This is a genomic window from Aeromonas sp. Prich7-2, assembly GCF_017939255.1.
Taxonomy (GTDB): Bacteria; Pseudomonadota; Gammaproteobacteria; order Enterobacterales; family Aeromonadaceae; genus Aeromonas; species Aeromonas caviae.
This window is the reverse complement of sequence record NZ_JAGKRI010000175.1, coordinates 1-44,957: the sequence shown is the minus strand read 5'-3', so window position 1 is coordinate 44,957 and position 44,957 is coordinate 1. Positions and strand designations below refer to the sequence as shown.

Here is a 44,957-nt window from a genome sequence, read left to right as displayed (position 1 = left end):
ACCAGTCAGCCGGGGCGCAACGTCCGGGCAAAATCAGGGCTGAATCGTTCGATATTAGATCAGGGCTGGTTTGAGCTGCGCCGCCAGCTCGAATACAAGCAGGCATGGCGAGGTGGTCAGGTGTTGGCGATAAACCCGGCCTACACGAGCCAGCAGTGCGCCTGTTGTGGGCATACTGCGAAGGATAACCGCCAGACGCAAAGCCAGTTTAAATGCGCTGCGTGTGGTTATGAGGCGAACGCCGATGTGAACGGCGCTCGCAATATTTTAGCGGCGGGACACGCCGTTTTAGCCTGTGGAGGCGCGGTGCAATCAGGCCGCCCGATGAAGCAGGAACCCGGTACTGCGCGAGCAGCTATCACCCAGTAATGGGAATCCCCCTCCTGTGACGCGAAGCGCTAAGGTGGGGGAGGATGTCAACACCAGCTTGTAGGCGATGTAGTACTTGTAGATGTTGCCCACATAGGTGACCGTCTCGGGGCCGATTTTCTCTGCCGCCACGTACTCGACATTGTGGAACCAGACGTTGGGATCCAGCCCCCGTTTCCTGGCCTCGGCACGGAGCCTGGCTACCCGGGCGGGGCCGGCATTGTAGGAGGCGAACGAGAAGAGGGCCTTGTCGAGGGCGGTCATGGGCTCGTCCGCATAGTAGTGATCGATCATCCAGCGCATGTATTTGACGCCCCTGTGAATATTGGGCTCGAGCTGGCGGATGTCGCCGACCTTCAGCCCCTTGCCGGTGGCGGGCATGATCTGCATGATGCCGATGGCGCCCACATGGCTACGGGCATGATGGTTGAGGGCGGACTCCTGGTAGCCCTGGGCCGCCATCAGCAGCCAGTCCATGTCATAGCGTTCGCCATATTCACGGAACAGCTCGACCACCTGCAGGAATTTCTTGCGCTCCGCCTCGGCGGCGGCGCTTTTGACGAACTTGTTCTGCTTGAGATAACGGGCCAGGATCTCATCCCCCGTCGCCTTGCCGCGCAGCGCCTTGATCTGCTCGTTGAGCATGGCGAGCAACTGGGGGCTCTCCTTGCGCACCGCCCAGGCGATGACGCCCCCTTCCCGGAACACGGGGGCGTCGTGAATGGTGATTCCGGGGAAAATCTTTTGCCAGAAGCGGGCCTTGTGCTCGTCCATGACGATGAAGGGGAGCAGGCCTGCGTTCACCATCTCCACCAGATCTTCATCTTCGAGTACCTCCGAGGCGGGTTGGAGGTCGATGAGGGGCTCTCCCGCCGACTTGCGGGCCTGGTTGTAGGCCATGAGGCTACTCGTAGTAGCTGGAGGAGGGGCGCACGAAGACGCGCTGGCCCCCGAGATCGGCGGCGCTTTCCACCTTGGGGGAGAGGGGGCCGGAGACGAGCAGCTCCCGCACGTTTTCAAGCAGGGGATCGGTGAAGGCGATACCCTGCTTCTTGCGCTTGTCCGTGATGGTGAGATTGGCGGCGGCGATGTCGCCTTTGCCCTCGATGAGGGAGCTCAGCAGCGCTTCCCGGGCCACGGGAATGAAGACGAAGTGCACCTTGAGGTGGCGCTTGATCGCCTTTTGCTTGCGCAACTGTTCGTTGAGACGCTTTTCCACCTACATGAAGGCATCGTAGGTGACGCCCCGCTGCACGCCCTTGGTGATGAAGAACCCCGTCTTGTTGTAGGTGGTGAGCACTCGGATGGTGCGCTGCTCCAGCATGACGTCGAGATCTCCCAGCCTGGGTCTGGCAAGCTCGTCCCCCTCAAAGCTCAGGGCGCTTTTCTCCGTCTCTGCCTCGGGGGCCACCTGCTTGCCGGATTCGGCCCCCCAGGCTGGCGTCAGGGAGCAGAACCACCAGATCACGACCATCCATGCGCGTTTCATCACTTACACCTCGCTCGTTTTATTGAGTGTAAGTGGCGCCTTGTGGGTGATTTAGCTTATTGGGTTTGATAGAGATGGCCCCATAGCACGATTTCCACTATTCCATCCAGGAGTGCCCGCCCATGAAAAAAGGAGCCCCGAGGCTCCTCTTTTTCTGCGTGTTGCGGGCCCGTTTGGCTAGAACCAGAAGCCGATGATGAAGGAGCCCGCCAGGGTCAGCATGACGTTGGCCACCGCATAGGTGCCGGCATAGCCGAGCGCCGGGATGGAGCTGTTGGCCGCTTCGTTCACCACGTCCATGGCCGGGGCGCAGGTACGTGCGCCCGTGATGGCGCCGAGCAGCAGGGCTGGGTTCATTTTGAGCACCCAGACACCGAACAGGTAGCCTACCAGCACCGGCAAGGTGGTCACCAGCATGCCGGAGAAGAGCACCACCATCCCCACTTCGCTCAGGTGATCAAGGATGCCGCCCCCCGCCTTGAGGCCGGTACTCACCATGAAGACAGCGAGCCCGAGATCCTTGGCAAGGCGCAGGGCCCCCGGCGGCACATAGCCCACCGTGGGGTGGTTGGCCCGCAGGTAGCCCATCAGGATCCCCGCCAGCAGCAGGCCGACGGCATTGCCGAGGCCGAACTCTATCTGGCCGAACACCAGGGAGACGGAGCCGATGAGCAGCCCCAGCACGAAGAAGGTGGCAAAGGCCACCAGATCCGTGGTCTGGCTGTGGATGCTGATGAAGCCGATCTTGTTGGCCAGCAGCTTGACCCGCTGCTTCTCGCCGCTGATCTGCAGCACGTCACCCTTTTGCAGCATGATATTGCGATCGAACGGCATCTCGATCTGGGAGCGCACCACCCGGTTCAGGAAGCACCCCTTCTCGGTGAGGTTGAGCTCCACCAGGTGGCGACCCACCACGGCATCGTTCTTCACCACGATCTCTTCGGTGACGATCTGGAGGTCAAGCAGGTTGCGATCGAACACCTCTTTGCCGTTGCGGTAGTTGACGTCGAGCTTCTCGTGGCTCTCGGGGTAGCCCACCAGAGCTATCTCGTCCCCTTCCTGAATGACGGCATCACCGTCGGGGCTCGCCAGGATGCCGTTGCGGCGAATGCGCTCCACATAGCAGCCGGTGTGGGGATAGATGCCGGTCTCCCGCAGGGTACGCCCCCCGATCCAGGCGGCGAGCTCTGGGCCGACCCGATAGGCGCGGATGATGGGCAGATAGGTCTTGCGGCTCTCGCTGTCGGACAGCCCCCGCTCGCGCGCAATCTTCTGCGCTTCGGTATTGAGATCCAGCCTGGCCAGGGAGGGGAGGTAGCGCACCACCAGCATCAGCCCCACCAGCCCCACCAGGTAGGTCAGGGCGTAGCCGATGCCCATGTTGTCCAGCACCGACTGCATGTCGGTCTGGTGGGGCAGGTTGAGCAATCCGCTTCGCAGGGCGTCCTGCGCCCCCACCAGGGCCGGCGTGGAGGTGAGGGAACCTGCCAGAATGCCGGCGGCCATGCCGGGCCCCAGATTAAAGAACTTGGCGAGCCCCACGGTCAGCAGCAGGGCCGACAGCAGGATCACCAGGGTCAGGGTGATGTAGTGGATGCCGTCGCGAAGGAAGACGCTGAAAAAGTGCGGCCCCGCTTCAATTCCCACACAGAAGATGAACAGCATGAAGCCGACGTTTTCAGTGGAGGTGGAAAACTGGAATCCCATCTGGCCAAACAGCAGGGCGGTGAAGAGCACGCCTATGGTGTTGCCTATCTGGAAGTTGCCGATGCGTACCTTGCCCAGCAGCAGCCCGAAGGCTAGTACCACGAACAGCAGCAGGGAGTCGCTTTGATGTAGCAGTGTCACGAAATCTATGGTCATGCCCGGAAAAACCGAGGATAAAAGTGAGGCCGATATTGTGCCGGATCCTGTATCAAGAAAGAAGCGCCAAAGCGGATTAACAGCCAGTTAAGTGCTGGTCTCTTCGATGAAGATAGGGATGCGAGGGGGGGGCTGGGGAAAACACCTCTATTTTACGCTGCAAGGCCCGCTGTCAATGAGTGAAATATGCTGTTGAGCAGAGAGGGGATGACGCTCCTGTGGACAATTTATTACCTGCTGCATGGGGAGCAAACGGGCATGTTTTTCAGCATTTTCCACTGAGGAAATTGAAGGGTAACAAAAGAGACTCATGACTCATCCGGCGAGGGCTGACCCGCAGGACGCGGCATAGCGAAAAAAAATCCCCCACAGGCAGCACCGCGAGTCGATTCATCCCATTTAGGGGGGAAGGGAAAAACAGCAGAAAATGGGGAAGAGCGGGGGCAGCCATCGCAAACCGGGGACAATGGCTGCCAGCCCAGATGAACCGTGGCTTTGGTCAAGTTACCCACAGAAACTGTGGATAACCCTGTTTATGAAACTTGGCGATCAGGCTGAAAGCCGCGCCAATACTGGGCTGCAAGGACTGTTCAAAAAATACCTGCAATAAATTGTTTCTATAAAAATCAAATAGTTATACGCAGCAGAACAAAACGCTGCTGGTCAGTAACGGGAGATCAAAAGGGAGTCAGGCCGCAGGGGAGGGCTTGTGCATTAAAATTGGAAGAGGAAAGCACTAAAGTGGATAACTTGCACCGAGATGGTGAGGAATTGGCTCCCCCGACTGGACTTGAACCAGTGACATACGGATTAACAGTCCGCCGTTCTACCGACTGAACTACGGGGGAACATCAGGCAAGGAGGTGCATCATACAGAGGTCGTATTTCAGGGTCAATAGCCATCAGGGAGGGTGAGCGGATACCCAGCTCCTTCAACTCGGGGTACACTGCTCCCTTGCCGTTTTTTGCCGGGAGTCGTCATGAGCAAGTTATTCCAGTTGGCCAGCCAGTTTCAACCCGCCGGGGATCAGCCGAGGGCCATCGCCCAGCTGCTCGATGGCATCGAGTCGGGACTGGCCCACCAGACCCTGCTCGGGGTGACCGGTTCGGGCAAGACCTTTACCATGGCCAACGTCATCGCGACTCTTAATCGTCCCACCATGATCCTGGCCCCCAACAAGACCCTGGCGGCCCAGCTCTATGGGGAGATGAAGGAGTTCTTCCCCGACAACGCGGTGGAGTATTTCGTCTCTTATTACGATTACTACCAGCCCGAAGCCTATGTGCCGACCACGGACACCTTCATCGAGAAGGATGCCTCCATCAACGATCACATCGAGCAGATGCGGCTGTCAGCCACCAAGGCGCTGCTGGAGCGGCGCGACGTGGTGATCGTCGCCTCGGTATCGGCCATCTATGGTCTGGGGGATCCCCAGGCCTACCTCAGCATGATGCTGCACCTCAAAGTGGGGGACGTGATCAATCAGCGGGATATCCTGCGCCGCCTCGCCGAACTGCAGTACACCCGCAACGACATGGCCTTCCAGCGCGGCACCTTCCGGGTGCGGGGGGAGGTGATCGACATCTACCCCGCCGAATCGGACAAGCTGGCCCTGCGGGTGGAGCTGTTTGATGAAGAGGTAGAACGCCTCTCCCTGTTCGATCCCTTGACCGGCGCCATCGAGCAGACGGTGGTGCGTTACACCATCTACCCCAAGACCCACTACGCCACCCCGCGGGAGACCATTCTGGGTGCCATCGAGCACATCAAGGAGGAGCTCAAGGGGCGGCGCGAGCAGCTGATGAACCTCAACAAGCTGGTGGAGGAGCAGCGCATCAGCCAACGCACCCAGTTCGACATGGAGATGATGCAGGAGCTGGGTTACTGCTCCGGTATAGAGAACTACAGCCGCTACCTCTCCGGCCGCGCACCGGGTGAGCCGCCGCCCACCCTGTTTGACTACCTGCCGGGGGACGGCCTGCTCATCATCGACGAATCCCACGTCACGGTGCCGCAGATCGGCGCCATGTTCAAAGGGGACAGATCCCGCAAGGAGACCCTGGTGGAGTACGGCTTCCGGCTTCCCTCGGCGCTGGACAACCGGCCCCTCAAGTTCGACGAGTTCGAGGCGCTGATGCCCCAGACGGTGTTCGTCTCGGCGACCCCGGGTCCCTACGAGCTGGAGAAGTCCGGCGGTGACGTGGTGCAACAGGTGGTGCGTCCCACCGGCCTGCTGGACCCCGAGATCGAGGTGCGTCCGGTCACCACCCAGGTGGACGACCTGCTCTCCGAGATCCGCAAGCGGGTCGCCGTGGAGGAGCGGGTGCTGGTCACGACACTGACCAAGCGGATGGCGGAGGACTTGACCGAATACCTGGCAGATCACGAGGTACGGGTGCGCTATCTGCACTCGGACATTGATACCGTGGAGCGGGTGGAAATCATCCGCGACCTGCGCCTTGGCAAGTTCGATGTCCTGGTGGGCATCAACCTGCTGCGCGAAGGCCTCGACATGCCGGAAGTCTCCCTGGTGGCCATTCTGGATGCGGATAAAGAGGGCTTCCTGCGCTCCACCCGCTCCCTCATTCAGACCATCGGCCGGGCGGCACGTAACCTCAACGGCAAGGTGATCCTTTACGGCGATACCATCACCAACTCCATGAAGGTGGCGATCGAAGAGACCGAGCGGCGCCGCGCCCTGCAACACGCCCACAACCTGGAACACGGCATCGTGCCGAAGGGGCTCAACAAGGCCATCGGCGATGTGATGGACATGGGGGGCAGCCGCACGGCGGGCAAGGCGGGCAAGGGGAGTCGCAAGGCTGCCGAACCGCAAGGGGAGTACCATGCCCGCTCTGCCAGCGAGATCAGCAAGGAGATCAAGCGGATGGAAGAGCAGATGTTCCAGCATGCGCGGGATCTGGAGTTCGAACAGGCGGCGGCGCTGCGGGATCAGATCCAGCGGCTGCGCGGCGAGCTGATCGAGTCATGAGCACCAGACGCTGGCTCATCTGGCGGCGTTTGCGCCGCCTCTATCAAGGCTTTCGCCACCCAGGCACGCCCTGGTGGGCGAAGGGGCTGGTGATCCTTATTCTGCTCTATGGCATCAGCCCGGTGGACGTTGTCCCCGATGTGGTGCCTCTCCTTGGCTGGCTCGACGACGCTACCTTGTTGCTGCTCCTCTTGTGGGGCTGGGAGAAATGCTTGCCCGGCGAGGTGCTGGCCGCTCTGGACAAGGCCGAGTGAGCAGAAGCCTACGTTCAGGGAGAGGGGAAAAGAAGGGGGGACTGAATGACTCCCTTCATGGGATTCGAAAAAGGGGACCATGGGGAGATTGTGAGCCAGGTCTCATTGGCGTAGACTCCACGCCGTTCACTTCATGGGTACCAAAAAATGGATCTGATCCTCTTTGCCATCGACTTTATTCTGCACGTTGACGTGCATCTGAAAGAGCTGTTCGAGAACTATGGCGTCTGGGTATACGCCATCCTGTTTCTCATCATCTTCTGTGAAACCGGGCTGGTGGTGACTCCCTTCCTGCCGGGGGACTCCCTGTTGTTTGCTGCAGGTGCCCTCACCGTGGGCAGCGTGTTGGACGTGCACACCCTAGCCGCCGTGCTGATCATCGCCGCGGTGCTCGGCAACGTGGTGAACTACACCATAGGCCACTTCTTCGGTGAGCAGCTGTTTCGCAACCCCGATTCCAAAATCTTTCGCCGGGACTATCTGGTCAAGACCCATGCCTTCTATGCCAAGCATGGCGGCAAGACCATCATCATCACCCGCTTCCTGCCCATAGTGCGCACCTTCGCCCCCTTCGTGGCGGGCATGGGGGCCATGACCTATCCCCGCTTCCTGGCGTTCAACCTGGTGGGGGGGCTCTTGTGGGTGCTCTCCTTCGTCTATGCCGGCCACTTCTTTGGCAATCTGCCGGTAGTGCGCCACAACTTTACCCTGCTCATCTTCGGCATCATCGCGGTCTCCTTGTTGCCCATGGTGATCGGCATGGTGAAGGCCAGGAGAAGTGCCAGCAAGGCTACCTCCGAAGGCGCGTGACATCGCCGTGCACGACATGAAAGAAGGGAGCCGATGGCTCCCTTCTTGTTGGTAGGCCGAGTGGCAGGTCGCTGCTGCGCCCTTTGACCCGCTTGTGGCCTGTTACGATGATGCACACCCGCAGGCAGCCACTTCATTGGCAGAACAGGGAGAAGGAGATCCGGCCCTCTGGGCATGGGGTCGTGAGGCGATAAAGAGGAAATAAAAAGGGAGCCATGGGCTCCCTTCTTAGGGTCGAGTGACGAACTAGTTGCAGCAGCGCCCTTTTATCAGGTTGCCAGCAGCCACGATGACGAACACCAGCAGATAGGCGGCAAAGATGACCACGAGCCACTGCGGCATGGAGAAACCGAGGAACTGCCAGCTGATCTCGCTGCAGTCGCCGTCCGGGTAGAACATCCAGGGAACCCACTTATCCAGTGGTGCCCAGGCAGGGAAGTCAACAAATCCCTCGCATACGTTGAAGGGGGAGGGGTTCATCTGGTAATCCACATGCTTGAGCGCCAGTTTCAGGCCCCAGAAGGCGCTGTAACCCCACAGGAGCATGGCACTCCAGCGCAGGTACCAGCGCTCTGGCGCGACCATGCCGAGGAGGCCGGCCGTGAGTACGCCGAGGAGGGCGATACGTTCATAAATGCACATCACGCAAGGGTGCAAACCCAACACGTGCTGGAAGAAGAGGGCGCAGAGTTCCAGCGCGAAAGCGGAGGCTGCCAGCAATCCCCAGGCCAGACGATGACTGGCAATGCGGCGAAGATACTCGATCATATGATTGATCTCTCAGAGAAAAATAGTGGCTGAATTAGAGCAGAGTCCCATCTGAAAAGAAAGGGGCCGAACAGCCCCTTTCATGATCAGTGTGTGGACGGGGTGGGCAGTGGCAGTGCCCCATGATCCAGCAACCACCCTGCCTGATAGAACCATTCGGTTGCAGGACCGAGGAGCAGTTCCACGGAGAAAAAGCCGACAAGCCCCAGCACCAGGGTATAGGGCAGCGCCATCCAGACCATACGGCCATAAGAGAGGCGCAGCAGGGGAGCGAGGGCCGAGGTGAGCATGAACAGGAATGCGGCCTGGCCATTGGGGGTGGCGACCGACGGCAGGTTGGTGCCCGTGTTGATGGCCACGGCCAGCAGATCAAAATGCTCCCGGTTGATGGCGCCGTTGATCAGGGCGGTCTTCACCTCGTTGATGTAGACGGTGCCGACGAAGACGTTGTCACTGACCATGGAGAGCAGACCGTTTGCTAGGTAGAAGAGGGCAAGCTGATCCTCCGGCTTGGCCGCCAGTACCCACTGGATCACCGGCTTGAACAGCTGTTGATCGATGATGACCGCCACCACGCTGAAAAAGACGGTGAGCAGGGCGGTGAATGGCAAAGCCTCCTGGAATGCCTTGCCAAGCGCGTGTTCTTCAGTCACGCCGGTGAACGCCGTCGCGAGCACGATGACCGTCAGGCCGATCAGCCCAACTGCAGCCAGATGGAGGGCAAGACCCGTGATAAGCCAGGTGGCAATCAGCGCCTGGACGATCAGCTTGGCCTTGTCCTGCGGGGTACGTTGTGCGTCTTCGTCGCGCTCGTAGGATTCCATGATGTGACGCACGGGCTCGGGCAAGCGGGCGCCATAACCGAACCAGCGGAATTTTTCGACCAGGATGCAGGTCAGCAGGCCGCAGATGAAGACCGGAATGGTGACTGGTGCCATGCGAATGGCAAATTCACCGAAGTGCCACCCGGCCTGTTCACCGATGATGAGGTTCTGGGGTTCGCCGACCAGGGTGCAGACGCCCCCCAGGGCGGTACCGATGGCGGCGTGCATCATCAGGCTGCGCAGGAAAGCACGAAACTCGTTCAGATGCTGGCGGGAGAGCTCGTCAATCTCTTCGTCATCATGATGCAGATTGCCGGACTCATCCCGGGAGGCCACCTTGTGGTAGATGGCGTAGAAGCCGGTGGCGACGCTGATGACCACGGCGATCACGGTCAGGGCATCAAGGAACGCGGAGAGGAAGGCAGACACCAGGCAGAAGGCGAGAGAAAGCAACGTTTTGGAGTGGATGCGCACCAGCATCTTGGTAAAGACGTAGAGCAGCAACTGCTTCATGAAGTAGATGCCGGCCACCATGAAGACCAGCAGCAGAAGCACTTCGATATTGGCCACCAGCTCATGCTTTATCTGGTTGGCGGAGGTCATGCCGATGAGCACGGCTTCGATGGCCAGGAGTCCGCCCGGTTGCAGCGGATAGCACTTGAGGGCCATGGCCAGGGTGAAAATGAACTCGACAACCAGCAGCCAGCCGGCCAGGAAGGGATCAACGTAGAAAATGACCGGGTTGATCAGCAGGAATAGAACGATGGCAATTTTGTACCATCGCGGAGCATTGCCCAAAAAGTTCTTTGTAAACGCGCGCCCTAGGCTGATTGGCATAATGATGGTTCTCTGTTCTGTTGTTGATATCTGCGTCTATGCAGTCGAGCCCGACCCGAGCCGAACATCCGGATATTCACCTGTATCAGATTGATTGCACATGATTTTAATCAAGGGAGCGATAACTATAAATAAGCTCGCCGAACTTGCCCAGCGAGCAAACGCTTATATCCCCATCATTTGGTGTTGGTTGACTCCCCACTTGTTGCTGTATACATATTTTTAACAAAAAGATCGGGGTAATGTGAGCAGAGGACCGACCTTCTGCTTGCCAGCATGACCGGCTTTGCTATTATTCGGGGGCCTTTTTACGCACTACAACAGAGTCATTACATGGTCATTAAAGCGCAAAGCCCTGCCGGGTTTGCCGAGGAATACATCATCGAGTCCATCTGGAACAATCGCTTTCCTCCTGGATCCATTCTGCCGGCGGAGCGCGAGCTGTCCGAATTGATCGGCGTGACTCGCACTACCTTGCGTGAAGTGTTGCAGCGCCTTGCCCGTGATGGCTGGCTCACCATCCAGCATGGCAAACCGACCAAGGTCAACAATTTCTGGGAAACCTCCGGTCTCAACATTCTGGAGACACTGGCACGTCTCGATCAGGACAAGGTGCCGGATCTGGTGGCACAGCTGCTCTCCGCCCGGACCAACATCTGCACCATCTTCATCCGTGGCGCCATTCGCAACAACCCGGAACAGGCCGCCGAGATCTTGCGGGGTGCCGATGATGTGGAGAACACGGCCGAGGCCTATGCGGACTTCGACTACCGTTTGCATCACCAGCTTTCATTTGCCTCGGGCAACCCCATCTATGCCTTGATTCTCAACGGTTTCAAGGGCTTGTACAGCCGGGTTGGCCGCTACTACTTCTCGGACAAACAGGCGCGGGAAACCGCAGATGCCTACTACAAGACGCTGCGCAAGCTGGCCGAAACCAAGGATCACGAAGCCGTGTTCATGACGGTACGCCAGTACGGCATCGAGTCTGGCAAGCTTTGGACCCGTCTGCGTCAGGACATGCCAAGCAACCTGTGTGACAATTGATTGCCCTGATCCAAGAAAAACGCGCCTGATGGCGCGTTTTTTTATGCCCGGCACTGACGTCAGGTCATGCTCTTACGGTCCGGACAACGGCCGATGATATCTGCGGATAGCTCGCCATTGTCCTGCTCCAGCACCACATCGAAGCCCCACAGCTGATGCAGATGCTTGAGCACCTCGTGGCGTGACTCGCCAAGGGGGATGCGGTTGTGGGGAACATAGCGCAGGGTCAGGGAGCGATCGCCTTTCACTGCCACGTTGTAGACCTGAATGTTGGGCTCCAGGTTGCTCAGGTTGTATTGAGCGGACAGGGTGCTACGCACCAGCCGGTAGCCCTCTTCATTGTGAATGGCGGACACCTTGAGGTAGTTCTTCAGATCGTCATCATCGATGGCAAAGAGCTTCATGTCGCGCATCACCTTGGGACTGAGGAACTGGCTGATGAAGCTTTCGTCCTTGAAGTTCTGCATGGCGAAATGCAATGTCTCGACCCAGTTGGTGCCAGCGTAATCGGGGAACCAGTATCTGTCCTCCTCGGTCGGGTGTTCGCAGATGCGACGCAGGTCCGTGAACATGGCAAAGCCAAGGGCGTAGGGGTTGATCCCCGAGTAATACCGGCTGTTGTAGGGGGGCTGATAGACCACGTTGGTGTGGCTGTGCAGCACCTCCAGCATGAAGCGATCGCTGATTTTTCCCTCGTCATAGAGGTGGTTGAGAATGGTGTAGTGCCAGAAGGTGGCCCAGCCCTCGTTCATCACCTGCGTCTGCTTCTGCGGGTAGAAGTACTGACTGATCTTGCGCACGATACGTACCACCTCGCGCTGCCAGGGCTCGAGCAGGGGGGCATTCTTTTCGATGAAATAGAGGATGTTCTCCTGAGGCTCGGCAGGATAGCGCCTGTCTTCCACCCCGGCAATCTTGTGCTGCTTGGGCAGGGTACGCCACAGCTCATTGACCTGGGTTTGCAGATAATCTTCCCGCGCCTTCTGGCGTCGCTTCTCCTCGGCCAGAGAGATCTTCTGGGGCCGCTTGTAACGATCCACCCCGAAGTTCATCAGGGCATGGCAGGAGTCGAGCAGTTTCTCCACCGCATCAATGCCGTGTTTTTCCTCGCATTCGGTGATGTAGTTCTTGGCAAACAACAGGTAGTCGATGATGGAGGAGGCATCGGTCCAGGCCTTGAACAGATAGTTGTTCTTGAAGAAGGAGTTGTGACCATAGCAGGCGTGGGCCATGACCAGCGCCTGCATCGGCATGGTGTTCTCTTCCATCAGATAGGCGATGCAGGGGTCCGAGTTGATGACGATCTCGTAGGCGAGTCCCATCTGGCCGCGCTTGTAGTTGCGTTCGGTGTGGATGAAGCGCTTGCCGAACGACCAGTGCTGATAACCGATGGGCATGCCGACACTGGAGTAGGCATCCATCATCTGCTCTGCGGTGATCACCTCGATCTGGTTGGGGTAGGTGTCCAGCTTGTAAAAACGGGCGACCCGGGCGATCTCCTGATGATAGGTCTCCAGAAGATCGAAGTTCCAGTCTGGTCCGTCATCCAGTGGCGCTACGCGTTTTTCAGTTTCGATCATGTGACCTCCTCACGCAGCTTGTTTTTTGAACAGCTCGCGGAACACCGGATAGATATCCTCGACCTTGCGAATGTGTTCCATCGCAAAGTGGGGGAACTGGCTGGCTACCGACTCATATTCGTGCCACAGGGTCTGGTGGGCACGGGTGGTGATCTCGATGTAGGAGTAGTAGCGCACCCTTGGCATGATGTCCCGCGCCAGGATCTCCCTGCACTGCGGTGAGTCATCGGCCCAGTTGTCACCGTCCGATGCCTGCGCCGCATAGATGTTCCACTGGTTGGCGGGATAACGTTCGTTGATGATGTCGTTCATCATCTTGAGCGCACTGGAGACGATGGTGCCGCCGGTCTCCTGGGAGTAGAAGAACTCGTGCTCGTCCACCTCCTTGGCCTGGGTGTGGTGGCGAATGTAGACCACCTCGACATTCTTGTAAGTCCGGCTCAGGAATAGATAAAGCAGGATATAGAAACGCTTGGCCATTTCTTTGGTGGCCTGATCCATGGAGCCGGAAACGTCCATCAGGCAGAACATCACCGCCTGGCTCGAGGGGACGGGCCGTTTGACAAAGTTGTTGAATTTGAGGTCGAAGGTGTCGATAAAGGGGACTGCATCGATCCTCCGCTTCAGCTCCCTGATCTCTTTTTCAAGTTGCGCCATTTCGGCGAAATGGTCGTTGGGCTCGCAAGCCAGCTGGGCCAGGCGCTCCTCCAGTTCACGCAACTGACGTTTCTTGCCTGCCTGCAGCGCCATGCGCCGCGCCAGCGAATTTTGCAGGGAGCGCACCACGTTGATGTTGGCAGGCACCCCGTTGGAGGTGTAGCCGGCCCTATAGGTCTTCATCTCCATCAGCTGGTTGAGCTGGGTCTTTTGCAGCCGCGGCAGCTCCAGATCCTCGAACAGCAAGTCCAGGTACTCGTCCTTGGAGATCTGGAAGACGAAATCATCGACTCCCTCTCCTTGATCCGAAGCCTGGCCCTCGCCACTCCCCTGGCCGCCGCCACCCCCTTTGGGCCGGTCAATCTTGTCACCAGATACGAACTGGTCGTTGCCCGGATGCACCATCTCCCGTTTGCCGCCATGACCCTGATGAAAATGGGGTTCCCCGATGTCCTTGGTCGGGATGCTGATGCTCTCACCCTTGTCCACGTCCTGAATGCTGCGCTTGGAGACAGCATCCGAGACCGCTTGTTTTATCTGCTTCTTGTAGCGGCGGATGAAGCGCTGCCGATTGACAGCGCTTTTGTTTTTGCCGTTGAGCCTGCGGTCGATAAAATGCGCCATAACTCCCCCTTGAACACGACAGGGTCAGGATGACTTGCGTACCCTGAGATACCATTCGGAGAGCAGTCGCACCTGTTTGCGGGTGTAGCCTTTCTCCATCATCCGTTCGACAAAGTTATCGTGCTTCTTCTGCTCCTCGGCCGAGGTTTTGCTGTTGAAGGAGATAACCGGCAGCAGCTCTTCCGTGTTGGAGAACATCTTCTTCTCGATCACGGTGCGCAGCTTCTCGTAACTGGTCCAGTTGGGGTTACGGCCTGCATTGTTGGCCCGGGCACGCAGCACGAAGTTGACGATTTCGTTACGGAAATCTTTCGGGTTGCTGATCCCGGCAGGTTTTTCAATTTTCTCCAGCTCGCTGTTGAGAGACGCTCTGTCAAACAGCTGGCCGGTTTCGGGGTCACGATACTCCTGATCCTGGATCCAGAAGTCGGCGTAGGTGACGTAGCGATCGAAGATGTTCTGACCGTACTCTGAATACGACTCGAGGTAGGCGGTCTGGATCTCCTTGCCGATGAACTCGACGTAGCGCGGAGTCAGGTAACCCTTGATGAACTCCAGATAGCGATCGTGCAGCTCTTGCGGGAACTGCTCGCGCTCTATCTGCTGCTCCAGCACATAGAAGAGGTGCACCGGGTTGGCTGCCACTTCCGCGTGGTCGAAGTTGAAGACACGGGAGAGGATCTTGAACGCGAAACGGGTGGAAAGGCCGTTCATGCCCTCGTCAACCCCCGCATAATCCCGGTACTCCTGATAGCTTTTCGCCTTGGGGTCCGTGTCTTTAAGACTCTCGCCGTCATAGACTCGCATTTTGGAGTAGAGGCTGGAGTTTTCCGGCTCTTTGAGTCGCGACAGCACCGAGAACTGACCCAGCAGCTCCAGAGTACCTGGCGCGCATTTGGCCTCGGTCAGCTCGCTGTTGAACAGCAGTTTTTCGTAGATCTTCACCTCTTCCGACACCCGCAGGCAGTAGGGCACCTTGACGATGTAAACCCGGTCGAGGAAGGCCTCGTTGTTCTTGTTGTTGCGGAACTGCTGCCACTCGGATTCGTTGGAGTGGGCCAGCAGGATACCGTCGAAGGGGAGGGCGGAGAGCCCCTCGGTACCGTTGTAGTTCCCCTCTTGCGTCGCCGTCAGCAGCGGGTGCAGCACCTTGATGGGGGCCTTGAACATCTCGACGAACTCCATCATCCCCTGGTTTGCCTTGCATAGCGCACCGGAGTAGGAGTAAGCATCGGCATCATCCTGGGCGAAGTGTTCCAGCATGCGGATATCGACCTTGCCGACCAGGGAGGAGATGTCCTGATTGTTGTCGTCCCCCGGTTCGGTCTTGGCGATGGCGATCTGATCGAGGATGGAGGGGTTTACCTTCTCCACCTTGAATTTGGTGATGTCGCCGCCAAACTCGTGAAGGCGCTTGGCGACCCAGGGAGACATGATGGGGCGCAGATAACGGCGAGGGATGCCGTACTCCTTCTCGAGGATTTCGCCATCTTCGTCGATGTCAAACAGGCAGAAGGGGTGATCGTTCACCGGTGAGCCTTTGATGCGATAGATGGGCACTTTTTGCATCAGGGATTTGAGTTTCTCTGCCAGCGAGGATTTACCGCCGCCAACCGGTCCGAGCAGATAGAGGATCTGTTTCTTCTCTTCCAGGCCCTGAGCGGAATGTTTGAGATAGGAGACAATCTGTTCGATGGCTTCTTCCATGCCATAGAAGTCTTTGAAAGCGGGATAACGTGCGACGACGCGGTTGGAAAAGAGACGGCTGAGACGTGGATTGGTCGAGGTGTCGATCATTTCCGGCTCGCCGATGGCGGTCAGCAGACGTTCGGCGGCAGAGGCGTAGCAGGATTTGTCCTGTTTGCACATATCCAGAAACTCCTGGATGCTGTACTCCTCCTCTCTGGCCTTCTCATACCGCTGTTGATAGTGCTCGAAGATGCCCATAACTTAGCCCTCGTTATAGTCGCTTGCCCTGAAAAAGAGTGGATCACTACTTTTGTTCTGTTTACCTCTTAAGCCTAGTCAACAGCCCCCAGTAATCCATCGCCATCATTGGTTTAAGTTTGTGCGGGAGCTTCCCGATCCTCGTGCGGGAAGAAGCAGTAAGTGACATACCTATGTTACTGACTGTTAAATTATTTTTGCCACGACAGTGATGCAAATGTCAAAGACATAAAAAATAAATCTTTGTGTGCCAGAGGGAGAAAATGGTGACGCTCTGTTTTGTCAGGGGGCGGTGCCAGCAAGGGCAAGGGCGGCAGGGAATAGAGGGTAAAAAGACGTGTCGCTTACGTTAACGTAACGTTATTTGTTTGATGCTTTTGCTCTAATTTTTACATTGACGCTACATTCTGGCTGCTCTAGATTGGCCCTGTGTCGAGCAGTCATCGCTTTAGCAAGAGAGTGGGTGATTGTGCAGATACTAAGCTCTGTTTAAGCACGTTTCCGTTGGCTTGACCCTCGCATCCGCGAGGGTCTTATTTTTTCAGCGCCTGAACGGCGCCAAACCTGCAAGCTCAGGATTCGGCGGGATAGAGGGCTGACACCACCGCCAGCACCTCGGCGAAGGGATGGTCCGCCAACTGGCCAAAACCGGCCAGATCCCTGGCCTTGAGACGGGTCGTCAGCGGGGTGGCGATGCCACACAGGAAACGGGTCAGGATCCTGGGATGGCGCTGATGGCACAGGGCGATCAGCGGATCGCACCAGGCGCGCAAACCGTGCTCGTTGGGCAAGCCCGGTGATGCAAGCGGCGGCAACACGGCGATCTCTCCCCGGCAGACGGAACAGTGCCCGCACCGCTCGGGGGCCGCGTCGTCGGCAAAATAGCGGGCAAGCTCATGGCTGAGGCAGGTGGTCGAGGTGAAAAAGGCCAGCAGCGCCTGAAGGCGGGCCAGTTCGCTCTGCTCTTTCTTTTCAAACAATCCATGCAGCTCTTCGGCCAGGGTCGCGGTATCGATTTGCTGGCTCAGCACCCGATAGACCTCGGTCATCTGCTTGCTTTCAAGCTCGATCCAACCCTGCTGCTGCAGGTAGTCCAGCGCCGTCGCGGCGCGCTGGCGTTCCCCCTGGTATCCCTGCCACAGCGCTTCGAAGTCCATGGTGCACCAGGTGCGCGCCTGGGGTGCGCAGGCAAAGACCTGCTCCAGGAACTGGCGGCGTTCGGAATTGAAACGAGCGAGGATCGCCTGTTTTTCCAGTACGAACCTGAAGCGGTACTCGGCAAAGTAGCTGTAGGCCGGTGCAATGACCCCCGCCATCTCCAGATAGACCAGCAGGGTCTTGAGGGGCAGTTGGCGAATGTTGGTCTCGTTGGAGAGGCGCAGCAGGCTGAATTCCCACTCAGCGCCGCTCTGGCGCACGATATCGAGCAAGTGCGCGATGGCGTCCCTGTCCGGCGTATCCCCATAGACGAAGTTTTCCAGTACCGGCAACTGGGCGCGGCTCGCCAGCACGGTGCAGCGGGAGGGAAGCCCGTCACGTCCGGCGCGGCCTATCTCCTGACTGTAGTTCTCGATGGACTTGGGCAGGTCGTAGTGAATGACCCGGCGAATGTCGGCCTTGTCGATGCCCATGCCAAAGGCGATGGTGGCCACGATGCAGTCGAGTCTGCCAGCCATGAAGTCATGCTGGATCTGGCTGCGCAGGGCGGGATCGAGCCCCGCATGGTAGGCGCATGCCCGGATGCCGCTGGCCTGTAGCTGCGCGGCGCACTGCTCTGCGCTGTGTTGCAGAGTCACGTAGACGATGGTGGGGGCGGCCGGATCCCGGTGCAGCTCCTCGCGCAGCCAGGTATCGCGGGCACTGCCGGCCAGCGGGAGGACGGCCAGATCCAGATTGGGTCTGTAGAAACCGGTGACCACCAGATCGTCCCGGTCGATGGCAAATTTTGCCTGCATGTCCGCCATGACGGCCGGGGTGGCGGTGGCGGTCAGCAACAGCACCTGGGGGATGGCCAGTTCACGGCGATGATCCGGCAGCTTGAGGTAGTCGGGGCGAAAGTTGTGGCCCCACTCCGAGATGCAGTGGGCCTCGTCCACCACCAGCAGTGACAGGGGGATGTGGGCGATGAAGCGGCGAAAGCGCTCATTTTTGAGGCGCTCCACCGAAATCATCAGGATCTTGAGCTGGCCATCGCTGGCCTGCTGCATCACGCGCCGGCTCTCTTCCGCTGTCTGGCTGGAGTCCAGAGTGGCGGCGGCGATCCCCTTGCTGCGCAAAAAGGCGAGCTGATCGTGCATCAGGGCCAGCAGGGGAGAGATGACCAGGGTCAGGTGGGGCAGTGCGAGGGCGGGCAATTGATAACAGAGGGATTTCCCCGCGCCAGTCGGGAAGATGGCTGCGGCGCTCTTGCCGGCCAGCAGACGACTGATCACCGCTTCCTGCCCGGGCCGCAAGCGATCAAAGCCGAAGTGTCGGGTCAATAAAGAGGTGATCATGGCAAGGCTCCCTGAAAAAGGGCGTCATCATATCACTTCTGGCCCAGTGGTGGCCGATGATCGGACTGGTTTGGTGACATTTTGACCGTGGTTGATATTGTGTTATCACATTGTTGTAGATTTTTTGTGAGGTAACCCTGATATTTTTCAGTGATTATGTGGAAAAAAACCATGGCAGATGGGATATTCTTGTCCGCAACCCCACGCGAACGGGACAGATCCACCAGAAGAGCTGCCCACGGCGTCACCGTCAACGGACCGGTGCCAATGCGCGGGGCTGGTTGCCAACAGGACTAATGATTCACGCACCATGAGTGCACAGGGACTACTTGATGACACAACAACACCCCCTCATTCGACTGGTCAACAGCACCAGTCTGGTTAGCCAGATCCTAGTCGGTCTGGTATTCGGTATCCTTCTTGCGATGTTCATGCCCGAGTGGGCCAAGGCGGCGGGTCTGCTCGGCAGCCTGTTCGTCGGTGCCCTGAAGGCCGTGGCGCCGCTGCTGGTCTTCGTGCTGGTGATGTCGGCGATCATCGGCCACAAGCAGGGTCAGAAGACCAACATGAAACCGATCCTGCTGCTCTATGTGCTGGGTACCTTCCTGGCGGCTGCCGTGGCAGTGGTGGCGAGCTTCCTCTTCCCCTCCAACCTGCATCTGGTGGCAGGCGCTACCGAGATCACGCCGCCGGGGGGCATCACGGAAGTGCTGCAGACCCTGCTGTTCAACGTGGTGACCAACCCGGTGAAAGCACTGCTGGAAGCCAACTATATCGGCATCCTGGCCTGGGCCATCGGCCTTGGTATCGCCATGCGTCACGCCAATGAGAGCACCAAATCACTGATTTCCGATGTGTCTCACGGGGTTTCCGCCATCGTCAAGGCCGTGATCCGTTGCGCTCCGCTCGGCATCCTGGGCCTGGTTGCCTCCACCCTGGCTGAAACCGGCTTCGATGCGCTGTTTGGCTATGCCCAGCTGCTGGTGGTACTGATCGGCTGCATGCTGTTCATCGCCTTCGTGGTCAATCCGCTCATCGTCTTCTGGAAGATCAAGCGCAACCCCTATCCCCTGGTGCTGACCTGCCTGAAAGAGAGCGGTGTGACCGCCTTCTTCACCCGCAGCTCCGCCGCCAACATTCCGGTCAACATGGCCCTGGCCGAGAGGCTGCGCCTGCCGGAAGACACCTATGCGGTCTCCATCCCGCTGGGTGCCACCATCAACATGGCCGGCGCCGCCATCACCATTACCGTGCTCTCCATGGCGGCGGTGCATACCCTGGGGATGGAAGTGGACATGGCAACCGCCATTCTGCTCTCCGTCGTCGCCACCATCAGTGCCTGTGGCGCCTCCGGTGTGGCGGGCGGCTCCCTGCTGCTGATCCCGCTGGCGTGCAGCCTGTTCGGTATCAGCAACGACATCGCCATGCAGGTGGTGGCCGTTGGCTTCATCATCGGGGTGTTGCAGGATTCCGCCGAAACGGCCCTCAACAGCTCCACCGACGTGCTGTTCACTGCGGCGGCCTGCATGGCCGAGGATGAGAGCCTGCTGGATGCCGCCCCGGTCCCCAGCCGCGAAGCTTGATCCCCTCAGACTTTCCGCTCTGCACAGGCGCCCTCTTCGGAGGGCGCTTTTTATTTGCGCGCGCGTCAGGCGCCCTGCACCTTCTCGCCGTGTCATGGCACTGACAGTGCTCGGATCCCCCTGTGTGATTTCTCGGGAGGGGCCCGTTGGCTGCCTTACGTGTTCTCGCCACCGCCAACAAGCCATTCCCTGTACAAACGTGCCCGGCGCTGCATTCGCCGGGCATATCGGGCTGATTGTGCTGTCAGCATGGCGGCGTGTGACATCCCCTCTGGTGACCGAAGGGGTCATCTGCTCTTCGGACGCTGTACGGGAAGCCCGGTCAAGGCCCTCTCGGCGGTTTGCCTGCGCCCTGTAGCCGGTACTTTCCCTGAGTACCTTGAAGAAAGGCTCCATTGGGTGGGGGTGTCGGCTCTCTGGGCTAAACCCCGAAGAGCGGGCGTTCCTGGTAAGGACAAGGGCTCTGGTGTTCTGTCTGGCAAGGCCGATGGCGCGCAGCAGATGACGGGATAACACAGTACGTCTTGGTCGTGTGTCATTGGGGAAGGAATATGAGCGGCAAGCTGTCACCAAGGGGAAAGAGAGTGGGTGAAAGGGCTGTCTCTGATTTGAGGGCAGGGGGCTCTGATCATCTGAGCCCAGTACCTTATGATCACAACGAACTCAGCCCGGCAGAGGAGATCTGCCGGGCTGTGGGAGGCGCCGGGCCAGATGCTGGCCCGACGGTATCGCAGGAAGGCTTAGCCGACCAGTTGATAAAGGATGGCGGAGATGGCGATAAGGCCCATGGTCGCCACGAAGACGTTGCTGATCTGACCCTGGTATTTCGCCATGGCCGGGACGCGCTTGATGGCGTACATGGGCATGAGGAACAGGATGGTGGCGATGATGGGGCCACCCAGGGATTCGATCATCCCGAGGATGGAGGGGTTGATCACGGCCACGCCCCACAGGGTCAGGATGAAGAAGGCGATGATGAACAGCTCCACTTTCTTGTGGTTCGGTGCCTTGCCGGAGCTGCGCATGTTCTGGACGATCATCCCTTTCAGACCTTCACGGGCACCCAGATAGTGGCCGAAGAAGGAGGAGACGATGGCCACGAAGGCAACCAGCGGACCGAAGTAGGAGATGATGGGGCTCGCATGCTGGTTGGCCAGGTAGGAGAGCACGGCGATGTTCTGGGACTTGGCTTCTGCCAGCTGGGCCGGCGTCAGGCTCATCACGCAGGAGAAGACGAAGAACATCACGAAGCCCAGCAGAATGATGGCGGTGCGCTTGAGGATGGCGTCGGACTTGGCGACGGCATGCTCACCGTGATCACGGCGCTGAGCCAGGGCGAAGCTGGAGATGGCCGGGCTGTGGTTGAAGGAGAACACCAGCACCGGGATGGTCAGCCACAGGGTGGTGGCGAAATCCTTGGTGCTCGGCATTTCATTCAGGGCCGCACCGGTCCAGTCCGGGATCAGGTACAGGGAGATGCCCGCCAGAATGGCGATGAGCGGATAGACCAGGAACTCGGTCACTTTCAGCATCAGCTTCTCGCCAGCCAGCATCACGGACATCATGGCCATGATGAGCACGATGGAGAGGATCCAGCGCGGGGGCGGCGTCATCTGCAACTGGTTGACCAGGAAGCTTTCCACCGTGTTGGTGATGCCCACGCCGTAGATCAGCACGATGGGGTAGATGGCAAAGAAGTAGAGCAGGGTGATCAATTTACCGGCACCCACGCCGAAGTGCTCTTCCACCACCTGGGTGATGTCGGCATTGGGCTGCTTGGAGGAGAGCACGAAGCGCGCCAGACCACGGTGTGCCAGGTAGGTCATGGGGCCGACCAGCAGCGCCATCACTACCAGCGGCCAGAAGCCACCCATGCCGGCGTTGATGGGCAGGAACAGGATACCTGCACCGACGGCGGTACCGAACAGGCTGATCACCCAGGTGGTGTCTTGTTTACTCCAACCGCGAGATTGGACCGAGCTGATTCCTTGCTCCTGTGCGGCTGCAACATCCTGTGCGCCAGTGACAGTATTGGACATGTGTCTCACCCCGAATGTGTGGTTTTAATTAGTCGGCGCAAGAATACTTTCTTTTTAATCAAAAATGTTGATCAAATTCACCTTTGTGCGGCTAAAACCCGTACTTTCTTGTAGAAATGTGATCAAAAGAATAAAAAATCAAAATTTATTTATCAAATGCAGTGTTATTTGAATGTTAACTGGATAATTTCCCACCTCATCATGTTGTCGAAATGTTATGTCGAGATGTGTTGGGCAAGCTGGCGGATCATGCTGGCAGTGGCCCCCCAGATGAAAGATTGCTCCCAAGGGATCCAATAGATGGTGTGACGTCCGTCCGCCCTTGGCAGGCTCAGGGCTATGTGCTGCCCCGGATCCAGCACGTGGGCGAGGGGGACTTCGAAGGCCTGGGCCACCTCGTCCTGGCTCAGGGTCAGCCCGTAGCCTGGGTCGAGCATGGCGAGGACCGGCAGCACATCGTAGCGTGAGACGGTATTGAGAGGGGTGAGGCTGCCGATGATCCGGATCTGGGAGGGGGGAATGCCAAGCTCCTCCTCGGTTTCCCTGAGCGCGGTGTGAATGAGGTCCCGGTCTTCCGGGTCCTGGCGCCCGCCGGGAAAGCTGATCTGCCCCGGGTGGTGGCGCAGGGCGGCGCTGCGGCGCGTCAGCAGCAGGTGCAGGCCCTCGGGGCGCTCCACCAGGGGGATCAACACGGCGGCAGGTTTGAGCCCGGCCAGTGCCAGGCGATGGGCGGGGGCGGGGCGCTGCAGCAAAAAGCGGGTCAGCAGCTCGGCACTCGTCATCTCCATGGGTCTCCTTGTGTCGGCCCCGCAGGGCCGGATGGGGTCAAAGGGCATCGAGCAGTGGCAGGATGCGGGCCACCTTGTCGTAGGTCTCCTGATATTCGGCGTCGGGATCGGAGTCGGCGATGATGCCGCCCCCCGCCCAGCAGTGCAGCTGACCGGCTTCGGCGATCAGGGTACGGATGCAGATGCTGGTATCCATCCTTCCGTGCTGACTCAGATAACCGATGCTGCCGCAGTAGGCATTGCGCCGCACCGGTTCCAGCTCCTCGATGATCTCCATCGCCCGGATCTTGGGAGCCCCTGTGATGGAGCCGCCGGGGAAGCAGGCCCGCAGCAGATCCACTTCTTGCCAGCGCGCATCCAGTTCTCCGTGAATGGTGGAAACCAGATGATGCACCGCCGGGAAGGATTCCACGGCAAAGAGGTGCGGGACCGTGACCGACCCCGGCCGGCTCACCCGGCCGATGTCGTTGCGCAGCAGATCGACGATCATCAGGTTCTCCGATCTGTCCTTGTCGGCGCTGGCGAGCGACTCGGCCACCCTGGCATCCTGGGCGGGATCAGGGTGGCGAGGCCGGGTGCCCTTGATGGGCTTGGTCTCGATATGGCGCTTGTCGAGCAGCAGGAAACGCTCCGGGGAGAGGCTCAGAATGGCGCTGTGCGGCAGGCGGACAAAGGCGGAGAACGGCGCCTTGTTGGCGGCGCTCAGGGCGAGATAGGCGGACCATTCATCCCCCTGATAAGGGGCGCTGAAGCGCTGGGTCAGGTTGATCTGGTAACAATCCCCCGCCGCCAGATAGGCCTGGATACGGGCAAACTTGTCTCCGTATTCGGCCCGCGTCATGTTGCTCTGCCAGGGGCCGGTCAGGCGAAGGGGGAGGGGGGGTCGTTCGCGCTGCGCCATCAGCCAGTCGAGCCTGCGGGCGAGGCCGGCTTCATCACCCCAGTGGGCCAGTTGCCAGTGTCCCGTCGCGACATTTCGCAGCAGCGCCCAGTCGTAGATCCCGACCGCCATGTCGGGCACCTGGATGTCCTGTTGCGCCACTGCGGGCAGACGCTCGAATCGTCGGCCCAGATCGTAGCCAAAGAGTCCCAGGGCTCCCCCGATAAACGGCAATCCCGAGTCATCCTCAACGCGCTCCCCAAGCAGGGCTTGCTGGGTCTTGGCGAGCAGGGCGAGGGGATCGCCGTCATGATGGTGCTGGTGGTTATCCTGGGTGAGGCAGGTGCTGGTACCCCGGGTTTCCAGGGTGGCAAGCGGATCGGCGCTGATGATGTCAAAACCGTTGTCAGCCCCCAGGGGGCCGGCGGATTCCAGCAGGATGGCCCAGGGTTGGTGTTGCAGGCAGGCAAACCAGGTGTGGAGCGAGGCCTGCGGGTCGAAATGGTGGATATGCAGTCTTGGTTTCATTTTTTGTTACATAGGCAACAGTTTGCGCCCGGCTCCCTAGCCGGTTCGGGTGGTCAAGCGTATCATGGCCGCCGGCATTTTTAAGAAAAACACCGTTATAAAAACACGCCGCAGTCTGCCGGCTCCAGGTGCATTTGCCACCTGCCGAAGGCCCGGCTCATATGGAAGCCCTTGCTCGCGCAAGCGATAACAAGGACCAGTGAGGATGATATGAGCATCATTAGAAAACAGGACTTTATCGATTCCATTGCTGACGCCCTGCAGTACATCTCCTTCTACCACCCCCTCGATTTCGTGCAGGCCGCCAAGGCCGCCTATGACCGCGAGATCAACCCGGCCGCCAAAGATGCCCTGGCCCAGATTCTGATCAACTCCCGCATGTCTGCCGAAGGTCATCGCCCGCTCTGTCAGGACACCGGTATCGTCACCTGCTTCGTCAAGATCGGCATGCAGGTACAGTGGGACAGCGACATGACGGTCCAGGAGATGGTGGATGAGGGCACCCGCCGCGCCTATACCAATCCGGACAACCCGCTGCGCGCCTCCGTGCTGGCGGATCCGGCCGGCAGCCGCAAGAACACCAAAGACAATGCCCCCGCTGTCGTGCACATCGACATGATCCCGGGCAACAAGGTGGAAGTGAGTATCGCGGCCAAGGGCGGCGGCTCCGAAAACAAATCGAAGATGGTGATGCTCAATCCCTCCGACGACATCGTGGAGTGGGTGCTCAAGACGGTGCCGACCATGGGGGCTGGCTGGTGCCCGCCCGGCATGCTCGGCATCGGCATCGGCGGCACCGCCGAGAAGGCGGCGGTGCTCGCCAAGGAAGCTCTGATGGAGCACATAGACATCCAGGAGCTGATTGCCCGTGGTCCCGAGACCACCGAAGAGAAGCTGAGGGTCGAGCTCTATGACAAGGTCAACAAGCTCGGGATCGGTGCCCAGGGGCTGGGCGGCCTGACCACGGTGCTGGATGTGAAGGTGAAATCCGCACCGACCCACGCCGCCTCCAAGCCCGTGGTGATGATCCCCAACTGCGCCGCCACCCGTCACGTGCATTTCGAACTCGATGGCTCCGGCCCGGCGGAGCTGACACCCCCCAGGCTGGAAGACTGGCCGGAGATCACCCGTGAGTCCGGTGGCAATGTGCGCCGGGTCAACGTGGATGGCATCACCAAGGCAGAGCTTGCCAGCTGGAAGAGCGGTGATACCGTGCTGCTCTCCGGCAAGATCCTGACCGGCCGCGACGCCGCCCACAAGCGCATCGCCGACATGCTGAAAAAAGGTGAAGGACTGCCGGAAGGGGTCGATTTCACCAACCGCTTCATCTATTACGTGGGCCCGGTCGATGCGGTGCGTGACGAGGTGGTCGGCCCGGCTGGCCCCACCACGTCCACCCGGATGGACAAATTCACCGACATGATGCTGGGAGAAACCGGCCTTATCGGCATGATCGGCAAGTCCGAGCGCGGCCCCAAGACGGTCGAGAGCATCAAGCAGCACCAGGCTGTCTACCTGATGGCGGTGGGCGGCGCCGCCTATCTGGTAGCGAAAGCCATCAAGAAGGCGCGCGTGGTGGCCTTTGCCGATCTGGGGATGGAGGCCATCTACGAGTTCGAGGTGGAAGACATGCCGGTCACCGTGGCGGTCGACTCCCAGGGCAACAACATCCACGAGACCGGCCCGGCCTACTGGTCCGCCAAAATTGCCGAGCTGGAGACCAAGCTGGCTTGATCAATCGGACTTCGATGCAAACGGAGGGCGATTAGCCCCCGTACAGCAGCATGTTGAAAGGCGACCCTCGGGTCGCCTTTTTTTGCGGGCCCCATTTGACGGTCTGGGCCTGAGCAAATTTACTGCTGCTGTGCTGCTGTGCTGCTGTGCTGCTGTGCTGCTGTGCTGCTGTGCTGCTGTGCTGCTGTGCTGCTGTGCTGCTGTGCTGCTGTGCTGCTGTGCTGCTGTGCTGCTGTGCTGCTGTGCTGCTGTGCTGCTGTGCTGCTGTGCTGCTTTGTCTTTGTCGCCATGGCATCCCGGGTCGGAAGCCTGGATAACCCGGTGGGCAATGCCGGCGCATTGGCTGTCACGCCGAAGGGGCGATCAGTGGTTCAGGTAGATATCCTGGCCGCCGTAGCTCAGTGCCCCACCCAGAGGGGTTGCGGGCTCGAAGAAGCGGGTCAGGACACCGGCACGCTGGCCCAGGGTGCTCAATGTGCTCCGGTCCAGGGCGACCTGTTCGGGCAGCCAGGTCAGCACGGCGGCGCAGTGACCATTGATCAGGCTCTGCTCCAGCAGGCGCTGCCAATTCTTGATCTTGGGGGCGTGCACGACAAGCACCCTGGCAGGATTGATCCCTCTGGCCTGCAATTGCGCGGCGGCGGGCAGACCGGGCGGGGCGACGAGCAGGATCCAGCCACTGTCAGACTGACTCAGTTGCCCCAGGGCATCCAGCAGCGGCGCTTCCTGATGGAGAGGGCCGCGCCGCTGCTCTTGTCCCATCTTGCTCTGATGACGAGTGGGCCAGGTGGTGATCAGACCGGCAGAGGAGGAGGGGGGGCAAAGATTCAGGGGCTGGCTCATATGTCGTTCCTGTATGAATAACCATGCTGTATGCGCATACAGTAGTTCTGTTCGCAAGGAGTGACAAGTCATTTGTGGCTAAAAGTGTGAGCCGATTAACAGGAGATGACTTTAACTACATGATTAAAAAGGATATTTATATCTTCCTTATACAGGGTGTTTTTTAACCTGTAGACAAACTTCGGGTCGGCGCTCATGGTTATACAGTCCTGTATAGGGAGAGGAGGGAGCGAGATGGACGTTAGTACCTTGCAACGACTGGATGCGAACATTCTGCTCGGGATCATCAACGAGAAGCTGCGGCTGGAGTGTGATGGTCTGGAAGAGCTGCTGGCTTACTACGACATGACAGAAGATCAGCTGGCTACCCGTCTGCAACAGATCGGGTATCACTACGACCCTATGAGCAATCAGTTCAAGGCACATGGTTAATTGAAATCAAAGGGTGCTCCGATTGGGGCATCCTTTTTATTACCTGACGAGGGGGTGTGAATTGAAAGCGCTTTCAATTTCTCCCTAGTCGGCGGTTATTTTCACGTATTTTCAGTCACAGGCAATCATTGAAAACCTATTCATGAAACTATCTTTTTTGTTTTCTTATATCACTATGATTTAAAACGAAATTTATATTTCATTCAGGCTGGCTCAAGGAAAGGGTTTTCATGGTGAAACTGTCATTTTTATGCGTTAAAGTGTGACTCACGTTAACTTTTAAACCCTTGGCTTTAGCTAGTATGCCCCCGCCGGAGCATATTCTGAGATAACAACAGCGCCGGTCCACCCGATGGGATGACATTTTTTATTTGTAACGAAGGAAAATGGTTTATGGCTACCAAGAAGAAGACAGACCAGGATCTCCAACTGGATAAAGATCAGCTCAAGGCGAGTATCGTGCGTCACCTGCGTTCTACCTTGGGTACAAGCGAACAGAAAGCCTCTCCGGATGCCTGGTGGAAAGCGACCGCTGCCGCCGTCAATGAACAGGTGTACGAGCGCCTGACCCGTACTCAGCAGGCTCACTTCAAGAAAGATACTCGTGCGATTCACTATCTCTCTGCTGAATTTTTGATGGGGCGTTTGACCTCCAACAACCTGCACAACCTCTCCCTCTACAAAGTCTGTGAAGAGGCGCTGGGTGAACTTGGTCTGGAACTGACCGATCTGTGTGAACAAGAGCCTGACATGGCCCTTGGCAACGGCGGCCTGGGTCGTCTGGCTGCCTGCTTCATCGATTCCCTGGCCACTCTGAACTACCCGGCGGTGGGCTATGGCATCCACTACGAGCACGGCCTGTTCCGTCAGGAAATTCAGGATGGCCGTCAGATCGAGCGTCCGGACTCCTGGCGCGAATATGGCAACCCCTGGGAGATCTGCCGCCCGGAATCGGTGCAGGAGATCCCGCTCTACGGCTACGTGGAGACCGTCTTTGGTGACAAGGGTGGCCTGAAGAAGGTGTGGCACGCCGGTCGCAAGATCAAAGGGGTGCCCTGGGACATTCCGGTGGTCGGCTTCGGTGGTCACACCGTCAACATCCTGCGTCTGTGGGAATCCCGCGCCTCCGAGTTCTTCGACTGGGACGTGTTCAACGCCGGTGGTTATATCGACTCCCAGGCCGAGAAGGCCCAGGCCGAGACCATCTCCAAGGTGCTCTACCCGAACGATGAGACCGACGCCGGCAAGGAGCTGCGCCTGATCCAGCAGTACTTCTTCTGCGCCTGCTCCATCAAGGACATCATGCGTCGCTACAAGCGGGTGCATGGCAGTGACTTCAGCAACTTTGCCGCGCAAATCGCCATCCAGCTCAACGATACCCACCCCACCGTGGCCATCCCCGAGCTGATGCGCGTGCTGGTGGACGAAGAGGGGCTGAACTGGGATACCGCCTGGGGCATCTGCTATCAGGTCTTCTCCTACACCAACCACACCCTGCTGCCGGAAGCGCTGGAGAAGTGGTCCGTCAGCCTGTTCGAGAAGGTACTGCCCCGTCACCTCGAGATCATTTATGAAATCAACGCCCGCTTCCTGAACGAGCTGGTGGAGCCCAAGTGGCCGGGCAACGATGCCATCAAGGCCAAGCTCTCCATCATCGAAGAGGGTGACGTGCGCAAGGTGCGTATGGGCAACCTGTGCGTCATCGGCTCCTCCAAGGTGAACGGCGTGGCCGAGATCCACTCCAAGCTGGTGAAGGAAGATCTCTTCCCCGAGTATGCCGAGCTGTGGCCCGAGAAGATGTGCAACGTCACCAATGGTGTGACTCCCCGTCGCTGGCTGCTGGCCTGCAACCCGGAACTGGCCGAACTCTACAACGAGGTGGTGGGCAAGGAGTGGCCGCTGCAACTGGACAAGCTGCGCAGCGTGGTGAAGTTTGCCGACGACAAGGCGTTCCAGCAGCAGTTCATGACCATCAAGCGCCACAACAAGGAGAAGCTGGTCAAGGTCATCAAGGCGGAAACCGGCATCGACGTGAGCGCGGAGGCGATCTTCGACGTCCAGATCAAGCGTCTGCACGAGTACAAGCGCCAGCAGCTGAACCTCATCCACATCATGGCGCTCTACCGTCGCCTGCTGGCGAACCCGGACTATGACATGCATCCGCGGGTGTTCATCTTCGGCTCCAAGGCGGCGCCCGGCTACAAGCTGGCCAAGGACATCATCTACGCCATCAACAAGCTGGCGGAGCGGGTCAACAACGACGCCCGTATCCAGGGCAAGCTGAAAGTGGTGTTCATGCCGAACTACCGCGTGAGCCTTGCCGAGAAGCTGATCCCGGCGGCGGATGTCTCCGAGCAGATCTCCACCGCAGGTTACGAAGCATCCGGTACCGGCAACATGAAGATGGCGCTGAACGGTGCCATCACCATCGGGACGCTGGATGGAGCCAACATCGAGATCGCCGAAGAGGCGGGTGCCGAAAACTGCGCCATCTTCGGTCTGAATGTGGACGAGGTGAAGTCCCTGAAGGCGCGCGGCTACAACCCGTATGACTTCTACTACGCCAACTCCGAACTGAAAGCCGTGCTGGACTGGTTTGATACCGACTACTTCACGCCGGGTCGCCCGGGGGAACTCTCCTCTATCAAGCGTTCCCTGCTGGAAGGGGGAGACCCTTACCTGACCCTGGCGGATTTCGAGTCCTACTCCGAGGCGCACAAGCTGATCGACGCCTGGTACCGGGATCCGGCCCTGTGGGCGAAGAAGGCCATCATCAACTCGGCCACCATGGGCAAGTTCAACTCCGACCGCTCCATCCAGGATTACGTAGACCGGATCTGGAAACTGACGAGCTGCAGCGTCGGCTGATGTCTGCTCCAGTGAAAAACCCCGCGATGCGGGGTTTTTTTTCATCTGTCGGGTTGAGAGAGGCTCAGGGCCTGTCGACCACCCGGGTGTCCGCCGGCACCCGTTTCTTGCCGGTGATCATCGCCCTGACGAGATCGCCCCGTACCAGGCGATCCAGGGCGATGACGGCCAGTACATGGACGAAGATGGTCACCTGCAGCCCCTTGGCAAAGAACTCGTGGATCTCTTCCATGCGATGGGTGCCGGAGAGCGGCCCGTATTCGGTCATGATCCCGCTGGCGGCGGTGCCGACAAGGCAGGTCAACAGCAGCAGTATCATCAAGGACCCCAAAGGATTGTGACCGGCATAGTAGGGGTGGCGCCCCTTGATCGTCTCCTTGAGATAGGTGATGACGCCGGTCGGTGTCGGCAGCCACTGGGCGAAGCGGGCATGATAGGAGCCGATGAATCCCCATACGATGCGCAGTGCCAGCAGTCCGGCCAGCGCATATCCCGCATAGCGGTGGTTGCGCGCCCCCTCTTCAAGGATGAAGAGATTCAGCACGCACAACAGCACAGTGGCCCAGTGAAATCCCCTGACCACCGGATCCCATACCATGATTTCACGGTTGTTCTGCATCGTCTTTCCCATGAGGTGATCCCCTTGTCGTGATGTCCATGATCATCGCCATCGTCAGCCATGGCTGCGTGATGGCCGTTGTCAGCATCATGGAGGTGATTTCTTAAGTGCGAGTTAATGTCGCCGTGATGTCACGGGTAGGGAGTGCGGTGGTTTCGGGGCGAGAAAAAGCCCCGGCGATGCGGGGCTTGGAGGGGCATTAGGGGGCGAACCTCAGTGGAGGATATCCCCCATGAAATAGGCCAGCATGGTCAGGATGACGGTGAACACCAGGTTCAGTACCAGGCCGGCCCGCATCATCTCCCGCTGCTGGATATGGCCGCTGGCGAAGACGATGGCGTTGGGGGGCGTGGCCACCGGCAGCATGAAGGCACAGGAGGCGCCGACGGCGATCAGCACGGAGACCACGATGGGGGAGACCCCCAGAGCCTCGGCCACCCCGGCGAACAGCGGCACCAGCAGCGCGGCGGTGGCGGTGTTGGAGACCAGCTCGGTCAGGAACACCACGAAGGCGGCCAGGCAGAGCAGGATCACGAAGATGGGCATGGAGGAGAGGCCGCTGGAGAGGTGCTCCGCCAGGAAGGCGTTGGCCCCGGTCTGCTTGAGGATGGCGCTCAAGGTGAGACCACCCCCGAACAGCAGCAGCACGCCCCAGTCGGTGTTCTGGTTGATGTCATCCCAGCTGGCGACCCGGCTGACGGCGATGGCCAGGATGGCGCCCATGGCGATCAGGGTATCGAACTGGGGAATGCCGCCCAGTGCCTTGGCAAGAGGCTGGGATCCAATCCACAGCAGCACCGTGGTCAGGAAGATGGCCAGGGTCACCTTGCGCTGGCCTGTCCACTCGATGGTGACCTGCTCGGTGCTGACCTGGTGGGAGAGATTAGGACGGGTGACCAGATAGAGCAGGCCGATGCCTACCGGCATGAAGATGATCACCACGGGGATGCCGAACTCCAGCCAGTCGGTGAAGCCCAAGCCCATCTGAGCGGCGGCGATGGCATTGGGGGGGCTGCCCACCAGTGTGCCGATGCCACCGATGCTGGCGCTATAGGCGACGCCAAGCAGCACGAAGACCAGGGTGCGGCGCTCCTTGTGAACGTCCAGCCCCTTCAGCATGCCGAGTGCCAGCGGCATCATCATGGCCGCGGTGGCGGTGTTGCTGATCCACATGGAGAGGGCGGCCGTGATGGTGAAGAGCACGATGGAAGCCCAGCCCAGGTGTCCCTTGGCGAGCTGCATCACCTTGCCGGCGATCTGGGTGTCGAGTCCCTGCTTGGAGAGGGCTGCCGCGAGGGCAAAGCCGCCAAAGAAGAGGAACAGGACGGGGTTGGCAAAGTCGGTCAGCGACTTGCTCATGTCGAACACCCCGAGCAGGGTGGCGAGCACCGGGATGGAGATGGCAGTGATGGTGATGTTCACTGCCTCGGTCAGCCAGAGGATGGCGATGAAGATCAGGATGGCCAGCCCCTTGTTGACCATGGGGTCAAACGGGAGCCATGCCAGCATGGCGCAGAGCAGGAGCAGATCCAGGATGACGATCCCGGACTTGATGTCCAGCCAGCGTGAGGGGGGAGTCGGAGGTACAGCCGATGTGTGCATAACGTTCTCTCGGTTAATTTATGGTTGTTGTTGTGATGCCGAGGTTACATATATCCCCCTGTTTGAAACAGGGGGATATGGTCAAATCATGTGGCGGCTCACAGAGTCAAGTGAAAATGGATCTTCAATCAAACAGAAATGAAACATTTCATTTTCATTTGACGGGGGAGGTGAAGGAGAGCAGCCACTCCTTGAACAGGCTCTTGGGCAGGGAGCCGCTGCGCTGTGCCAGGATCTCCCCCCGCTGGAAGACCATCAGGGTAGGAATGCTGCGAATGCCATAGCGACCTGCGATGGCGGCCTCCTGCTCGGTATCGAGTTTCACGAAGCGAAGGCGGGGCTCAAGCTCCCGGGCGACCTCCTGAAAGACGGGGGCAAACTGCAGGCAGGGGCCACACCAGCTTGCCCAAAAGTCCACCACCACCGGGATGTCGGACTGGATCAGGGCATCGAAGCTGGCCTGACGCCCCGCCACCGGGGTTTGTTCGAAGAGGGCGTGACGACAGCGGCCACACTTCGCGTTTGAGTCTGCTTTTTCGACAGGCAGGCGGTTGCGGGTAAAGCATTGGCTACAATAGGTGGTGACAAGTGACATAATTGCTTCCTTATTTCATGGCCCGGCAACATCTTTATTGCAATCAGAGCGCCGACTAACGGTAACATAGCACTCAGTGGTTTTTCACAGTTGGCCTCCGGCCGTGACCTGATGTCACCGGATGGCCGACCATGACATGAGAATCGAGACGGGATGAAGAGTGTTGCACGGGGCAATCGTGTTGTCTTTGGCCTTATCATCGTATCGCTGGTGGGCTTTTCTGCCTATTGCTGGCAGTTGCTCAGCCAGCAGCAGCGTGCCTTCGATTTGAGCGTGGCGGCTGAGATGGTGCTCAATCGGGTCAATACCGATACCGTCTATCTGCTGGGGCGCGAGAAGGCCAGCGATGGCAGCGTACAGCAACGCCTGAGCCTGCTTTCCAGTCACCTGGACAGGTTCGTCAGGCTGGTGCACGAGGATCCGGAGTCGGTGGACGACCCCGGCTCCCAGGCGTTGCAGCGGGACATCGACGGTTATCTGCTGGATCTCGCCAGGCTCTACACCATGGAGATGACCATCGAGTATCTGGCTCCCCGCTTCCAGGGCCAGCTCAAGGCGTTGCAAGGCACCCTGCCGGTCGGTGAGGCGCAGTACCGCGACCTGACCGAACTCATGCGCCTGCACCACTACCTCAGACGTAGCTGGGATCAGAACGAGCAGCGACAACTGTTGCAACTCCAGCAGCACCTGCTTGACCGCTATGGCGAGCAGCCGAGGGTCGCGGCCCTCGTCCGGCTGGGCCAGGAGTTCAATCAGCAGGTGATGGAGTACCATCGCCTGCGCAATCAGGTGGTGGAGATGAAGGGGCTGAGCTCACTGCCCGCCTGGAAGCAGAGCAAGCTGGAGCGGGCCTCCTCCCTCAAGAGCCGCTTCTACCTGATGGTGCTGGGGGGGGCGCTGCTCTGCTTCTCGCTAGTGGCCGCGACCCTGTGGCGTCGCAACCAGAAGCTGAGCGAGCTCTCTCGCCATGCCGCGCTGCTGGCCCAGGCCAAGAGCGACTTCCTGGCCAACATGAGCCACGAGATCCGCACCCCCATGAATGCCATCATCGGCTTCAGCGCCCTGGCACTGCAAACCAGTCTGGATCCCCAGCAGCGGGACTATCTCAACAAGATCAAATCCTCGTCGGACACCTTGCTGCTGCTCATCAACGACATTCTGGATCTCACCAAGGTGGAGTCCGGCAAGTTGACCTTGGAGGAGATCGACTTCGATCTCAGCGAGCAGCTCGACTCCCTCGCCGCCATGTTCGCGGATCTGGCGGAGCGCAAGCACATCGAGGTCATCATCAACAAGTCTCCCGCCGTGCCCGACTTTCTGCGCGGGGATCCGCTGCGCCTCGGTCAGGTACTGGTCAACCTGGTGAACAATGCCATCAAGTTCACCGAGCGGGGCGAGGTGGAGGTGGCCATCACCCTCACCAGCCAGCATCCCATGCGGGTCTGTTTCAGCGTGCGGGATACCGGCATCGGCATCGCCCCGGAGAAGCAGGCCCAGCTGTTCCAGCCCTTTACCCAGCTGGAGGCGGGCAATACCCGCAAATATGGCGGCTCCGGGCTTGGCCTCAACATCTCCCAGCGCCTGGTGGGGCTGATGGGCGGGGAGATCACCGTGCAGAGCAAACCCGGGGTGGGCTCCACCTTCCTGTTCGAGATCCCCATCTCCCAAGCGGTGTACGGGGTCTCGGGGCGCCGGGTCTTCTTCGATCACCAGCCCCTGATCCTGATGATGGATGACAATGAGCTGGTGCTGGAACTGGCCAAGGACATCCTGGGGCGGGCGGGGGCGTCCGTCATCACGGTCAACAGCCTCTCCCGCGCCCGTCAGGTGCTGCGTGAAGAGGGGCATCACATCCGCCTCGCCATCCTCGACTGGCGCATGGGTCAGGAGGATGGCCTGGACTTGGCCCTCGAGATGTACCAGCACAGCCAGTGGCGGCGCCTGCCTGTCCTGATGACCAGCGCCTGGTCCAGGGAGGGGCTGCACGGGCGGATGGAAAGCATGGGACTGACCCACTTCCTGGCCAAGCCCATGACCGAAAACGCCTTGCTGGCCAAGGTGGACGAACTGCTCAACGGCAGCTCCCATGACAGCAAGGTCCGCCAGGCGGAGGCACAGGGGGATCAGCAGCAGTTCCGGGAGCTGCTGCGTGGTACCCGGGTGCTGCTGGCCGAGGACAACCGGGTCAACCAGCAGCTCATTCTGGAGTACCTGCGCCGGGTGGAGGCCAAGGTCACCGTGGTGGACAACGGCCGCGAGGCGGTGGAGCAGGTGGCGGAGCAGCCGTTCGACGTCATCCTGATGGATCTGCAGATGCCGGTGCTGGACGGGCTGGATGCCACCCGCCAGATCCGCAAGATGGTGGACAAGCATGATGTGCCCATCATCGCCCTCACCGCCAGCGCCATGCCGGGGGACAGGGAGCGCTGCCTTGGCGTCGGCATGAACGGCTATGTCACCAAGCCGGTGAGCAAGCTCGATCTCTACAACAACCTGCTGCAATGGGTGAAGAGCAGCGGCGGGGAGCCCAAGGTGCCCATCGAGGTCAAGCCGCCGGCCCTCATGGGCGTGCTGGATCTGGAGGATGCCCTGCGCCGGCTGGAGCATGACAGGGAGGCGCTGCAGATCCTCTTCAAGCTGTTCCTCTCCGAGCACAAGGACGATCTGTGGGACATCCGCACCGCCCTGCGTCGCCAGCAGCCCGAAGTGGCGTGCCGCTTGCTGCATACCCTGAAGGGGGTCTCGGCCAACATCTCCGCTTCCCGCCTGCAACTGCTGGCCGGGGAACTGGAGTGGCGGCTGCGGCTGCAGGAGGAGCTGAGCGAGGGGGAGCTCAACCAGTTGCAGCAGGTCTTTACCCAGACCCGGGAGGAGGTCTCCCACTTCCTGCTCACCGGGGAGCAGCAGGAGTCGGTCGCTTTCCCGTTTTCGCCCCCCGACAAGCGGCTCTGAGGGAGGGCAAGATAGCAATCGTTCTCAAGTCACCCGCTTCAGGCTATGATGACCCACTCGTTCGCCCCCGCCAGGGGGCGATTGTATTGAGCTTCTCTTCATGATCACGCGGCAGCGCGCCGCGACCAAGGACTTCTCTGTGAGCGTATTTTTGCGGCTTGGCTGGTTTTTCAAGGATCAGTGGCGGCGTTATCTGGTGGCCATCTCCCTGCTGATGCTGGTGGCCCTGTTTACCGTGATCCCCCCCAAGGTGGTGGGCTGGGTGGTGGATGGCATCGCCAAGGGTGACCTGGACAGCGGCACCCTGACCGGCTATCTGGCGGGGCTTTTTGGCCTGGGACTGCTTATCTACCTGCTGCGCTACGTGTGGCGGGTCATGCTGTTCGGTGCCTCCTACCGGCTCGCCTACGTGCTGCGCAACCGGCTGTTCAGCCACTTCACCCGCATGAGCCCGGATTTCTACCAGCGCCACCGCACCGGTGATCTGATGGCCCACGCCACCAACGACATCCAGGCGGTGGAGATGACCGCAGGGGAAGGGGTACTGACCCTGGTGGACTCCTTCATCGTCGGCATCCTGGTGCTCTCCATCATGTGCAGCCAGTACTCCTGGCAGCTGACCCTGCTCTCCCTGCTGCCCCTGCCGGTGATGGCCTTCTTCATGAACCGCTTCGGGACCCAGATCTACAAGGAGTTCAAGGCGGCTCAGGGGGCCTTCTCCCGCCTCAACAACAAGACCCAGGAGGCCCTCTCCGGGGTGCGGGTGCTCAAATCCTACGCGGTCGAATCCCTAGAGGACGAGGGCTTTGCCGAGCTGACCCGTCAGGCGGGGGAGCGCAACATGGCGGTGGCCCGCATCGACGCCAAGTTCGACCCCGTGATTTACCTGTGCATCGGCTGCTCCTATTTTCTGGCTGTCGCAGGGGGCAGCGCCCTGGTGCTGCAAGACAAGCTGACTCTGGGGGAGCTCACCAGCTTCACCATGTACCTCGGCCAGCTCATCTGGCCCATGTTCGCCATCGCCTGGCTGTTCAACATCATCGAGCGGGGCAGCGCCGCCTACTCGCGCATCGAAAGCCTGCTGGGGGAGCACAGCGACATCGAGGAGCCGGCCCATCCCATGGCGCTGGCCTCGGCCTTTCCCCTGCGGGTGCTGGGGCTGGGCTACCGGCTGGAGCAGCGCACCCTGTTGCAGGGGGTGGATGTCACCCTGCAGGCTGGCGCCATGCTGGGGATAGTGGGACGCACCGGGGCAGGCAAGAGCTCCCTGCTCAAGCTGCTGATGCGCCTGGCCAACCCCACGGCCGGGGAGATCCGCATGGGGGAGGTGCCCATCTCGCAACTGTCGCTGGGTGAGCTGCGCAGCCAGTTTGCCTATGTGCCCCAGGAGCCGTTTCTGTTCTCCACCACCATCGCGGCCAACATCGCCCTGGGCCGCCCCGAGGCGAGCCGGGAGGAGATTGAGCGGGTGGCGCGCATCGCCTGCGTTCACGACGACATCAGTCGCTTCCCCAAAGGGTATGAAACCGAGGTGGGAGAGAAGGGGGTGACCCTCTCCGGCGGTCAGAAGCAGCGTCTGGCCATCGCCCGCGCCCTGCTGCTGGATGCCCCTATCCTGGTGCTGGATGACGCCCTCTCGGCGGTGGATGCCCACACCGAGCAGCAGATCCTGCTGGCCCTCAAGGTCCACAAGCGCACCCTGGTGCTGGTGAGCCACCGCATGACGGCGGTGGAGCAGGCGGACGAGATCCTGGTGCTGGAACAGGGCGCGATCAGCGAGCGGGGCCGTCACGAGACCCTGATGGCCAGGAACGGCTGGTACGCGGACATGGTCCGCTACCAGCGCCTGGAGCAGGACGTGGAGGAGAGCCTGTGAACAGGATGACAAGGCCCCTGGTTTCCTTCACCCCCCGCCCGGCTCCCGCGAGCGGAGAGGGGAGCAAAGAGAGTCAATTCCCGTGGAACGTTGCGCTGGAGGCAAGTCTGTGAATCCAACCATCAAACGGCTGCTCGCCTACTGCGCCAGCTACCCCCGCTGGCTGGTGCAGGCGGGCATCTGCCTGCTGCTCGCCACCGGCGCCGAGGTGGCGGGTCCCTTGCTCATCAAGCTCTTCATCGATGACTACCTGGCGCCGCGCCGGCTGGAGTGGGGCATCATCGCCGCCCTTGCCGCCGGTTATCTGGGGTTGCAGGTGTTGTCGGCGGCCGGCTTCTACCTGCAATCCCTGCGCTTCAACCGCATCGCCCAGGCGGTGGTGCAGCGTCTGCGCGAGCAGGTGTTCGCCACCGCCATCCGCCTGCCTGCCCGCTATTTCGACAAGCACCGCTCGGGCTCCCTCATCTCCCGCATCACCAACGACACCGAGGCGATCATGAACCTCTATGTCCAGGTGATAGGGCTCCTGGTGCAAAAAGTGGTGCTCCTGTGCGGCATCCTGCTCTCCATGGCGCTGCTGGACTTTCACCTGATGCTGGTGTGCGCCACCCTGCTGCCGGCGGTGGGGGCCGTGATGTGGCTCTACCAGAAACTGAGCGTGCCCGTGGTGCGGGCGACCCGATCCTTGCTCTCCGACATCAACAGCCGTCTCAACGAGTCGTTGCAGGGGATGCCGGTGATCCAGGCCATGGTGCAGGAGCGCCACTTCGCCATTGCTTTTGCGGGGGTGAACCAGCAGCACTGGCAGGCGCGGATCAAGAGCCTCAAGATCAACGGCATCCTGCTGCGCCCCCTCATCGATCTCTTCTACATGATGGTGCTCATCGGTCTGCTGGCCCTGTTTGCCCACGAGGGGCTGAGCACGGCGGGGGCCATTCAGGTGGGGGTGCTTTACGCCTTCATCAGCTATCTGGGGCGGATGATCGAGCCCCTCATCGAGATGACCAACCAGCTCAACCAGTTGCAGCAGGCCATGGTGGCGGGGGAGCGGGTATTCGCCCTGCTCGATGAAACCCGCGAGAGCACCGACGGGGAGGTGCGCCCCCTGGAGGGACGGGTACGCTTCGACGGGGTGGGCTTCTCCTACGACGGGGAGCAGCAGGTGCTGCAAGATGTGAGCTTTGCCACCCGGCCGGGCCAGATGCTGGCGCTGGTGGGCCACACCGGCAGCGGCAAGTCCACCATCATCAGCCTGCTGATGGGTTTCTACCCCCTGGATCGGGGGAGCATCCACTTCGATGATCACCCCATGAACGGCCTGGCTCTCTCGGCGGTGCGCCGCAGCATCGGCCTGGTGCAGCAGGATCCTTTCATCTTCGTCGGCACCCTGGCCGAGAACCTGCGCCTTGGGCGTGACGGCATCGAGGATGGGCGGCTCTGGCAGGCCCTGGAGGAGGTGCAGCTGGCCGATTTCGTGCGCCGCCTGCCCGATGGCCTGGCCACCCTGATGGAGGAGGGGGGCAAGAACCTCTCCGCTGGCCAGCGCCAGCTGCTCTCCTTTGCTCGCGCCCTGGTGGGGGATCCGCGCATCCTCATCCTGGACGAGGCGACCGCGAGCGTGGACTCCCAGACCGAGCTCGCCCTCTCCCAGGCGCTCTCGGCGGCACGCCGTGGCCGCACCACCATCGCCATCGCCCACCGTCTCTCCACCATTGTGGATGCCGATGAAATCCTGCTGCTCTCCCGCGGGTGGGTGAGCGAGCGCGGCACCCACGGCGAGCTGATGGCGCTGGGGGGGCATTATGCCCAGCTGTTCGAGATGCAGAGCCAGGGGGCCTGGCTTGAAGAGAAACGGGCCTGAGGCCCACCTAAAAAAACAGCCGGCATCTGCCGGCTGTTTTTTTTGACAGGCAGGGTTACACCGTGACCTTGCTGCGGCTGACCAGCTTGGGTTCCAGGGGCGGGAAGTCATCGTTGAAGAAGGTATCCGCTTCTTCAATTTGTGCCTTGCGCTGCTTCTGGATGAAGTTGTCGAAGTCGCGCTTGATCTCGGGGTCCTTGAGGGCCTCGTAGTCGAACACGTTGGCGGCATAGAGGTAGTTGAAGTAGATGTCGACGAACTCGGCGCTGGCACAGGCGGAGGTGAACTTGCTGTTCTGGCGGTCGAAGTTGACGCGGTACTGCTTGATCTTCGGCACATAGACCAGCTCGTTGCCCACCTTGAACACTTCCACTGTGACCCCCACCGTGATGGTCTTGTGAAGTCCTTGTTGTTCTCCACCCCGAAGCGGATGGCATCCCCCTGCTTTTGCAGGAACTTGTTGAAGCTGGCCAGCGCCGTGGTGCCCTGGCTCACCACCACGTCCATGATGAAGTTGATGAAGTCGGTGGCGATGCTGAGCCCCTTGATGTGGCGGCTGTAGCTCTGCTGATCGATCTTGCTCGGCCCCATCAGGGGGATCTTGGAGAGGGCCCTGGCCCAGAGATCCGCGTCCGTCTTGTACTGCTCGCCATAGGCTTCGGCGTAACGGTTGATGTAGGCGGTGACCACGGAGGTGATGGCGATGAGGTAGGCCTTCTGTTCCGCCAGCTTGGCCATGACTGCGGGATCGTCCAGCAGCTCGTTGGCCACGATGAACTCCACCAGGCCGTCCTTGTCGGCATAGGGATCACTGCCCACCGCCCGGACGGTGTCGGGCAGATTGACGTCGTTGAAGAAGGCCTCGGCCTCGGCGAACTGATCATGGTTGCTCAGGCGGTTGGCCGGTGCCTCGCGCACCAGCTGGCAGAGCACCAGCTACGGCCTCGTAGTCCGACTCGCGCCACAGGGGGGCCTGCAACTGGTTGCCGAAGGTCTTCTTGTAGGCGAGGTTGAAGTCAAACAGCACCGAACTGCAGCCGCAATCCATGGCGAAGTCGACGGTGTAGCTCAGCGGCCCGGTGGGCAGGGGCTTGCTCATCTTCCCCTTGGCGCTGAGGTTGGCATAGCACTTGAGGTACTCCCGGCCAAACAGCTCGTAGACACGGTTGTTGTTGAAGTTGAGCTGGAAAGTACCGGCGCTCTCGCCCCCGTTGAACAACTGTTGCACGTGACTCATCTCTCTATCCTTATGGTGAGATTGGTAGACGGGTTGACCCGGTGCCGAGTGGCTACTTCCTGGCCAGCAACAGCCTAGGCTGTGTTCTTAAAGTGATGAAGATATAATCTCACATCTTCTCAACAGCTTAAGATCCATTCCGTGTCCCACCGTTATCAGCTGACTGATGCACAATGGGGGCTTATCGAGCCCCAGTTTCCTTCTCGAAGCCTGATCGGGCGCCCTACCCATGAACCGCGCCAAGTGCTCGATGGCATTCTCTGGATACTCCACACCGGAGCTCCTTGGCGAGACCTTCCAGAACGTTTCGGACCATGGAATTCGGTCTACAACACCTTCCGGCGTTGGCAGGATGCAGGCCGGATTGATGCCATTCTGGAAGCGCTGCAACTCAAGCTCAATGAAGAAGGGCTCATCGATTTCGACCTGTGGTGCCTGGACGGCTCCAATGTCAGGGTATCCAAAGATGCTGCCGGAGCGCGTAAAAAAACACTCCGGTGAATCAAGCACTTGGTCGCTCTCGTGGTGGTTTTGGCAGCAAAATTCACTTGGTCACTGATGGTAATGGTTTACCGCTGGGGTTCTGCCTTTCGCCGGGGCAATCAGCGGAAATCAGATATGCGACAAGTGCGTTGGCCATGGCAAGGATCCCGACTTCATCAGGCCGTTATCGCACGCGACCAACGCATCTTGCCGCAGATAAGGCCTATAGCAGCAGGGCTTTGCGGGCCGAACTCCGGCGCAGAGGGATAAAAGCAGTCATCCCGCAGCGCAGCGACCAGCAGCGGCACCATAAGGGACGACCTCTGGTATTAGACAAAGCTCGTTATCGCAGGCGAAATGTGGTCGAGCGGTGCTTCGGATGGCTGAAGAAGTTTCGCCGATTCTCAACGAGATATGAAAAGCTGGCGGGAAGTTTTGCTGCTTTTATCAAGCTGGCTTTCTGCCTTCGTTACTTACGAGAGCTATTGGTGGACAGAAAACCAGCATTTTGAGAACACAGCCTAGCGAGGGAGAGGGGGTTTGGTTACTGCGAATAATCCCAGTGGCGGGGGCGGGATCCTGGGCTAGCCCCCAGACGGGGAGTATTTCTCGTTGTGTTTCATTCGAATATGGCCGTCATGGTCCCGTCATCCGGGGCGGGACCTTGAAAAAAATCGGAAAAAGGGAAAAGAGAGGGGCGACCCGGGGTCAGGAAAGGCCGATTTTATCATTTGCCAGGCAAATAGAACCTGGCCATTGCATGAATTTTGCAAATACCCTTTGGGGGGCCGCTCACAGGGATGGCACGGGAGGCTTGTCTATCGGGAAGCAGACTGGCAACATTTGTATCACATTTACTCATCGGATCAGTTTGCAATGGACCTGCAACGCCTCAAAGCCAACCTCGCCCTGCGTCTGTTCGCCTGGCGCTACATTCCCGTCATTGGTTTCTGTGCCCCCGTCATCGAGCAGATGGACGCCAGGGCGCTGCGCATCCGCATTCCGCTGGGCTGGCGCACCCGCAACCACCTGGGCAGCATGTATTTCGGGGCGCTCGCCACCGGTGCCGACCTGGTGGGGGGGCTCCTGGTCATGGAGAAGGGGCGGGCGCGGCGCAAGAAGGTGCATTTTGCCTTCAAGGATGTGCAAGGGGAGTTTTTGAAGCGCCCGGAGGGGGACGTGCAGTTTGATTGCGCGGCGGGGGAGCTTATCGACGCCATGATCGACGAGTCCCTGGCGAGCGGTCAGCGCATCAACCGCCCCATCCAGGTGGTGGCCACCTGCCCGTCGCGCAACGGCGACGAGGCCATGGCCCGCTTTGTGCTGACCCTCTCCATCAAGGCAAGCTGAAGGCCAGAGGGCGCTTGGCGCCCTTGTTCAAGCCGGTATCAAAGGATCTCGGGACTGCTCCCTTCCTTCACCACGGCCTTCATGCTTCATGCCGTTGAAGTTGACCGCCCGCTCGGCCACTGTGCTGGGTAGCGCTTGCGTGGCAGGGCGTCAGGATCAGAGGATCTCGGGGCTGACGCCTTCTTTCACGACTACCTTCATGCCGTTGAAGTTGACCACCTGCTCGGCGACTATCTTGCAGCGTTTGCGGGTCTCGACCTGACCGTCCACTTCCACCAGGCCCTCGGCGACCAGCGCCTTGGCGGCACCGCCACAATCGGCCCAACCCTGATGCTTGATCAGGTCACACAAGGCAACGAAGGGGTGACCTTCGAGCAGAAACGTCTCCATGGGAAATCCTCTAGCTGGATGAATGGCTGAAACAGCGGGGGCTCATTCTAGGCAGTTAGGCGGGGCAGGGAAAGGGCCCGGGCCGAATTGCCCCGAAAAAGGGGCGAGCACAGGCAATAAAACCAGCCCGACCGGGCTGGTTGTATCTCTGGGGGCCACTGGCGCTCAAGGGAGTTTCACCACCGCTTCCCCCGTCACGGCGAGGGCGCCGCCCTGGGTGAAGATGCGGGTGGCCAGGGTGGCGATGGGCTTGTCGCTTCGAAGGGCAATCACCTCCACCTCCGCCGTCACCTCGTCCCCCACGAACACCGGGAGCGTGAAGGAGAGGCTCTGGCCCAGATAGATGCTCCCTTTCCCGGGCAGTTGCTGCCCGAGGAGCCCGGAGAAGAGGCTCGCCAGCAGCATTCCGTGGACGATGGGGCGCTCGAACACCGTCGTGGCGGCAAAGTCCGGGTCCAGGTGCAGGGGATTGAAATCCTCCGAGAGGCCGGCGAAGGCCGCCACCTCGGCCGGGCCGAAGCGCTTGGTCAGGCGAGCCTTCTGGCCCACGGCAAGGGGTTGTGTACTCATGCGGGTTCCTCTTCTTGCATCCTGACGCCGGCAAACACCGGATTGAGCCGTACCTTGACGTAGCTGCCGGGGGCCGCCTCCAGCCCCTCGACAGGCTGCCGGGCGGGGACGGGTTCTGCTTCGTCACGGTCTTTGATAAAGCGCATCATCTCGGGCCACCAGGAGCCGCTCTGGTGGGTCGCCCCCGCCAGCCACTGCGCCGGGCTGTCCGCCTCGACCTCGCTCTGCCAGAAGCCGTATTTGTTGGCATCCGGTGGATTGATGATGCCGGCGATGTGCCCGGATTCGGCCAGAATGAAGCGCCGTTCGCCCCCGAACAGCGCCATGCCCTGCCAGGTTCCCTGCCAGAGGGCGATGTGATCGTCCACGGCGGACACCAGCAGCACCGGGGTCTTCACCTTGGCGAGAGCGATGCGGGTGTGGCGGATCTTGAGCTCCCCCTTCACCAGCTGGTTTTCCAGGTAGAGTCGGCGCAGCAGGCTGTTGTGGATCTTGCCCGCCACGTTGGTGCTGTCGCTGTTCCAGTGCAGCAGATCGGATGCCACCGGGCTCTGGCCCTTGAGGTAGCTGTCGATGTAGTAGTTCCAGTAGAGGCTGTTCTCCCGCAGCAGACTGAAGGAGACCGCCAGCTGGCGCCCGTCCATGATGCCCCTGGCCTCGTTCTGCGCCTCCAGCGCCGCGATGATGGGCTCGTGGATGAAGATGCCAAGCTCCCCGGGCTGGGAGAAGTCCAGCAGGGTGGTGAACAGGGTGGCGCTACGCACCCGCTGCTTCTGGCGCCGCGCCGCCAGCCAGCCCATGGCGAGTGACAACGCAGTGCCACCGATGCAGTAGCCGATGCCGTGCACCTCCCGCTCGCCGGTGGCTGCCTCCACGGCGTCCAGGGCGGCGATGACCCCGTCCACCACGTAGTCGTCGAGATCGACCTGCCCCTGTGCCACCCCCGGGTTGCGCCAGGAGATCATGAAGACCGTCTGCCCCTGGGCGACCAGCCAGGCCACCAGGGAGTTCTGGGGGCGCATGTCCATCTTAAATGCGAAAGGGGACTCCCTCCGACGTAGGTGGGAGGGGAATTTCGCCGGGGCGTCAGCCCCGCTGGTTTTGAATGTATTGCTTGATCACCTCCAACGGTGCTCCGCCGCAAGAGCCCGCAAAGTAAGAGCGTGACCA

The 44,957-nt window shown here is 60.0% G+C and carries 33 protein-coding genes, 1 tRNA gene and 3 pseudogenes; 14 read left to right on the top strand and 23 right to left on the bottom strand.

Annotation, left to right across the window (positions count from 1 at the left end):
* On the top strand, positions 1-369 hold a 369-nt coding region (locus J9892_RS20420; RefSeq protein ID WP_210538796.1), incomplete at its 5' end, for an RNA-guided endonuclease TnpB family protein.
* Here J9892_RS20420 and J9892_RS20415 read toward each other — a convergent pair.
* The 3 genes and pseudogenes from J9892_RS20415 to J9892_RS20405 all read right to left on the bottom strand — a co-directional run bounded on the left by J9892_RS20415 (position 313) and on the right by J9892_RS20405 (position 4,569).
* Positions 313-1,858 (bottom strand): annotated as a pseudogene (locus J9892_RS20415) (lytic transglycosylase F). The gene J9892_RS20420 and the pseudogene J9892_RS20415 sit on opposite strands and share 57 nt — an antisense overlap.
* A gap of 177 nt (positions 1,859-2,035) precedes the next feature.
* The gene (locus tag J9892_RS20410; RefSeq protein ID WP_029314601.1) at positions 2,036-3,721 is read right to left on the bottom strand and encodes an aspartate:alanine antiporter; all 1,686 of its coding nucleotides are present in this window, start codon (positions 3,719-3,721) and stop codon (positions 2,036-2,038) included.
* A gap of 772 nt (positions 3,722-4,493) precedes the next feature.
* A tRNA-Asn gene (locus J9892_RS20405) sits at positions 4,494-4,569 on the bottom strand.
* Positions 4,570-4,701: 132 nt separating this feature from the next.
* On the opposite strand from J9892_RS20405, the gene uvrB reads away from it, so the two are divergent.
* The 3 genes from uvrB (at position 4,702) to J9892_RS20390 (ending at position 7,778) form a co-directional block, all read left to right on the top strand.
* Entirely contained in the window at positions 4,702-6,714 is a 2,013-nt protein-coding gene (uvrB, locus tag J9892_RS20400) for an excinuclease ABC subunit UvrB (protein WP_210538794.1), read from the top strand.
* The gene (locus tag J9892_RS20395) at positions 6,711-6,968 is read left to right on the top strand and encodes a DUF1232 domain-containing protein (protein ID WP_041215068.1); all 258 of its coding nucleotides are present in this window, start codon (positions 6,711-6,713) and stop codon (positions 6,966-6,968) included. Before uvrB ends, J9892_RS20395 begins: the two co-directional genes overlap by 4 nt.
* 147 nt (positions 6,969-7,115) lie before the next feature.
* The gene (locus J9892_RS20390; protein ID WP_010674909.1) at positions 7,116-7,778 is read left to right on the top strand and encodes a DedA family protein; all 663 of its coding nucleotides are present in this window, start codon (positions 7,116-7,118) and stop codon (positions 7,776-7,778) included.
* Between the two features lie 246 nt (positions 7,779-8,024).
* On the opposite strand, the gene dsbB is transcribed toward J9892_RS20390, so the two are convergent.
* A complete protein-coding gene (dsbB, locus tag J9892_RS20385; protein WP_010674908.1) occupies positions 8,025-8,546 on the bottom strand; it encodes a disulfide bond formation protein DsbB in 522 nt (173 codons plus the stop codon).
* 86 nt (positions 8,547-8,632) lie between these two features.
* Positions 8,633-10,207 carry a Na(+)/H(+) antiporter NhaB gene (gene nhaB, locus J9892_RS20380; protein WP_052814370.1) on the bottom strand — a complete coding sequence of 525 codons (1,575 nt, stop codon included), beginning with the start codon at positions 10,205-10,207 and terminating at the stop codon, positions 8,633-8,635.
* Between the two features lie 333 nt (positions 10,208-10,540).
* Here nhaB and fadR point away from each other — a divergent pair, with 333 nt between their 5' ends.
* Positions 10,541-11,254: a fatty acid metabolism transcriptional regulator FadR gene (gene fadR / locus J9892_RS20375; protein ID WP_010674906.1), complete on the top strand. Its 714-nt coding sequence runs from the start codon at positions 10,541-10,543 to the stop codon at positions 11,252-11,254.
* 59 nt (positions 11,255-11,313) lie between these two features.
* On the opposite strand, the gene J9892_RS20370 is transcribed toward fadR, so the two are convergent.
* From J9892_RS20370 to J9892_RS20355, 4 genes are all read right to left on the bottom strand, one after another.
* Positions 11,314-12,834 carry a SpoVR family protein gene (locus J9892_RS20370; protein WP_113070181.1) on the bottom strand — a complete coding sequence of 507 codons (1,521 nt, stop codon included), beginning with the start codon at positions 12,832-12,834 and terminating at the stop codon, positions 11,314-11,316.
* A gap of 9 nt (positions 12,835-12,843) precedes the next feature.
* Positions 12,844-14,115, bottom strand: coding sequence for a YeaH/YhbH family protein (locus J9892_RS20365; protein ID WP_128272823.1), 1,272 nt, complete (start codon positions 14,113-14,115; stop codon positions 12,844-12,846).
* 24 nt (positions 14,116-14,139) lie between these two features.
* Positions 14,140-16,062 (bottom strand): PrkA family serine protein kinase, encoded by a 1,923-nt coding sequence (locus J9892_RS20360; protein ID WP_010674903.1) that lies wholly within the window; start codon positions 16,060-16,062, stop codon positions 14,140-14,142.
* A 572-nt stretch (positions 16,063-16,634) separates the two neighbouring features.
* Positions 16,635-18,557 carry a RecQ family ATP-dependent DNA helicase gene (locus tag J9892_RS20355; RefSeq protein ID WP_114523010.1) on the bottom strand — a complete coding sequence of 641 codons (1,923 nt, stop codon included), beginning with the start codon at positions 18,555-18,557 and terminating at the stop codon, positions 16,635-16,637.
* Between the two features lie 332 nt (positions 18,558-18,889).
* On the opposite strand from J9892_RS20355, the gene sstT reads away from it, so the two are divergent.
* The gene (sstT, locus tag J9892_RS20350) at positions 18,890-20,140 is read left to right on the top strand and encodes a serine/threonine transporter SstT (protein ID WP_010674901.1); all 1,251 of its coding nucleotides are present in this window, start codon (positions 18,890-18,892) and stop codon (positions 20,138-20,140) included.
* 740 nt (positions 20,141-20,880) lie between these two features.
* Here the strand turns inward: sstT and J9892_RS20345 are convergent.
* From J9892_RS20345 to pabB, 3 genes are all read right to left on the bottom strand, one after another.
* Positions 20,881-22,179, bottom strand: coding sequence for a serine/threonine transporter (locus J9892_RS20345; RefSeq protein ID WP_029314600.1), 1,299 nt, complete (start codon positions 22,177-22,179; stop codon positions 20,881-20,883).
* 215 nt (positions 22,180-22,394) lie between these two features.
* Complete coding sequence (locus J9892_RS20340; RefSeq protein WP_029314598.1) at positions 22,395-22,961, bottom strand: CoA pyrophosphatase; 567 nt, start codon at positions 22,959-22,961, stop codon at positions 22,395-22,397.
* 43 nt (positions 22,962-23,004) lie between these two features.
* The gene (gene pabB / locus J9892_RS20335) at positions 23,005-24,288 is read right to left on the bottom strand and encodes an aminodeoxychorismate synthase component I (protein ID WP_041201622.1); all 1,284 of its coding nucleotides are present in this window, start codon (positions 24,286-24,288) and stop codon (positions 23,005-23,007) included.
* A 297-nt stretch (positions 24,289-24,585) separates the two neighbouring features.
* Here pabB and J9892_RS20330 point away from each other — a divergent pair, with 297 nt between their 5' ends.
* Positions 24,586-26,109, top strand: a complete 1,524-nt coding sequence (locus J9892_RS20330; RefSeq protein ID WP_010674897.1) for a fumarate hydratase — start codon at positions 24,586-24,588, stop codon at positions 26,107-26,109.
* A 119-nt stretch (positions 26,110-26,228) separates the two neighbouring features.
* Here the strand turns inward: J9892_RS20330 and J9892_RS20325 are convergent, their stop codons facing one another.
* On the bottom strand, positions 26,229-26,399 hold the full coding sequence (locus tag J9892_RS20325; protein ID WP_162726193.1) for a hypothetical protein: 171 nt from the start codon (positions 26,397-26,399) through the stop codon (positions 26,229-26,231).
* A 73-nt stretch (positions 26,400-26,472) separates the two neighbouring features.
* The gene (locus J9892_RS20320) at positions 26,473-26,952 is read right to left on the bottom strand and encodes a cell division inhibitor (RefSeq protein WP_010674896.1); all 480 of its coding nucleotides are present in this window, start codon (positions 26,950-26,952) and stop codon (positions 26,473-26,475) included.
* 234 nt (positions 26,953-27,186) lie between these two features.
* Here J9892_RS20320 and J9892_RS20315 point away from each other — a divergent pair, with 234 nt between their 5' ends.
* Both J9892_RS20315 and J9892_RS20310 read left to right on the top strand, forming a co-directional pair.
* Positions 27,187-27,384 carry a DUF4250 domain-containing protein gene (locus J9892_RS20315; protein WP_005323525.1) on the top strand — a complete coding sequence of 66 codons (198 nt, stop codon included), beginning with the start codon at positions 27,187-27,189 and terminating at the stop codon, positions 27,382-27,384.
* 393 nt (positions 27,385-27,777) lie between these two features.
* A complete protein-coding gene (locus J9892_RS20310; RefSeq protein ID WP_043155186.1) occupies positions 27,778-30,252 on the top strand; it encodes a glycogen/starch/alpha-glucan phosphorylase in 2,475 nt (824 codons plus the stop codon).
* A 64-nt stretch (positions 30,253-30,316) separates the two neighbouring features.
* Here J9892_RS20310 and J9892_RS20305 read toward each other — a convergent pair whose 3' ends face one another.
* The 3 genes from J9892_RS20305 to trxC form a co-directional block, all read right to left on the bottom strand.
* Positions 30,317-30,883 carry a cytochrome b/b6 domain-containing protein gene (locus J9892_RS20305; RefSeq protein WP_081844077.1) on the bottom strand — a complete coding sequence of 189 codons (567 nt, stop codon included), beginning with the start codon at positions 30,881-30,883 and terminating at the stop codon, positions 30,317-30,319.
* A gap of 201 nt (positions 30,884-31,084) precedes the next feature.
* Positions 31,085-32,473 (bottom strand): DASS family sodium-coupled anion symporter, encoded by a 1,389-nt coding sequence (locus J9892_RS20300; RefSeq protein WP_043155181.1) that lies wholly within the window; start codon positions 32,471-32,473, stop codon positions 31,085-31,087.
* A gap of 154 nt (positions 32,474-32,627) precedes the next feature.
* A complete protein-coding gene (trxC, locus tag J9892_RS20295; protein ID WP_010674892.1) occupies positions 32,628-33,068 on the bottom strand; it encodes a thioredoxin TrxC in 441 nt (146 codons plus the stop codon).
* Positions 33,069-33,221: 153 nt separating this feature from the next.
* On the opposite strand from trxC, the gene J9892_RS20290 reads away from it, so the two are divergent.
* The 3 genes from J9892_RS20290 to J9892_RS20280 all read left to right on the top strand — a co-directional run bounded on the left by J9892_RS20290 (position 33,222) and on the right by J9892_RS20280 (position 39,757).
* The gene (locus J9892_RS20290; protein ID WP_045524566.1) at positions 33,222-36,020 is read left to right on the top strand and encodes a response regulator; all 2,799 of its coding nucleotides are present in this window, start codon (positions 33,222-33,224) and stop codon (positions 36,018-36,020) included.
* 139 nt (positions 36,021-36,159) lie between these two features.
* The gene (locus J9892_RS20285; protein ID WP_029314593.1) at positions 36,160-37,896 is read left to right on the top strand and encodes an ABC transporter transmembrane domain-containing protein; all 1,737 of its coding nucleotides are present in this window, start codon (positions 36,160-36,162) and stop codon (positions 37,894-37,896) included.
* Positions 37,897-38,005: 109 nt separating this feature from the next.
* On the top strand, positions 38,006-39,757 hold the full coding sequence (locus tag J9892_RS20280; RefSeq protein WP_049636011.1) for an ABC transporter transmembrane domain-containing protein: 1,752 nt from the start codon (positions 38,006-38,008) through the stop codon (positions 39,755-39,757).
* 55 nt (positions 39,758-39,812) lie between these two features.
* On the opposite strand, the pseudogene J9892_RS24815 reads toward J9892_RS20280, so the two are convergent.
* Together J9892_RS24815 and J9892_RS24810 are read right to left on the bottom strand one after the other, a co-directional pair.
* Positions 39,813-40,528: pseudogene (locus J9892_RS24815) on the bottom strand (hypothetical protein).
* Positions 40,529-40,637: 109 nt separating this feature from the next.
* The gene (locus J9892_RS24810; protein ID WP_223917421.1) at positions 40,638-40,994 is read right to left on the bottom strand and encodes a hypothetical protein; all 357 of its coding nucleotides are present in this window, start codon (positions 40,992-40,994) and stop codon (positions 40,638-40,640) included.
* Positions 40,995-41,135: 141 nt separating this feature from the next.
* Between J9892_RS24810 and J9892_RS20270 the strand changes: the two genes are divergently transcribed.
* Together J9892_RS20270 and J9892_RS20265 are read left to right on the top strand one after the other, a co-directional pair.
* A protein-coding gene (locus J9892_RS20270; protein ID WP_113725556.1) for an IS5 family transposase occupies positions 41,136-41,989 on the top strand; the annotation gives its coding sequence in 2 pieces (ribosomal slippage) (positions 41,136-41,478 and positions 41,478-41,989; 855 coding nt in all).
* 364 nt (positions 41,990-42,353) lie between these two features.
* Entirely contained in the window at positions 42,354-42,827 is a 474-nt protein-coding gene (locus J9892_RS20265; protein ID WP_010674883.1) for a DUF4442 domain-containing protein, read from the top strand.
* Between the two features lie 156 nt (positions 42,828-42,983).
* Here the strand turns inward: J9892_RS20265 and ybcJ are convergent, their stop codons facing one another.
* The 4 genes and pseudogenes from ybcJ to J9892_RS20245 form a co-directional block, all read right to left on the bottom strand.
* Positions 42,984-43,217 carry a ribosome-associated protein YbcJ gene (ybcJ, locus tag J9892_RS20260; protein WP_010674882.1) on the bottom strand — a complete coding sequence of 78 codons (234 nt, stop codon included), beginning with the start codon at positions 43,215-43,217 and terminating at the stop codon, positions 42,984-42,986.
* Between the two features lie 165 nt (positions 43,218-43,382).
* Positions 43,383-43,787 carry a MaoC family dehydratase gene (locus J9892_RS20255; protein WP_010674881.1) on the bottom strand — a complete coding sequence of 135 codons (405 nt, stop codon included), beginning with the start codon at positions 43,785-43,787 and terminating at the stop codon, positions 43,383-43,385.
* Positions 43,784-44,815, bottom strand: a pseudogene (locus tag J9892_RS20250) (alpha/beta fold hydrolase); the annotation flags it as partial. The pseudogene J9892_RS20250 and the gene J9892_RS20255, both read right to left, overlap by 4 nt.
* Positions 44,816-44,873: 58 nt before the next feature.
* A partial coding sequence (locus tag J9892_RS20245; RefSeq protein ID WP_210538025.1) for a transposase occupies positions 44,874-44,957 on the bottom strand: 84 nt, incomplete at its 5' end.

Coding starts and splice junctions, on each gene's coding strand:
- J9892_RS20410 (WP_029314601.1), bottom strand. CDS start 3,721: ATGACCATAGATTTCGTGACACTGCTACATCAAAGCGACTCCCTGCTG.
- uvrB (WP_210538794.1), top strand. CDS start 4,702: ATGAGCAAGTTATTCCAGTTGGCCAGCCAGTTTCAACCCGCCGGGGAT.
- J9892_RS20395 (WP_041215068.1), top strand. CDS start 6,711: ATGAGCACCAGACGCTGGCTCATCTGGCGGCGTTTGCGCCGCCTCTAT.
- J9892_RS20390 (WP_010674909.1), top strand. CDS start 7,116: ATGGATCTGATCCTCTTTGCCATCGACTTTATTCTGCACGTTGACGTG.
- dsbB (WP_010674908.1), bottom strand. CDS start 8,546: ATGATCGAGTATCTTCGCCGCATTGCCAGTCATCGTCTGGCCTGGGGA.
- nhaB (WP_052814370.1), bottom strand. CDS start 10,207: ATGCCAATCAGCCTAGGGCGCGCGTTTACAAAGAACTTTTTGGGCAAT.
- fadR (WP_010674906.1), top strand. CDS start 10,541: ATGGTCATTAAAGCGCAAAGCCCTGCCGGGTTTGCCGAGGAATACATC.
- J9892_RS20370 (WP_113070181.1), bottom strand. CDS start 12,834: ATGATCGAAACTGAAAAACGCGTAGCGCCACTGGATGACGGACCAGAC.
- J9892_RS20365 (WP_128272823.1), bottom strand. CDS start 14,115: ATGGCGCATTTTATCGACCGCAGGCTCAACGGCAAAAACAAAAGCGCT.
- J9892_RS20360 (WP_010674903.1), bottom strand. CDS start 16,062: ATGGGCATCTTCGAGCACTATCAACAGCGGTATGAGAAGGCCAGAGAG.
- J9892_RS20355 (WP_114523010.1), bottom strand. CDS start 18,557: ATGATCACCTCTTTATTGACCCGACACTTCGGCTTTGATCGCTTGCGG.
- sstT (WP_010674901.1), top strand. CDS start 18,890: ATGACACAACAACACCCCCTCATTCGACTGGTCAACAGCACCAGTCTG.
- J9892_RS20345 (WP_029314600.1), bottom strand. CDS start 22,179: ATGTCCAATACTGTCACTGGCGCACAGGATGTTGCAGCCGCACAGGAG.
- J9892_RS20340 (WP_029314598.1), bottom strand. CDS start 22,961: ATGACGAGTGCCGAGCTGCTGACCCGCTTTTTGCTGCAGCGCCCCGCC.
- J9892_RS20330 (WP_010674897.1), top strand. CDS start 24,586: ATGAGCATCATTAGAAAACAGGACTTTATCGATTCCATTGCTGACGCC.
- J9892_RS20325 (WP_162726193.1), bottom strand. CDS start 26,399: ATGGCGACAAAGACAAAGCAGCACAGCAGCACAGCAGCACAGCAGCAC.
- J9892_RS20320 (WP_010674896.1), bottom strand. CDS start 26,952: ATGAGCCAGCCCCTGAATCTTTGCCCCCCCTCCTCCTCTGCCGGTCTG.
- J9892_RS20315 (WP_005323525.1), top strand. CDS start 27,187: ATGGACGTTAGTACCTTGCAACGACTGGATGCGAACATTCTGCTCGGG.
- J9892_RS20310 (WP_043155186.1), top strand. CDS start 27,778: ATGGCTACCAAGAAGAAGACAGACCAGGATCTCCAACTGGATAAAGAT.
- J9892_RS20305 (WP_081844077.1), bottom strand. CDS start 30,883: ATGGGAAAGACGATGCAGAACAACCGTGAAATCATGGTATGGGATCCG.
- J9892_RS20300 (WP_043155181.1), bottom strand. CDS start 32,473: ATGCACACATCGGCTGTACCTCCGACTCCCCCCTCACGCTGGCTGGAC.
- trxC (WP_010674892.1), bottom strand. CDS start 33,068: ATGTCACTTGTCACCACCTATTGTAGCCAATGCTTTACCCGCAACCGC.
- J9892_RS20290 (WP_045524566.1), top strand. CDS start 33,222: ATGAAGAGTGTTGCACGGGGCAATCGTGTTGTCTTTGGCCTTATCATC.
- J9892_RS24810 (WP_223917421.1), bottom strand. CDS start 40,994: ATGAGTCACGTGCAACAGTTGTTCAACGGGGGCGAGAGCGCCGGTACT.
- J9892_RS20265 (WP_010674883.1), top strand. CDS start 42,354: ATGGACCTGCAACGCCTCAAAGCCAACCTCGCCCTGCGTCTGTTCGCC.
- ybcJ (WP_010674882.1), bottom strand. CDS start 43,217: ATGGAGACGTTTCTGCTCGAAGGTCACCCCTTCGTTGCCTTGTGTGAC.
- J9892_RS20255 (WP_010674881.1), bottom strand. CDS start 43,787: ATGAGTACACAACCCCTTGCCGTGGGCCAGAAGGCTCGCCTGACCAAG.